Raw genomic sequence first — 57,671 nt, 5'->3', positions numbered from 1 at the left:
GTTTTGGGATATTAGAATTTTAATATTTAAGGTTCAATGGGAGGACGGAGCAGCCTGTTCTCCCATTTTTTATGGCAATATGTATACTTTTATTTGTCAAAACGCTGTAATAGGAGGGTATAACATGCTGTAAACAGGTAGGATTACGCTATTTTTTTAATTTTTATCAGTGAATATTTGTGTAACGATTCTAAGTAAGAATTAAAGTTTATTAGCCATGAATAGAAATATTGCCGTTTTCATTTTACTCATCCTTATTGCTTCTTCATTTAAGTACAGAACCAAAACCCGTGAGCAAGTTTTACCGTTAAATCCAATTAATCTGCAAACCGTTTCCAATTCAGGTTCGCACTCAAAAACATCCTTCAACGAAGCGGTCGCGAAACTGCAGCAAGGCAACCAGGAATTCGCCGAAGGTCAGCCTTCCACTTACAAATCATTGTGGTCGCATTCGGATGAGGTTACCAATTTCTGCGGTCTCAATGGCCAGGAGTCGAAAGGCTGGGAAGCAGTAGAAAAGAGCCTGGATGCATTCAATAAGCGTATTGCAGGCAAAAATGTTTTCAATGTTGAAAAAATTTCGAGCAATGCAGGTGCAGAACAAGGCTACGTCCTTCAAAAAGAACATTATATCTTGCCCGATGGTAAAAGCCTGGATCTGCATGTAACAATCGTTTTTCGCCGCGAAAGTGATGGCTGGAAAATCGTTCATCGTCACTCGGATGAACTAACAACTGCACCTGTGCCTGTTATCGCTGCCAAATAATCTCCGGCTTAGTCCCCGATATTTTACAAAACTCACAGCTTCCAATTAATTTGTTGTTATTTTGCACCTTTTGTCAAAGGGCGACTTAACTATTTATGGAAAGATTTACGGGAATACTGGGTATCTTCTTGATCCTCGGCATTGCATATGCGATGTCAAATAACAGAAAAGCTATCAAATACCGGACAGTAGGCGTGGGGTTGGCACTTCAATTTGGTCTCGCTGTTTTTATTCTCCGCACAGAAACCGGTCAGGCCGTATTTCAATGGCTTGGTACAAAAGTTCAGAAATTACTCTCCTTCTCAGACCGCGGTGCGGATTTCGTCTTTGGAACATTGGTCCGTCCAGATTTGATGCAACGCGCATTTGGACCGGGTAACGACTTCGTTTTCTTTTTCAAAGTAATTCCTACAATCATTTTTGTCGCCGTTTTGGTGAATATGCTCTACCATTTGGGCATTATGCAGCGCGTTGTTTCGGTCATCGCGCGTGGTGTTTACTGGCTGATGGGCGTGAGTGGTGCAGAGGCGCTTTCTAATGTTGCAAGCACATTTGTGGGGCAGGTTGAGGCGCAGATCATGATTAAGCCCTATCTTAAAAACATGACCAATTCTGAGCTAATGGCTTCTATGACAGGAAGTTTTGCTTGTATTGCAGGAGGCGTTATGGCAGTGTATATTTCTCTGGGTGTCCCGGCTCCTTATCTTATTGCAGCAAGCTTAATGGCTGCGCCAGGTGCATTGGTTATTTCGAAAATCGTCTTCCCGGAAACGGAAACATCGAATACAAAAGGCGTAGTGAAGCTGGAAATCCAGAAAACGCACGCCAATCTGCTGGACGCAATTGCGGCCGGAGCGGGCGAAGGCTTGAAGGTTGGTTTCAATGTGATCGCGATGCTTATCGGCTTTATCGCACTCGTTGCTTTGCTTGATTATTTGCTTGGATTGATCGGTGGCATATTTGCTTTTCCGCAATTGAGTTTTAATTTTCTGCTGGGCAAAGTGTTCTCAGTTTTCGCCTGGGCCATGGGCGTTCCGAGCAAGGATATTGAGGCTGCTGGATCTTTAATGGGCACTAAAATGGTGATCAACGAATTTGTCGCCTATCTCGATTTAGTAAAAATGAAGGATACTTTGGATCAAAAGACGATCGTCATAACGAGTTTTGCTTTGTGCGGTTTTGCCAATTTCAGCTCCATCGCCATTCAGGTTGGAGGGATTGGTGAGCTGGCTCCGTCGCGCCGCGCTGACTTGGCGAGACTTGGTTTTAAAGCCCTTATTTGCGGAACATTGGCATCTTACATGTCGGCAACACTCGCAGGGTTGCTGTTATAAATCAATTGAATTAGCCGCATTGGCATGGATATTTGTGTCTGACTGTTGTATTAACACAATGCATCAGTCAGAAAACCAAATATGAAGAACGTCAAGCTGTATTTTTCCATCCTGCAAGAGAGTTTCAGTGAATTCATGAATGACAACGGGCTGAAATTAAGCGCGGCGCTTTCATACTACACTATTTTTTCACTTGCTCCCATGTTGCTGGTCATCATTTCGGTGTTCAGCATTTTTTTTGGTAGGGACGCCATTCAGGGTGAGTTATTTGGACAAATAAGAGGGCTTGTAGGTGCTAATGCAGCTTTGCAATTGCAGGAAATTCTTAAAAATGCAGAGCTTTCTAATAAATCAGGGGTTGCCGCAGCGATAGGAATTGGAACATTGCTGATTGGTGCGACAGGGGTTTTTGCTGAAATGCAGGACTCGATCAACTACATCTGGGCTATTAAGTCTAAACCCAAAAAAGGCTGGCTTCAATATCTAAAAAACCGCCTTATTTCTTTCTCGCTCATTCTTACGCTTGGTTTTCTGCTCGTGGTTTCGCTTGGAGCGAGTGCGTTGGTGGATGTTTTGAGCAATCGTTTGGAAAGATATTTTTCGGAAGGGTCGGTTGTGCTTTTCTATATTGTCAATCTTGGCCTTGTTCTTACCATTATCACAGCATTATTTACCGTAATTTTCAAGGTTTTACCTGATGGCGAATTGCGTTGGAAGGAATGTCTGGTAGGAGCGACGTTTACCGCTATATTATTCCTGATTGGTAAGTTTGTGATCACTTTTTATCTTGGCCAATCTGACCTTGGAGCTGCTTATGGCACATCGGCGTCCATTGTGATCCTGCTTACCTGGATTTACTATTCTTCGATTATTCTGTATTTTGGAGCTGAGTTTACCAAGGTTTATGCAAAACAGGACGGCGTGGGGATCGCTCCTAATAAACACGCCGTCCTGATTGTAAGAAAGGAAATTGACGAAGCAACCGGGAAGCTGATCGTAGATTAATATTAGCGGATCACCAGCTCAAATGGCATTCTGGTTTGTGTTCCGCCCATATTCATCAATTTGTTATACATTTTGACATACGGCGCAAGTTCGCCAAGTGCCTTATTGCTCGCTTTTTCTTCTTTGTCACCCATTATTTTAGTAACCAGTTCATCAAAAGGCTTTTTCTTTTCAGGATAGTAACGAACTCTGTAATCGCCTTCATTCAACTTGGCAGATTTTGCGGCAAGTTTGACCGCCACATCCACACCGCCCAAAACGTCAACAAGTCCGTTTTCCTTAGCCTCCACACCAGACCAAACGCGTCCTTGCGCAAGACTTTTTAGCTTTTCAACCGACATTTTTCTGCCTGCAGCCGCTTTCGTTGTGAATGTTTCATAACCTTCATTCACACTTTTCTGGATCATTGATTTCTCGAATTCCGTCATTTCACGCGTTGCCGTTGGCCAGTCTGCATGTGGACTTGTGCCCACGCCGTCGAATGTCACGCCAAGCTTATTGTTCATGAAATCGGTTACATTGAAAATCAAACCGAAAATTCCGATTGAGCCTGTAATGGTGTTCGGCTGTGCAACGATTTTATCACAACCCATGGCCATATAATAACCGCCCGAAGCCGCAACATCAGACATAGAGGCAATTACGGGCTTCTTTTTAGCCGTAATCTGAATTTCACGCCACATCACATCAGACGCCAGCGCACTTCCACCAGGAGAATTAATGCGGATTACAATGGCTTTGATTTTATCATTTTCACGAATTTCTTTCAATTCTTTTACAAATTTTTCAGAACCAATGTTGCCGTCGCCGCCATCACCACTTGTGATTTCACCTTCTGCAACGAGCACACCAATCCGTTTGTTAAAATCGCCTTCATCCACTTTGCTTCCGCCTTTCAGATATTTATCGACACCCACATAAGTGATTTTTTTCTTTTCCTCCACTTTCAGGTCTCTTTTCAAATAAGCCTCCAATTCGTCCTGGTAACCCAGATCAGTAACAAATTTGTGCGCTAATGCAGATTTGGGATTGTCAACAGCAAGCGAATCAGCGAGGTTTTTCAATTCAGCAACCGGAATGTTACGTGAAGCAGAAATGTTTTTCAAAAAATTACCATTAATAGCAGTTATGAGCTCAATAGACTGCTTTTTGCTCGCTTCGCTCATATCCTGACGGGAGAACATTTCAATGGCGCTTTTAAACTCGCCTACGCGGAAAACCAACGGTTTGATCTCTAACTTGTCGAATGTGCCTTTGAAGAAACTGTATTCGGCGGAAAGGCCGTTCCATTCGATAGCGCCGGCAGGATTAAGGTAAATTTTATCGGCTAATGAAGCAATGTAATAGCCTTTTTCTGAGTAGGATTCGCCGTAAGTGACAACGAATTTCTTTGATTTTTTGAATTCCAAAAGCTGGTTACGGATCTCTTCCAATGTTGCCCAGCCAGCCTCCGGGTTTTCTGTTTTCAGGTAAATGCCTTTGATATTATCATCTTTCTGAGCGCTTTTCAAAGCCTCGACAATGTCTTTCAATCCAACTGCATTTTCGTCGCCACCAAATGGTCCGCCTATTTCGGCGAAAGGATTTTCGACGCCCACTTCCTGGATTGGCTTGTTAAGGTCTAGTTTAAGCACTGATTTCTCTTCGATCACAACCTCTTCATCCGATGATAATACGGATCCAATGCCGGCAAGTATGAAAAGTGAGACGAAAATGAAGATGATTATGCCGACGAATGTTGCCAGGACATATTTGAGAAATTGTAACATGTTATGCTGTATAATGGGTTTTATTTCATAGGTACGTAAGAAACAAAAATAAGGATTAATTGTCGCGCGTTGTAGAATAATTAATGTCGAAAGGTTGTTTCCAGGCAGTAAGTGGCAAAAAAATCCGGCTTATTTTCGAAGCTTTGCCAAGTGTTTAAATGCTAGTAATCTGTATTTTTGAAAAAAAATAGAAAATGAAGAAAACCCTTATTCTTGTCCGCCACGCAACCGCTGAGGATCAAACTTTTGGGACAAAGGATTTTGATCGCAAGCTGAATCAAAAAGGATTGTCAGAGGCTGCCTTAATGGGCGAGTGGCTGGCAGAAACCAATGTACAGCCCGATATCTTCATTTCAAGTCCGGCCGCGCGGGCTTATAAGACAGCGGAAATCATTGCTGAAAAGCTGGGTGTAAGTGTGGCCTCATTGCATTCCGATGCGGACATTTATGATGGCGGTCCGAAGGCTTATTTGGATGCTGTTAACACGGTTTCAGAGGATTTTAAGAAGCTGATCCTTTTTGGGCACAACCCGGATATCACGCATTTTGCAGAATATATTTCCGGCGCAAGCCTGGGTTCAATGAAGAAGGGAAGCGTGGCAATCATTGATTTCGAGGATTTTAAGTGGGAAGAGATTTCTGCCAAAACAGGAAATTTGACTTTATACAAAACGCCCAAGGAAGTGCGGGACGTTGATTAGAATGGAAAAACCAAACAAAAGCCGAAGCGTATTTATCGTTATCACGCTCCTGTTCATCGCATTGTTCGCCTACATTTCCTACGATATGTCGAGCCGCACAACGGCGCCGTGGAACAAGCCAAAACAGCTAAACCGCGCATTGCCGGGCGCTACACCCGATTCCGACTCGCTTTTATTGGATTCGCTTTTGGAAGAAGTGAAATGATCAGCCGCGCGGGTGAAATTCGGTGATAACCTGCCGGAGATAATCACGGTCCAGATGTGTATAAATTTCCGTGGTCGTAATGGACTCATGTCCAAGCATTTCCTGCACAGCACGCAAGCTTGCGCCACCTTCGATCAGGTGTGTCGCAAATGAATGCCGGAATGTATGCGGACTCACATTCTTGTGAATTCCGGCCTTTTCAACAATGTCCTTAATCATTAAAAAAATCATCACACGCGACAGCTGGCCGCCTCTTCGGTTAAGAAAAACAATGTCTTCGGCGTCCTTAGCCGGCGCGATTTCGTTCCGGACGTGTTCAAGATAAATTTGCGTGTATTTGATCGCCTCCTTACCAATGGGAACGAGTCGCACTTTATCACCTTCCCAAAATCCGCAGAAATCCAATGTCGAAATAGCAATGTGTCAGCTGCAAACCAGTCAGCTCCGAAACGCGCAATCCTGAGCTGTATAGGACTTCAATAATGGCCCGGTTTCGCGTTCCTTCGGGCGAGGAATGGTCAATAGCCGACAGCATGGTTTCAATTTCCTCATAGGAAAGCACGTCAGGCAGCTTGCGGGGCAGGCGAGGAGATTCCAGGAGCTCGGTAGGATCTTCGGTGATCTCATTTTCCAGCAAAAGATATTTGAAAAATGCCTTAATCCCCGAGAGTATCCGCGCCTGGGAATGTGCCGCCAGGCCGAGCTCAGACAGATATTTGAGAAAACCGGTTAAATGCTCTTCGCTGATCTTCGCAGGCGGCAGATCGATTTTTGCCAGTTCTAAATATTCTTCCAGTTTTTCAACATCCCGCACATAAGCCTCCACTGAATTGCCCGATAAGGAGCGTTCCAGCCGAAGATAATTTTTGAAATGTTTGATGTAGCTTTGCCACATATAAGAACTGTTAACCTGATTATTGAATGAAAAAGATCCTGATCCTGAACGGCCCTAATTTGAATCTTTTAGGCAAACGCGAGCCCGGCGTTTATGGTAACCAATCATTTGAGGATCATTCCGAAACATTGAAAGGTCTTTTTCCGGACACTGAACTGCATTATTTCCAATCCAATCACGAAGGTGCATTAATAGATAAAATCCACGAAGTCGGCTTCTCATTCGACGGCATCGTAATCAATGCAGGCGGTTACACGCACACATCCATCGCGCTGGCAGACGCACTTTCGGCAGTAACCACCCCAGCCGTTGAAGTCCACATTTCCAACATTCACGCCAGAGAATCATTCCGCCACCACAGCTATTTGACTTCGCGGTGCAAGGGGATGATTTGTGGGTTGGGGCTACGCGGCTACGAACTTGCGGTTCGCTATTTTCAATGACTGAATGATTGAATGACTGAATATTTTTAATGTTGAATGATTGAATATTTTGATTTTAGTTGTCATTACTCATCATTCAGACAGTCAGTCGTTTATTTTTATTCATTCATTCAGTCATTCACTCATTCAATCATTAGCGAAAAACCGCGTTGCTAAACAGGATCTTGCCGTTATAGAGCATGGAGCGGAAAACGGGGTCGTCCATGAGATAGACAACCTGGCCGCGACCCATTTCCTGCACGCCCATTATCAATGTGTTTTTGAGCTTTCCGGTTATTTTATTTCCTACAAAGCCTGCTTTGTAACCCGTTTCTCCCAAGTATCCGACATTCCAGCCGTCTTTCAGGAAATCCATTTCATAGGTGTCGCGCACGAGGGTGAAATATTCCTTTCCGCAGCCAAATGATAGCGGGTGCGTTGTGTCCATCGTCACCTGGAACATGCTTCCCGGCGATGTGTCGCCCGCGTCTTCCCTTTCCTGGTCGCCAAATTTCTTGAATGTGTCAGAGTCTTTCTTTCTGTCTGTGATTTTTTTTGTCAGATTGAAACCAGATTTTCCAACAAATGCATCATTCGCACGCTCCATGGCAATCAGTTTTCCACCATTGCGGATCCAGTTTTGCAACGCTTCCAGGTTTTTATCTCCAATAATGTCTGAATATTTGCCATCAGGGAGAATAAGCACATCGATTTCATTCCAAGGCAAAGAAGAAAGCCGCGAGCCGCTTACCATGGTTGCCGGATAGCCGATTTGTTGTTCAAAAAAGTGCCAAACCGCGCCCACGGAAGTTGCGCTAATGCCATCTCCGGTAACAACAACCACTTTTGGCGTCTTCAATGTTGCAATGTAATCACTGCCAAAATCAGCGCCGTTGGTCACATAACCCGTGTTCACTGGCGTGAGTTTTACAAAATGCTTGGTCGCAATGGAAGTAACGAGCTTATCAAATGCCAGATTTTCATTGCCTTTTTTCGGAATAATCAACGTTCCCGCTTCATAGGAAGCCTTATTCATTTCAAACGGAACATTGGAGCTTTTTACCAAAATACCATTTTTCAAAAGCTCAGCCAGAAATGCAGCATGCTCAACCTCAGACCATTGTGCCAGATATGCATAGGGCGGAGTGGCAGGAATTGAATTTTCAATTTTCTCGGGCTGATAAGCAGCAGGCGTAAGCTTTTCTTTCAATCCATAAGCCTTCAAACCATATAAATAAGCAAGTCCCCAAGCTCGTAACATCGTAAGTAACAGAGTCTTCCAGCACCGGTTTTGGTTCAAAAAGAATTCTTAGCAAATTCGATTTAGGCTGATAAGCGCTGATGAGCAAGTCATTATTCTCAATTTTTACGGATTGTTCGGTCAAGGTCGTCAATTCCGTTCCTTTTGTAGAAGCCGATTTGCCCGCAATGCCATAAACGAAGCCCTGGCGGTTCATCCAGTCGCTGAACGAGCGGATGCGTTCTTCGTTTCCTTTTGCTTTTACAATGTAGGTTTTGAAATTTCCGGCAGGCGCATTAGCAGCGTCAGCATGAAACTTAATGAACTCAGAAACAATGCGTTCCTTTTGCGACAACACCGCTTCCAATGTTGCCAAACTTGTTGCATAATGATGTGAAATGCGGCTCACGAGCGTCAATGTGTCGTGTTCATCTTTGCGCTCGATGCCCAATCCAGCCCTTCCGCCGCCGCCTTGCTCATAAGTCACCCCGACTGCGCCGTTAACCGTTGGCCACGTGTCGCCATAACTTGGGTAAAAAAGATCGTAATTATATCGGGTAAAATAGGCCCAGTTGTTTTTGTCAAAATATTTGCGGCAATATTCTCCGATCAGGTCATTGAACTGACGCTGCCAAGCCGTCACATCCTTATGAAAAGGGCGGGCGGCCGGTGGGAAATAATAACTTCTGCTATGGCCCATTTCGTGGAAATCGGCGTGGAAATGCGGCATCCATTGATTGTAAAGCGCAATGCGTTCCTTCGTCTCCTTCTGTGTTTGCCAAGCCCAATCGCGGTTCAGGTCAAACAAATAATGGTTAAAGCGACCACCAGGCCACGGTTCGTCATGTTCCAATGCAAATGGCGTAACATCCGGCGTCGCGTTCTGCACGCGGTTATACCATTGCGTATAACGGTCATAGCCATCCGGATTGATGCAAGGATCGATCATAACGACCATATTTTTCAGGAAATCCTGGGTTAATGCATTCTGTTTATTGAGCAATTCATAAACCACTTTCATGCTCGTATTTGCAGAAACCGATTCATTTCCGTGCACATTATAACTCATCCAAACGATCGGCGGCGTCGCAGCATCGGGCTTGCCGTCCAGCAACTAAATGCTCTTCAAATGATTCGTACGTATCTTTTCGAGATATTGGAAATGTTTTCTGCCGAGGAAATAAAAGCTCACCATTAATGGCCTTCCTTCGTTGCTGCTGCCATACTGGACCAGTTTAACCCGATCCGGATTTTGCGACTGCAATAACTTAATGTAATCTACGATCTGGCTGAATGAAATGCGAACTTCGAGCCAAGCGGAAAGCCCAAGGAACTCGTCCGGGGTTTTGTTTTGTGCCACGGCAAGTTGAGAAAAAAGCAGCAGCAGCAAATAGCAGAAACGTTTTATCATAAATAAGGGAAGTGAAATAAAATCCGTGGGAGTCCAAAATTAGAAAGTTAGCTCAATTTAACGGCATGGGCTTGTCGATAAAAAAAAGTTTCACTTCGAATGTTCTGGTTATGAGGATGCTGTAAAATAACTTCATTTTATTTCTAGTGTAAGTTTGGAATTTAAAAATCGGTCGTGCATCTTTGCACCACGATTTCGGAAAACGGAAACGAAAAGTGAAAGAAAGTGCTTAAAAAACGCGCGAAGTAGGAGACCAGTCGGCCCATTCGTCTAGCGGTTAGGACACGACCCTTTCACGGTTGAAACAGGGGTTCGATTCCCCTATGGGTCACATAACCGCGCGGAATGCGCTTTCAGAAACTAGCAAAAACCGCTTTATTTTAAAGCGGTTTTTTTGTTATTAACCTACACACGCAAAATGCCATTTCTTACAAGCGCCACCACAACCGACATCAGCAACCCAGCCGAATATCCATTCAACATTCCAGTTTTAGCCAAGGGCCTGGATCTAGAATTCTATTCCAATGTAACTTTTTTTGTAGGTGAGAATGGCTCCGGCTAATCAACAATCCTCGAAGCAATAGCAATCAAATGCGGATTCAATGCGGCAGGTGGCAACCAAAATCACAATTACGACTTTTACGAAACCGAATCAAATCTCTCCAATTTCCTAAGACTTTCCTGGCGGCCAAAAAGGATCACCAACGGCTTTTTTATGCGGGCGGAAAGCTTCTTCAATTTCGCCACTTATGTGGATTCAAATGATCTTTCAGATGCATATGGCGGAAAGTCGTTGCATGCGCAATCGCACGGTGAGGCGTTTCTATCTCTGTTTTTAAATAAATTTAACCGGGGCATTTACTTACTGGATGAGCCCGAAGCAGCACTTTCGCCTCAGCGGCAGTTGGCATTTATGTCTATTATAAACAGTCTGGAAAAAGCCGGAAATGCACAATTCATCACGCCACGCATTCACCTATTCTGCTGACTTATCCAGGGGCCGTTATTTTTGATTTTGATAAATCGCCTGTTGAAACCGTAAAATACATGGAGACCAATCATTATCAGCTTACAAAAAGCCTGTTGGATGATCCCGAGCGGTATTTTAGAAACTTGTTTGACTAATCCCCGCAACTTCCTCCAATGCCAGAGTAACACGTTCAATCCGATCTACATGTCCGCGTTTTGGATCTGACATGGCCTGGGCAACGGAACGCATATAAGCCTCGCCGGTTCTTGTATCAAAAAAACGGTCGTATCTCGCAAGTTTATCCTTCCAATTCGGACCAACAATTTCCTTCGCTCTGCCAAATCGTAAAAGTAATCGCCGCTTGATCGGCACGAGCGGTTGTCGTCCGTTAGTTGTATCCATTTGCATAATATGTGTAATTTGCGTGTAACAGATTGTGTTACACAAATATAGTCATTTTGATATATTTTATTTATCAAATAGAATATATTTTTAATCAAAATAACAATGTCGTTAGTTGCGAGAGTTAAAAGGCTCCGTGAAGTGTTGCAGATCAATGCGGTTCAGTTTGCCAAAAGAGCCAATGTTCCGCAAGCAACCTATAATAGAATTGAAAAAGGAAGCGGAAACTTGACTGCTGATGCGATTGCTGACATTATCAAAACATTCGAAGTAAATCCTTATTGGTTATTATTCGGAGAAGGCGGCGAAGAGCCCATTTTCACAAAGCAATCCGAACTTTCAAATCAAATCACCATCACAAAGGACGAGTTTATTGAATTGCAGCGGAAAGCGTTACGGCAAGAGGATCGGATTCGGGAATTGGAGCGGGAGATTGAGGGGTTAAGGAAGGGATAAAAATATTGACAATCACAAACACACTATATGGTTACAAAGACTACTAAATGTACATCCACGCTGTTGACTACGGGACTTTGTCTTAAAGTTTGGCATCGTTGAGATGATTGAAAGCATTCAACACAAAGGGTTATGTCTTCTTTTCGAGGATAATAACCCGTCAAAGCTGCCGCCGCATCTGGTGGAACGAATTAGGGAGATTTTATCTTTGTTAGAGGTGGCTGAAACGGTCGAACAGTTAAACGTATCGGGATATCGGTTGCACAAACTAACCGGTGAATTCAAAGCGTTTCATTCCATAAGAGTAAGCGGAAACTATCGAATAATTTTCCGGTTTGTTGATGGAAATGTGTTTGATGTAAACTATCTTGACTATCACTAAAAGCAAGCATATGTTGAAAAGAGGAATGCGCCCGTCTCATCCGGGAGCTATTTTAGGAGGAATGATCGAGGGTTTGCGTGAGGAAACGGGCAAGGCATTAACTATTACCGAAATTGCTGCTGGATTAGGAATAAGCCGCGGAACATTATCAGCGGTTTTAAACCAAAAGGCATCTGTAAGTCCTGAAATGGCAGTAAAGCTTTCAGAAGCATTCAGTACGAGTGCAGAGCTATGGATGAATTTGCAAAAAAATTACGATCTATGGCAGGCAGAAAAGAATGTCAGCCGAGACAAGATCAGACATTTCGTGAATGGCGAGAATGCGGCGCTGGCATCAGCGTAACATCTGTATAGTTCAGAGAAGTCCACCGCGATAATGTTTCGCAAACTTCTCCAGTTTCGTCAAGATAGCCGAGTTTTTTCAAGCGGTCTATGGACGCTTGTCGAGGATCAGGTGAGTTATTTATTTCTTCCCGCTTTGCCTCAACATACGCCCTAACTTTATCAACCAATTCCTGAGTCATAGTTGCAAGTGTTTGTTACAGAATCTCAATTTCAAAACTTCCTTTCACAATCGCAACCAAGAATGTCCCTGCGGTAACTCTGGTTAATTTTCCGGCTGCAGGGCCATGTGCATCCACCAATCGGTAAAGACATTTTCCCCTTTCAAATTAACCTTCTGTCCGATCATAGGCGTTATGAGCGGCATGTTTTGTTTTTTGGCTTCGGTGGTGGCTCTTTGGATGGGTTCGTTCCAGTCGTGGAGGGCGAGGGAGAATTTGGACCAGTGAACGGGCATTAGTTTGGTGGCTCTTAGCTCGCGAGCTGCGGTTACGGTCTCTTCGGGGCATCATGTGGATGTATTTCCAGGCCTCGTTATATTGGCCGCATTCGAGGATAGCGAGGTCGAATGGGCCGAATTTATCACCGATCCTTTTGAAATGCTGGTCGTGACCGGAGTCTCCGCCGATAAAGATTTTCATGGTCGGCGTTTGCAGCACGAATGAAACCCAAAGTGCCTTATTACGACTTAGTCCGCGTCCCGAAAAATGCCTTCCCGGCGTCATATCCACCCGAAATCCGCCGCCAAGATCTGCTCCCTGGTTCCAGTCTTTTTCGATCAGCATATTTTTGTTATAGCCCCAATGTTCAAAATGTTCCCCTGTGCCGAGTCCGGTCAGCACTTTTTTGACTTTCGATTTCAGCTTTAAAATGGTCGTATAATCCAGATGGTCCCAGTGATCGTGCGAAATCATCAGATAATCGATGTTAGGAAAGTCTTCAACGTCATACACGTCCGATCCTTTGAAACTGGGCGTTGTAAAATGGACGGGTGATGCGCTGCCGCTGAAAACAGGGTCGACGAGGAAGGTTTTACCATCGATTTGCATGAAATAGGATGAATGTCCAAACCAGACAAGCACATCTTCCGCCGGGTTTAAATGCAGTAAATCAGTCCTTTGCGATGGAATGATTGCGCCGGGAATGTTATGTTTGCTTTTGCCAAAAAAGAATTTTACAAGCACTTTGGCATAACTGCTTCCCTCTGCGAGATCTGGCGTATAACTCTCGTTTTGAAACTTTCCATCTTTATAATTCGGCGAATTTTTGATCAATTCCAATCTCTCTCCGGAAGGTTGCCGGCCAAATTGCGGGCGCTGCAAAAAAATGTAACCAGCCATGGCAACCAGGGCTAGCAAAATAAATAATATCATAAGGGATTTTTTAATAATTCGGATCATTGAACGGGAAAGGGCAAATATGAGGGAAGGTAAAAAGTTTTCTGTTTGACAAACACTTTCTTCTGTATTTTTGGTCACTATATTTTAACCACTAACAGCCAGCCATGAATAAACGTTTGCTATTGCTCTTTTTGCTGCTTTCAACCTGCATTTGTCAAGCTCAAAACACCGCAGCGCCCGACACCAACTGGGTGAGGGAAAATTATATTAAAACAGAGCAATATATCACCATGCGCGACGGCGTGAAGCTTTTCACTGCCATTTATACGCCCAAAGATTCGTCGCAAACTTACCCGATCCTCATGCAGCGGACGCCTTATTCGGTGCGGCCTTATGGGGTGAATAAATATCGCAGGAGCCTGGGCCCGAATGTTTATTTGATGCGTGAAAAGTACATTTTTGTTTATCAGGATGCCCGTGGACGTTACAAAAGTGAGGGCAATTTCAGGGAAATGACGCCGGCGATTGACAAGAAGACGAGCAATAGGGATGTCGACGAGTCGAGCGACACTTATGATACAATTGAGTGGCTTTTGAAAAACACCAAAAACAATGGTAAAGTGGGCCAATCCGGCATTTCGTTTCCCGGATTTTATTCTTCCGCCGCATTGCCTGACGCGCATCCGGCATTAAAAGCCGTTTCGCCGCAAGCGCCTATGTCAGACGAGTTTATCGGCGACGATTGCTATCACAATGGCGCGTTTTTCTTGATGGATAATTTCGGATTTTACAGTGGTTTTGATGGGCCGAAAAGTGCCAATGGAGAGAATTATGAGTCGTTTTTCAAAGCGGAATATAAAGATGCCTACAAATATTTCCTGGATTTTGGACCGTTGAAAAAAACCAACACGGACGCTTATTTTTCTGATCCCAACAGCATTTGGAGGCAAACGGTGGCGCATCCGGTTTATGATGAATTTTGGGAAAGCAGGAACATTAAGAAGCATTTGAAAAATATAAAACCTGCCGTGCTCGTCGTTGGCGGGTGGTTTGATGCGGAGGATTTATATGGCGCTTTGAAAACGTATGCAGCCATTGAAAAGCAAACGCCGGGCAACAATAATCGTCTCGTAATGGGTCCGTGGACGCATGGCGGCTGGGCTGCGCCGCAATGGAAGTCGTTTGCGCAATATCATTTTGGCGGCGATTTGAACAAATATTTTCAGGAAGAGATCGAGACGAAGTTTTTTAATTTTTATCTAAAAGGAAAAGGCAGTTTTGATCAGCCGGAAGTGACAGTTTATGAAACGGGTTCCAATCAGTGGAAAAATTATGAAGTTTGGCCGCCTAAAAACAGTCAGCCTACGCCTTATTATCTGAATGCAAGTGGCTCATTAACAGTAACTAAGCCAAAGGCAAAAAAAGGAGAAACGGCTTATGAGAGCGATCCTGCCAATCCGGTTCCTTACACAAGCGTGACGGGCAGCCACAGAAACAATGCGTACATGGCAGAAGATCAGCGTTTTGCGTCCAAAAGACCAGATGTGCTGAGTTTTCAAACGGATTCTCTAACGGCCGATGTGACATTAACGGGTGAAATCATAGCCAATCTGATGGTCTCCACAACAGGTTCTGACGCAGATTTTATTGTAAAAGTGATTGACGTCTGGCCAGCTAACACGTCCGTTCCAGGAGCGAAAGAAGGTGATAATCCAGTGGATATGAGCGGTTACCAGCAAATGGTGCGGGCGGAAGTGCTTCGTGGAAAATTCCGCAACAGCTTTTCGAAACCTGAGCCATTTACAAAAGATAAAGTGGAAAAAGTGACTGTCAAACTGAATGAAACCGCACACACATTCAAAAAAGGACACCTCATTATGGTGCAGATCCAGAGCAGCTGGTTTCCGTTAGTAGACAGGAATCCGCAGAAATTCCTAAACATTTTTGAAGCCAATGAGTCTGATTTTCAAAAGTCTAAGATCACGATTCACCACAATGCACAATACAGCAGCAGCATTACATTGCCCGTCCTGAAATAGGGACGGTTTTATTCCTAAACACCTGAAAAACATGAAAATCATCACCGGGAAGCTTTCCGCTTTTCTGCTTGCGTGCTTACTTTTTTGCGCTTGTGCATTCACATTTGCACAAAATAACAAGCCGGAATTCAAAGTTCTGGCAATGGCCGAGCCGGGTGGCCACCATATTGAATATTCAAAAAGGGCGCGGGTTTGGTTGGATTCATTGGCCTCAAAGGAGAATTTTACCATTGATTACATTGATAAAACCGATGCAATCAATGATGCATATCTGGCTAATTATCAGCTCATTATTCAGCTTGATTATGTGCCTTATGCCTGGAAACCCGAAGCATCGGCGGCATTTGAAAAGTACATTAATGAGGGCAAAGGCGGCTGGATTGGCTTTCATCATGCGACACTACTAGGCGAATTTGACGGTTACAAGATCTGGCCGTGGTTTGCGGATTTCATGGGTGGCATCCGTTACAAAAACTACATCGCCGATTTTGCCGCCGCAACTGTGAAAGTGGAGGAAAGAGATCACCCGATTATGAAGGGCGTTCCGGCAACGTTTTTGGTAAAAAAGGAGGAATGGTATATTTATGACAAAAGCCCGCGGCCCAATGTGGACGTCCTGGCGAGCGTCGATGAATCCACTTATTTGCCTGATTCGAAGGTGAAAATGGGCGATCATCCTGTGATCTGGTCGAATCCGAAAATGAAGGCGAAGAATGTTTACATTTTCATGGGACATTCTCCGGTTTTGTTTGAAAGTGATGTCTATAAAACCATTTTCAAAAACGCCATTTTCTGGGCTGTTAAAAAATAATCTCTGACCTTTATTTCAGCCCCTTTCGCTTTTTATATTCCAGGAAACGCTCATTATAATGCTTTAAATCAGCTTCCTTGAATGTTTTCAGATAGCGTTCCGGCAGTTCAAGTCGTTCCATCATTTGCAATGTTCCTTCCAGTTCAACCAAAGTATTTTTGCCCTTAGCATCTTTATTTAACTCAAAAGAATCGTACAGGTCGCCATTGACGGTGAATGCTTTAAAGGCCAGTTTGCTCGAATCAATTGTGATCACCTGATATAACTGTGTGTTAGATGCAGCGCGGTCCATCCAATCCTGCAAACCAATGTCATACATTTTCGGCCCACTCACCGACACGACGTAAATCGGTCCATCCGGCGTTTGCCGACTTTCACCCGTTGGCATATTCAAGCCCCGACCGTAACTATGATCGTGGCCTTGCAGCACAATATCCACATTGTATTTTTTGTAAAGCGGCTCCATTTTTCTTCGCCAGCGATCATTGCTGCGGCCTTGTTTGGTTGAGTAAACCGGGTGGTGATGAACCACAACTGTCCAGCGATTTGGGTTTGTTTTTACGACTTCTTCAAACCATTCGGCTTGGCGGTTCATGGCCCGAATGCTGTTATCAGCTTCTTCTGAATTCAGGAAAATGAATCTATTATTTTGGTAATCAATGTAATAAGCGGTTTCGATCATTCCTTCTGGTCCGTTTTCCGGCAAGGCAAATTGCGGGCGCCAATGGAGGGAAACTTTCAGGTCATTGTCTGTGTCCTTAAAATATTCGTGATTTCCCGGAGTGGAAAGGTTGGGGATCATACCATTAATCCAGCCGCCTGCTTCAAACCATTCGCCCCATTCGTGGTCAGCGTTCGAACGGTTGATCAAATCACCCGCGTGGATCATGAAATCGGCTTTCGGTAATGTTGAGTAAGCCCCACGGATTGCCCGCGACCACAGCGATCGAATTTCCGTTTGCGCATCACCGAAATAAAGAAACGAAACAGGCTCATTTTTGTCCGAAGCCGTCGAAAAATGAAACCACTCACTCCAATTCTGCCCATCCCCAACGCGATAAACATACTGCGTCGAAGGTTTCAAATCCGTAAAATTCACTTCATGATAATGCACCTGCTTTCCATCCAGCTTAACCGCCTGCGTCAATGCATTAACAATCTTTGCATTAGGCACAAAATCCGGTGAAGGATCAGCCTCGTGAATGGCTGCGATTCCCTTTGTTACCGTGGAATCCGTCCGCCAGTTCACCGCCTGCGAAGTCGCCGGAGCGCCTTTGTAACCGAGAATAATGCGATCGGGAAATGGCGAAGGAGGGTAGGTTTTACTTGTTTGCGCGAAAAGAGGAGTGTTATTAACGGTGATTAGAAGAACTAGAAAAGCTTTAAAAAATGATCCTTGGCGCAAGAGACTCATGGGATAAATGAATGGTTGAGACGTTTAAGATACTTCAATCTCCGGCATTCAGGCTATAATTTGTTAATGATCTTTTTCGGATAGCGTCGTACCTTTGCACCGTTTAATAACTCAAAGTCACCTTGTACCAGAAAACGCTTTTCGTCACGCCGCCATTTACTCAGCTTAATACTCCTTATCCGGCTACGGCTTATCTGAAAGGGTTTTTGAACACTTTGGGAAGGGAGTCGTATCAGGCTGATCTGGGGATTGATGTTATTTTGGAGTTGTTTTCTGCTAAGGGTTTGCGGACGCTTTTTGCGCAGCTGGATGAATCTGATATTGAGCTTTCAGAGAATAGTTTTCGCATTTATTCGCTTAAAGACGAATATATTTCAACCATTGACCCGGTTATCCGTTTTCTTAAAAACCAGAATCCAACATTAGCACACAGCATTTGTGACCGGAGTTATTTGCCGGAAGCGAGCCGTTTTCAGCAATTGGAGGATATGGACTGGGCTTTTGGGACAATGGGAATTCATGATAAGGCGCGGCATTTTGCAACATTATATCTCGAAGACCTTGGCGATCTGATTCAGGAAGCGGTTGATCCGCATTTTGGTTTTAGCCGCTATGCCGAGCGTTTGGGAAGATCGGCGACGAGTTTTGATCAAATGGAAGTGGCGTTGGAATCGCCTGATACGCTGTTATCTAAGACGTTAACCGATGTTTTAGAGCAAAAAATACAAAAATATCGGCCTGATATCGTCTGCATTTCTGTCCCTTTTCCGGGAAACTTGTATGGCGGGTTCAAATGCGGGCAATATCTGAAAAAGCATTATCCTAACATTAAAATCGTCATGGGCGGCGGCTTTCCGAATACGGAATTGCGCACATTAAAGGAGCCCCGCGTTTTTAATTACATTGATTTTATTTGTCTGGATGACGGCGAAGCGCCTTTGCTTTCGCTTTTGGAGTATCTGGACGGAGAAAGAGAAATTGCCCAGCTCAAAAGGGTTTATTCTCGCGTTAATGGTGCCGTAATTTATCACAATGGCGCTAAGGAAAAGGATGTGCCGCAGCGTGATACGGGCACGCCGGATTACAGCGATTTGCCTTTGCATGATTATTTGTCGGTGATTGAAATTGTGAATCCGATGCACCGGCTTTGGAGCGATGGGCGCTGGAATAAGCTCACATTAGCGCATGGCTGTTACTGGGGCAAATGCTCGTTTTGCGACATTTCGCTGGATTATATCAGGCGCTATGAGCCCATGACGGCGGCTTTGCTTTGTGATCGCATTGAAGAAATCATTGCACAAACGCAGCAAAATGGCTTTCATTTCGTCGACGAGGCTGCACCACCAGCATTGCTCAGAGATTTAGCATTAGAAATTATCAGAAGGAAGTTGACCGTCGTTTGGTGGACCAACATTCGTTTTGAAAAAAACTTCACACATGACCTTTGTTTGCTGCTAAAAGCGTCCGGTTGCATTGCGATTTCTGGTGGCTTGGAAGTGGCATCTGACCGGCTTTTGGAGCGGATGAAAAAGGGCGTAACCGTTGCGCAGGTTGCTCGTGTGGCGGATGCATTTACGCAGGCAGGCATTATGGTGCATGCGTATTTAATGTATGGCTTCCCCACGCAAACTGCCCAGGAAACGATTGATTCGCTGGAAATGGTGCGACAATTGTTTCAGGCTGGGATTGTGCAATCCGGATTTTGGCATCGGTTTGCGATGACGGCGCATAGTCCCGTTGGTTTGCATCCGGAGGAGTTTGATGTCATGCGGATTGGCCCTGTTGATGGCACATTTGCCAACAATGATCTGGAACATCAGGATCCCACGGGCGCGAATCACGATTTGTTTGCTGAGGGACTGAGGAAGTCGCTGTTCAATTATATGCACGGCGTTTGCCTGGATTTTCCACATTCCCGGTGGTTCGATTTCAAAGTGCCGACAACTTCGATTCCGCCTAATTACATTGAAAAGAGCATTAGTGAACTGCCAGATTTGGCAAACAGGCCGAATGCGGTTGCGACCTGGCTAGGGAGCTTGCCGGAAATGTCTGTTTTTGAGGAGAAGAAAGGTAAAAAGACATACGAAATTGCCGAGCTGGTTTTCTATAATAAGAAAAAAGAGTGGGCAGTTGAAACCGATGTCGCTATCGGTGATTGGCTCGTGGAAATGATGCCTAACCTGCTGTCTTCCAATGCAGAGGCTTATCCGTTGGAGAAATTAAGAAACGATTTCGAAGCCGCCGGATTGGGCAGCTTCGAGACCTTTATGACTTCCATGACCTGGACGCAACTGAAAGCATGCGGACTGCTCGTTTTGTAAGCATTACATCTTCAAAACTGCGAAATTTTCAAGGTTATCGTCAAATGTGGTGAATGTTGCGGGGTAACCAATGGCAATGCTGCCGATCTGTTTTTCTAATCCCAATGCTCTTGCTGGCCTGATTGTGGCCATTTCGATAGCTTCCTGCAAAGGAATGCCAATTACATTAACTGCATTACGTACAGCGTCGGGCAACGAAATAGTTGCTCCAGCAAGGTTGCCGTCGGAGTTGGTGTAGCGGCCGTCTTTCAAATAGGCATCAAATTCACCCCATTTAAATTCCGTTACTTTTTCACCTAAAAACAATGCATCCGAAATCAGGAACAGCTTGTCTTTCTTGATCTTGTAAGCAACACTGGCCGCCCCGAAATCGCAGTGCACGCCGTCGATAATCAATGGAGCGTACACATTTTCGTTGTCAAATGTTGCACCAACCAGGCCCGGTGCGCGGTGACCGAATGCTGACATCGCATTGTATAAGTGCGTTACGAGCTGAATTCCCTGATTAAATGCTGCGGTTGCTTCATCATAAGTGGCGTTGGAATGGCCCGCGGATACGGTTATGCCGGATTCCAGCAGCATTTGGATCTGCTCTGTGGTGAACATTTCCGGCGCAATCGTAATGAGCTTGATGATGTCCTTTCCGTGGGTGATAATCTCTTCTAAATCAGCGTCTGTTGGCTTGCGGACATAACCTGCTAAATGTGCGCCGCGTTTGATTGGATTCAGGAATGGTCCTTCCAAATGCATTCCCAAAACACCTGATTGCGGATTTTTTGCAATGTAATTACGTGTGGCTTCAATGCCTTTCAGAATATTTTCTTGCGGAGAAGTGATGAGCGTAGGCAGTACATAAGCCGTTCCAGTTTTTACACTGGCCTGGTAAATGTCGTCAATGGTCTCTTCGTCAGCACGTTCGGTAAAATAGAATTTCTCGCCGCCGTTAATGTGACTATCAAAAAGGCCGGGAGCGAGGTTGGCAACGCGCGTTACGGACGGATCCGGTTCTGCGTATTCCATGCCGGCAATTTGACCCTCTATGACTTGTATAAGCTGGTTTCTAAGGATTTCCTGGCCGGTGTAAACGGTTTCGGCAAACAATTGAAGTGACATAATTGAAAAGGTAGATTTAGACGCGCCAAGAAACGAAAAATGCGCAGGCGGTCAAAATGCTACTTAATAATAATGTCAAATTTGGTCAGCAACCCGGCGAGATCGGAGGAAAGAAACTTCGCTTTGCGAATGTTGTTGCTTGTCGGGTCAATGGTGAAATTCTTGCTGCTTGAAAAGTCGACGCCTGCCAGGTTCGTGTTGACAAAAACGGCATCCCAGAAGTCGCAATTATAGAACTTGGATTTGGATAAATCGGCTTGCGTGAAGTCTGCGCCGTGAATTTTGCAGTTACTGAATGCCGATTTGTTCAATTTCTTTTGTTCAAAAATGGCATAGTCCAAAATGCAGCTTTCAAACTTAGCGGCGAATGCAAAGTCCTTCGATTCGGAAAAATTAACACCCAGTAATTTGCAGTTATTGAACTCAATGTCAGACATCTTGCAATTTTTGACACCCGCATTGCTCATGTTGCAATCCTGAAAAACGCAATCAATGAAGTCTATGCCTGAAAGATCGGAGAACGTGCAGTTAAGAAATTTGACCTGTTCATAACTGGTTTCAGTCAGATCTTCAATGCTAAAATCTTTGTTTTCAATGACTTCTAAATTGCTGCTTCTCAAAACTGTCTGGTTTAATGTGCTTAAATGTATTTCTGAATAATGGATTTTAGCTGATCCGCCTGAACCACACCCGATTGTCTCCACATGGGTTTGCCGTGTTTGAAGACGATTAATGTGGGCACACCCTGAATTTTATAAGCGTTAGCCGCTGATTTATTCTTGTCAACGTCCACTTTAATGATCGTTGCGGAGTCGCCGAGTTCGGATTTAACTTTTTCCAAAATAGGCTTCATCATTTTACAAGGTCCGCACCATTCTGCTGAAAAATCGACTAAAACGGGCTTATTGCTATTGATTAATTCTGAAAATGAGGCCATGATTTCTGCTTTGGTTTATTCTATTAACCAATCCAAATTGGTAAAGGTTTAACTCGATGCCCCAATTTTCATTCCAACCATTTGCGAAGCGCCTTACCCGCCTTCACCTCAATATATTCGTAGGTGAAATTGGAATAAAGGATCGTAAGCGTGATGGAAAGCACCAGTGAAACAGCAATCATTGGCTCAGTAACAGGCGATTTTAAAGCCCGAAAAAGGATCACATTGACCAGTATCAGCACAATGGCGTGGTTCAGATAAATGGAGTAGGAGATTTTTCCTAAATATTGAAAAGACGGACTCTTCAGTAAATGCGTCACAACGCCTTTGGAACTCGCAAAGATTATAATGCCCACCGCAAAAATGAACGGAAAGACGAGTTTCCACAAATTGAGCTGCCAGTGATGCACCGCAAACATCGCCACGATGAGCAATATGAGAAAGGGAATTTCAAATGCTGACAGGCTGAATGTGCGCTTGCTCAGCACCAGATTTGTAAAAATGCCTAATGTAAAGCACAACAGTCCGCGCACAAATCCATAATCATAAGCAAGTAAATATTCGCCTTTTGAAATGATAAAAAGACCTGATAGCAATGTGATTACGGCAAAAGCCACGTATTTTATTCTGGGCATTGACAAAACAACAAGCCCGAAAACGGCATAGGAAACCATTTCAGCCGAAATGGACCATGCAGGATAATTGTTGCTGATCCACGAGCCAAAAACGGGCGTCGAACCCATAAATGTTAGCGTATCGAGCGCTGTGTAAGCATAATAACTTAAACCCAGCGCGCCTACATTCTTCATAGGACTGCTTTCTCCGATCAGACTTGCAATGACGAAGACGATTTCGGTGTAAAAAAGCAACGGGAAAAGTCGTATGAATCGCTTTTTTAAGAATGTACCGAAGTCTGCGCCAGTGCTGATTTTATTCGCATAATTCATGGCGATAACGAAACCGCTCAATACGAAGAAAAAATCAACAAAAAGGCTGGAATTGATAACGAAAAAGTTTTTGTAGAAAACCGATTCCTTGAACGCATTGTGATGGTGGGCGATTACGAGAATGGAAAAAATGCCTCTTAATCCATCTAATTGTTCAACGCGGTCTCTCATGAGCAGGGTTTCTCGCAGGCTTGTAATTGTAATGCCAGGCGACTGATTGTAATTGGGTTAGCTGGTAACCGTGGTTAGTTGAGTTTGAACCGGCCTTCTGGAAATGTTGTCCAGATATTTGATTCCTAAAAAGCGGATCATTACCAGATACGGAAACCAGAACGCAATGTCATAAGGCCTTCCACCCGTAAACAGCAGCACCATTAATGACAGGAAGAAATAGGCCAGGAAAGTCGTTAACGGATTGTTATATCGGCGAATTTCACGCATCGCGAAGATGAACAGGAAGAAGTTGAACCCTGCGAAAAATACAAATCCGAAAATGCCGTGACTTACCCACGATTCGAGCAGCGGAATGTCAAGGTAATCGGATTTATAGCCTCTGCCGAGAAAAACATCCCATGAAAAAATTGTTTCGGTAAATTCACCGAAGCCGCCCACACGGCCCATTGCAGAGGCATCTGTGTCTGCCGTATCCGTAATCCGGACGCCCGTTGAGGTGAAAATTACGTCCATAATCCTGTTTTGGAACATATCCCAATAGCCCAAAAGCAGATTGAGAACATTACCATATCGGGTTAGAAAATATCGGATCCCGATCAAGATCAGAACAATGAAGACCATATTCCTCATCTTAAAGGCATTGCCGATCGCTGAGAAAACATTGGAAATTTTGAAATGCAATATGAAATAAGCTGCCACCATAAGGCCCACAGCGAGATAACTGGATTTCGCAAGCGAGATAACGATTACGCCCAGACTGAAAAGAACCGAGAAAAACAGGAACAGCTTGGTAAGGATTCCGGGTGTCCTGTTGAGCATGACCATTGCACTTAACATGCAAATAATCCCGTTTCGGGCCGTGATGTGCGGATTTCCACCGGGTTGAGCGCCTTCGTTCGCAAAGTTGACAGCGGCGCGCATCCCGGGCGTCCAGTTCGGGTCATTCAGGATCGAGTAAACCAGCGTAACGTTGGTGAACAGCGACATCAGAAAAAGCATCATCACCAGCGTGTCTTTCACATCATTCGGCACATGCAAAAGCAGCACGAGGAAGCCAAAAATGAAGACATAGTTACCAATATCAGCAACGGCTTTTCCCTGATGATTGATAAAGAAAAAATAATAAAGCGTGAGGAGCAGGAAGCCGAGACCCAGGTTCAAAAGGATCACATTCGGCTTATAAAGTCTTTTAAACAAGTGCATCGGCACCATCATGGCAAGTGCCAGACCGAAGAAAATCGCGGTAAAAACGCTGCTGGCCGGCCCAATTCCCAATGTATCCCTAATGAAAAATATCAAAGGGAAACCGTTGAACATCATTGAGATGCCCACTGCATACCTAAGATTGTTAAAATTAGTGGCTATGTTAAGTAGACTCCAATTCATCTGGAAAATCTGTAACGGATATATTTGAAATCAAAGCGCAGCACGAAATAAGCTACTTTGCGCACCCTGCACCAAAGATACCTTATTTTGTTGAGAGGATTTGAACCATTCGTTGAAATGTACAATTTTTGAATCTTCGCATGCTCTTCTTTTCCGACAGATGCAATCGTGGAGGACTTCGCATCGGGATGCACGCGAAGTGCGCCTCCAAGGCCTTCTACTTTGCGAACCTTTGTCGTGTTTTGAACCGTGTAACGCGTGATGAATTCGTAATCAAATGCAAATCGGTAAGATTCATCGAACTTACCATACTTTTCGACAAGCTCACGTTTGAAAAACAGCGACTGGTTATGAATCTGCATTCCTTCCAATAACTGGCAATCCAAGCTGTATGACGTTGTTTTCAGTATTTCCGTAACTTCATCATCCGGCGTGATCATATACAGATCACCATAAATTACATCATCCGCCTGGTTTTGCACTGCTTTTCCAAAACGTGCAAATGTTCCGGGAAAATATACGTCATCCGAATTTTGAAAACTGATGTACTCGCCGGTTGCCCGTTCAAGCGCCTTATTTATAGCATGAACCTGGCCACGATCTTTTTCAGAAACCCACCAGGATAGATATTTTTCATATTTTTTGATCACCTCAACGCTGTAATCCGTCGAGCCGCCATCGACAATGATGTATTCCAGATTGGGATAATTCTGGTTCAAAACGCTCAAAATGGTTCTTTCCAGATAATCGGCCTGATTATAGGAAGGCGTAATGATCGTTAACTTTGGAAGTTTCTCGCGGCCAGCGGTTTGAGAGCTGTCAATTTTTAGCTCAGATATAAAACTCCGCAAGTCCTGCGTATTTTTTTCTAGGAAGTGCATATAGTCTTGTTTCCGCTGAAAATGTTAAAATTGGTCAATAAATGCAGTGATCGACTTTAATCGCGCTGCCAGATTATTTCTTAAAATCCTGTTTGCCTTGATCTCAGGCGTCTTTCCATAACCTGCTCCGGCATGTGCGGGAAGCTTATTTTTGTTCTTGGTCAAACTGCTTTTGTAACTCGAATAAAGCGACTGAAAAGCATTGTTAAGCGACATTAGGCGCGCATGATCCGACCAAACCGGATCAAAATAATCCAAGCCAGCAAAATCGAGTGATATAAGCGGCTTGCCTTCAATGTGATAGACGCCGTTTTTAATCTGCAAATCGTTATTTAGTATCGAATGGAGTCCATAATGCCAGCCTGGATGTGCAATTTGCGTCGTCGCCGGAATCCAGACCAATGTATAGTTCAGCCAAAGCTGATCCATATTTTTTCCATTACAAAGATCAAACTGAGCGCGGTCAATTGTTCGTTCAGACCACCATTTAAGCATTTTGAGGGTGTTTTCCGCAGGTTTCAAAATCCAGCTTCCCGAATGAAACATCCCGACATTTAAAATACGCTTATCATCCAGAATGTTCGACGGCGCCAATGGCTTTCGAATGTTGGGTGTCAAATGCACGTCAGATTCGGGATTAATGACATCTTGAAAAGGCTTGACAAGCCAAACCGTTGGTGCTAGGAAAACAAGACTTTTGCAATCTTTATGCAATTCTAAAAGCTTCAATGCGAACCACGGACGACATGCTGCCAGGAGCTCAAAGTCATAATAATCGGCTTCCATTTGCTCCCAATGCGGGATCTGTGCTTGTTCCACATTGATTACATGGATATGTGCAGGCAGTTGCAAAGGCGTTGAGTCGACCCAGCAAAGATAAAATGTATGGTCTGGCTGGTGTAACGAGACTGAATCCGCCAACGCTAATGCATGGGCAAGGTTATTCCTGTTACAAACCGTGTAAATGATATTCATGTGCAGTTAACTCGCTTCCGGCAATGATTTGAAATAAGGCAGATCATGGATATTTTCTTTCGAAATGCCGGTTAATGCAAAGGGTAACGTCTTGTTCAGGTTAATATTTGCTGCGTTGGCTGCGAAATGGTTGCGGACAACGTCGGTTGGCTTTCGTAAATGTGGCCAAAATCGATTGGCTTCCAGCTCCCAGAATACGGAATCTGCATGATCAAGATTTTCATTATGCCGATATTCGTAAACCTCTTTTCGCTTCGCCCTAATTGTATTGATCATGCGTTCGATGCGGCAAAGATAAATTCCATTATCCGTAAATGCACGCCCGAACAATCGTTTTTCATCATTGTTCAATCCTTTGAGTCTTGGAAAAACACCTGAGAGCCGTTTAATGTCGTCGTTTTGCGCAGGTTGTGCCTTCAAATAGTCATAACCCTGTTTGCACCAATAATAGAGTTCATCTTTCACAATCCAGCTATTCAGCTCGTGAATCAGCAGGAAGTCACACCAGCTGAAACGTTCATAAAAATCTTCCATGAGGAATAAAGCTGCCAAATGTGCCCGCGACTGAAAATATTTTTGCGGGAAATAAATGACGTCAATATCCTCGTTATGCTCCTTAACAATAGATAAATCGGCTCCCTCGAAAGTGATAAAAATGATCGGATATTTGTCCAGCGTGTTCAGACAATGATGAAGAATCCGCTCTTCGGTCGGATTAATTTGTGGGTCCAGAATGGGCACGATGACGGATACAAGCTCTTTCATCAGGTCGTTTCCAGCTGATCAATGATATAATTGAATGGCAGTTTAAGCAATTTTCGCACGCGCTGGTAACGACGGACGGGTGTAGGTTTGATATATGCGCAATGAAATTTCCGATAATAGGAGTTGCCGTTTCTGATGAGACTTTCGCGGTAAAGATCAAATAATGCAGTCAGATCAGGACGGGCAGCCAGCTCAAAACGATCCTGATATTTGGATAAAACAGCCGGTTTTTGTGGGTCATAACCGCTATAATGGAAAAATATTAAAGGATTTGTTTCATTAACGAAAACGGTTCCGTTTGATTCTGAGAATGTTCGCTCATGCAAATTCCAATAAGCAGCATTATAGCCTGGATTACGCTCGATGTGCGTGTTTGCGACGAATATAGGCAGGAAATTCATCCAGTTTTGATCAACAAAAAGGCCGTTGCACAAGTCGATCAAGCATTCATATCTGAGTTTTTCTTCCCACCAGGCAATGTATTCCAATATTTCCGGCGTTCTGTGAAATGCAACGAAACCCAGGTTATAGACGCCCGTATTTAAATGGTGCAGCTCATTCGGCGTCAACTGATCTTCAATTGGCGTATTAATGTGCGGCGTTAAAACGGCGCTATGCGTTGAAAGTGAAGCAAGTAATCCGGACAGCGGTTGGAAAATGATAATGTCAGGGTCAAAATAAATGACATTCTCGGCTTCCGGATAATGCTTGAAGAAATACGTGAAGTAAAATGGCTTTACGGCGGTGTTCAGTTCCGTAATGTTGTAGCGGTCAGCCATTTCCTGGAAATTCCTGATCTCGATTTTATCAATCTCGATCATGGGAAATTCAGGTGCGTATCCGTCTTCAAAAACAACACCATTTAGCGCATCCACCAGCCCGATAAAGAAGAGAACGTCCGGATTGGTGGCTTTGAGTGAATCTCCTAACGTCCTGGCCTGAGCTAAGTAATTGATGGAACAAATTGTAAAGGCAATTGTCATTGATTCTGCTTTTCCGAAACCTGTAAAGGTAAATACTTTTGAATAATGGCTTCGAAGCTCGCAACACTGTTATCTGTATTGTGCCTTTCCAGCACTTTTTGTCTGCCTTTCCGACCTAATGTTTCCCGTAATGTCGGATCCAGAACCAACTGAATAACAGCCTCCGAAGCCGCCGAAATGTCCATATACGGAACGACGAAACCAGCATCTGACTCAATGAGTTCTGGTGCGCCGCCTGCGTCTTCGAAACAAACCACCGGAATTTCCTGCAATGCTGCTTCTAATACAACAAGCGGATAAGGATCTTCGCGCGAGCTCAGCATTAATACGTCAAAACGATTGATATAATCTAATGCAAAAGGCGTGGGTGGGATCAGAATAATCCTGTCACTCAGACCCATATGACGAATATCACTTTCTATCAACTCGTAAATCTCGTGCTGGGGGCCAGCTCCAACCCAAACGAAGTAAACCGGCAGCGGGTTGGTTTTATGGATAACGCGTTTGGCAATCCAGTTGAAAATGTCGTTTCCTTTACGCCATTCTGCATTGCCGCAACCACCGATTATGATGGCGTCATGCGGGATTTTATGCGTTTTTTCCAGAATGTCCCGCTGCACTGATTTCAACTTTTGATCAATGTGATCGTGGTCGATTAAGGTGAATGTGCTGACGTGCTTTTCAGGGAAATCGTATTTTTTGATATAATAATTGGCAACTGCTTTTGAAACTGCGATCAGATGATCTGTCTTTTTAAGCATGAAATTCAGGTGCTTTTCATGCGTATAAATTTTGACAGACATGCCTAGTTCATGCACAAACAGAACCAAAGGAAGATGATGTAGAAATCTCAGAAAATCGTAGTAAACACCCGCATTAGCAATGGAATTTACAAAGACTAAACCGATATTCTGCTCGCCTAACTCACTGGCAATCCGCTCATTAACTTTCTGAGTGGAAAGGTGTTGATAGTATTTATAAAGGTGGACTTTTTTGAGAAGCTTTCCTGTAAATGGCCTTGGCGTGATGGTGATATTTTGATAGAGACGCGTAACCGTAACCACTTCCTCGAAGTCTTTTTCAAGCTCTCCGCCGCTGCAAAGCAACAAATGCATAGGCACGCCACGTTCTTTCAAAAGTCTGAGCAATTGTAGCAGCAGCAACTGGCTTCCTGCCCGGTTTGCGTCATGACATACAAATAATATTTTTTTCTGCTCCATTACCCAGTAAATTGCTGTCCCAAATTTCGGATTGTCCGATTACATTCTTCACCCGGATATGACTGCTTAATAAGCCTCAAAGCTCTTTTTGCCAGGCACTTTCTTTGCGGGGTTACCAATGTAAATGCCCCATTCCTCAGTCTCTTTTGTAATTGCAGACGCCATTCCCACCAAAGTGCCCTGGGCGATTATTGTGTAATCGCGGATTGTACTGTTAACGCCAAAGAAAGAATAAGATTCTACAACACAATGGCCCGAAAGCACCACATGAGAAGTAAAGAATACGTGATCTTTAATTTGTCCATGATGACCAATGTGATTTCCGCTCCACATCACCACATTATTACCAACCGTTGTAAATGGCTGAATGGTGTTGTCTTCAAGAATAAAGCAGTTTTCACCAATGACTTCCCGGTCAAAAATAGTAGCACGGGAGCTGATATAGGAAATAAATTGGTAGCCTTTGGCTTTCGCTTCGTTGTAGATATTTTCCCGGTTGCGGTTCATGTTCCGGCCGGTCATAGGCGCAAAAAATGAAAATTCGGATGGCGGGAAAAACGTTTCGACGTCTTCAAATGCTACAACGGGCAGCCCTTTAAAAGATTCGTCTTCAATATATTGGCGATTGATTGTGAAAGCGACTATTTCGTGTTCTGAGTCGTGAGTCAGATAATAGTGTGCCAATTCTGCTGTGTCGAGTACTCCAAAAACGATAACCTTAGCCATTCCTAAATAAGTTCGTATGCCTTTAATTGTTCCCTTATTGCTTCGGGGTCATTGAACATTAGAATATCGATAATCGACAGCCAAGGTACGAAAGCATTTTTAAATTGATTATAAGGGCGGGATACACTTTTTATGAAGTTAAGCTTGATCCCTTCCTTTTCAAATTTGACTTTGTCGTACAGTTCCATTCCTCCAATCGGATTAATGTAATGGTCGGCGCCTTCTTGCTTACAGATCTCTAAGATTCTTTCCTGACCTTTTAGGTGTGTGTTTTGATAAATCGATGATGAGGCAACAATTTCGGTCTTGATTTCCATGTAATTACACGTCCTAACCAAGGCTTCGAAGGTCAAATCATATATTGTTTCAACATCTAAATTTACAATTTCTTCGATCAGAACAAAAACCTTTTGGTAATATGGGGCTTTCTGATACGATTGCTGGAGGGTTTTTAAGAACTTCTTTTGCCACGGTTCGCTCTTTGAAACCTGGACTTCGTTGATGAGCTTGTTCTGGCTGGCATCTTTCAGCGGGATGGTAAACAAATGCGCCTGACCGGAAACCAAAACGTTATTTCTATTAATCCAGCCCTTATTGATGAAGTTGACGTCATCGTAAATAATAAATTTGTCAACGGCATTGATCAGTTGAAAATAACCTACATATGGAAATATGTAAGGCTGCATAATGGCGATGGTCATGGATTGCTATTTAAGCTTTCTGAGATAATAGTCCTCCCCTCTCACTGCCACGTTCGTCAGCGTCGTATCACTCCCTAAACGGATGTCACTGGGTAAAGATTTTATGCGGCTCGTATCATTAATGACGCTTTTGGCATAAAAAAGATAATCAGCCTCTTTTGGGATGGGTTTCAATCCTTGTTCAAAAGGGTTGATTGTGATCAGTTTGCGCGAAAGATCCTCGCCATATAAAGGATATTCAAAGTCATCATTGATCGTTGCAAGCGCAACCGTCGCGTCTTTTGGAACAATGGAATCGAATGTTTCGTAAGCTTTTGTAATGTCGGGTCGGGCAAATGTCTGCAACTTGATCCGTTCTGTTTGCAATGCAGATTTATATCCGTAAGCAGCAATGGGTAAGCAGCGTATGTTAAGATAAACGGACATGACGGCAGAAATGCAGGCCAGCGAAACGATAATCAGAATGTAACCTTTCCAAATATTCCTTCTTGGCTTAATGATAGAAAGCCGGTGATTAGAGAACAGCAGCAATAAGAACAGCACCCCAAAAACACCCGTTTCTATAAAATAACGGCCTTTGAACGGATCGTAAACGGCTGAATAAGAAATGGCTGCAAAGTGAAGGCAAAAAGCGAGCGCCAAAAACCAGTGCACCCGCGAACGGAAAACACGGATCAGCACCAGAAATATCAATGGCAGAATCAGCGAAAAGCCAAAAACGCCCCAGTATGGATTTGCATTGAAGTTGTCGAAACGGCGTTGAAAGGAAAAAGGAACAATCGCAAACTCCGTTTCTTCATCCAGTCGCATGTGCAGCTTATCTTCCAGCGTAACAAGCGGTTTGCGCATAACCGTATTCAGGTTATATCCCCATTGCGCATTGCGTATGCCGTCCAGATTGCAAAATTCGTAAGTGTAGCGGACAACATTGCGGCTTCCCTGCTCAAAAAGGTTTGGTAATGAGCCAAAGCGCTCCACAGATTGATGTTTCAATGCAGTAGGTGGTCCGATGGGGTGGCCAAAAACCATGATATTCTTGACATAGCCCGTTGGAAGCATGTAAATCAGCACTGCGATAAATATGGCAATCGCTAATTTGACAAACCGGTCAAAGAACACTTTTAGGTCGGGCGACAGGAATACGGTATAAATCATAACGACAAACACCGAAGGCAGCAAGAGCGCAAATGTTACTTTATGTCCAAAAACGATCCCAAATGCCAATCCGGACAAATAGAGATATTTCTTGTTGCGTGTGCTGTAATAAGTAAAGAGGAAATAAAGCAGGCAGCTGAGATAGGCCGTCAGCACAATGTCAGTTTCGGTTGTAACCGCCTGCATGAGGAAGTTGAGGAACATTCCGTAAGCCAGTGCACAAAAGAAACTCGCCGACAAATTCCTTCCAATCCGCTGTGCTATTCCAAAAATGGCAACGAGCGTAATGTAATAGGAAGCGTGGTGGATGAGCTTGAATGCATTCTCAATCTTTCCGGAGATCAAATAACTGTAAATCTGGATTGTCGTCAGACTTTTGGGATATGTATCCATATTCCAGTTGGTGCCGCCAAAATGCGCCATTGTCCCGCGCTGAATGTAACGGATGGCGCGGTTAAGGTGTCCCGTCATGCTGTCCCACTCATTCGGGACGGTGAAAAGGACGAGTATCAGATTGGTCAATGCAACGACTGCAATGGTGCCAAACATGATCACGAAAATCGTTTTCAGATAAGGCGATAACTCCTTCGTCCAGGCTTTGAAAGTAACGATCCGTTGTGCGGCAATGCTGCGGATAGAGTAGGAGGCCTGGCCTTTATTTAAGAATGTCCAAACCAGATAATGCAGGCCAAGCGCAATGTAAGTGCCTGCAATCCAGGCGAAAGTGTTAGCAGTGAGATTGAGCGCAGAAAGTAAAAAACCCGTTGGAATAATGCTTCCGACAAAGAGCATGAAACAAACAATGATCCACTCTGCAAATGACGGTTGAGCTATTTTTTTGGCAACAAAACTGATGCTGTATAAAAACAGTAGAAAGGAAAGCCAGTAAACAAAAGCCATGCTATTCTGGTGATAAATGACCGTTAATGATGTGGGAAATCCGCTCAATATCCGAGTACGGAAGGCCGACATATAAAGGCAAACTTAACACTCTTACCGAGATATCTTCCGAAACCGGACACGCAATTTGCCGCGGCATGAACGAAAGTGTGTTTAATGAAGGATAAAAATATCGTCTTGGAATAATTTCTTCTTCGCGCAAAGCATCCATTACTTTGAACATAACCTGCTCAGAAGGGAATACAACCGGATAATAAGCGTAATTGTATTCAATGTCTTTACTAATGGCCGGCTTGTAAAGCAAATCCCAGTTCAGCAGGCTGTCGTAGGCATCAAAAACGTCTTTACGAGCCTGAATAATGTCTTTAACGTGAGGCAAATTCACAAGCCCCATTGCAGCATGGAACTCGGAGTTTTTTCCATTAATGCCCGCGTATAGATAATGCTCATCACCCTGGTGACCGAATGCGCGCAGTAAGTGCAATTTTCTATCAAGCTCAGGGTGGTTGGAGATCAAAGCCCCGCCTTCAATGGTGTGAAAAACCTTCGTAGCGTGGAAGCTGCATGTGCTCAAATCACCGAAAGCAAGCAGGGATTTCCCTTTATAAGTAACGCCAAATGCATGAGCAGCGTCGTATACAACTTTAAGGTTATGCTTTTTTGCGATGATTTCGATCGCTTCCACATCGCATGGATTACCATAAACGTGTGTTGCCAGAATCGCAGTCGTCGCTGGTGTGATCGATGCTTCGATCAATGCCGGGTTGATATTGAATGTTTCGGCATCAATGTCGACAAAAACGGGCGTGCAATGTTCCCAAAGGATAGCATTTGCCGTTGCAACGTAAGAGAACGGCGTTGTAATGACTTCACCTGTGATTTCAAGCGCCTTGATGGCAATTTGAAGCACAATGGTGCCGTTTCCACAAAAATATAAGTGATCGACCTGAAGATAATCTTTTAATGCTGCTTCAAGCTCTTGTAATACAGGTCCGTTGTTGGTCAGATATCCGCGTTCCCAAATTTCCCGAACATATTGCAGATATCTTTCCTGGTCTGGTAAAAAGGTTTTAGTGACGTTAATCATTCACTACATGTTCAGTTTGGCGAATGGAAAAATTAAGTTGAGGGCGAATATATCCTGGCCATTTGCCATACCAGGTTACATTTTCACGATAATCCTCTATATCAAAAATCAGCGCTTCCTCCATGTTGTAAAGCACCGTGCTGGTGTCTTTCACAATCATCATGGAAACCACATATGAACCGTCATTAAGGAAATGACCCGGTATTTCACATACGCCGCTTACGAGACCCTTTGAAAAAGTTTCTGCCTGCGTGCCTACATTAAATATACACTCACCTGTAAACGTGTACAAGTGCATGCTCAAGTTCAGGCTTGCACCTTCCACCAGGTTCCAGAATTCAAATTGAAAATTAATTGGCGTCCGAACATCAATGTGGTTCAGATCGTCCTGATATTCCGGGAAAAGCTTGAAGCGTTTCACGCGGACCTGATCATTACCCGGAGCACTTTCAATGTTATCCCAGTGCTTTTCCAGCGATTTGTGAGAAACTTTGCTGAGATAATTGGTAACAATATGCGTTGTTTCGCCCTGATCGATCAACATTCCTTTTTCAAAATAAAAGGACTTGTTGCAAAGCGCCTGAATGGCGGTAAGGTTATGACTAACGAACAAAAGTGTCCTTCCACTTTCAGAAACGTCCCGCATTTTGCCAAGACATTTCTTTTGAAACTCGGTGTCACCAACGGCTAAAACTTCGTCAACGATCAGAATCTCAGGGTTGAGGTGTGCTGCAATAGCAAAACCGAGCCTTACATACATACCCGAAGAATATCTTTTTACCGGCGTATCCAGGAATTTTTCAACACCCGCAAAGTCAACAATTGCATCAAATGATTGTCTGATCTCGCTTTTTGCCATGCCGAGAATGGCACCATTCAAAAATATGTTCTCGCGACCGGTAAGTTCTGGATGGAATCCTGTTCCTACTTCTAGCAAGCTGGCAATGCGTCCATCAATCTTGATCTGCCCGGTTGTGGGCTCCGTAATGCGGCTGAGAATTTTTAGTAATGTAGATTTCCCGGCTCCGTTATGACCAACAATGCCAATACGATCACCCTGGTCAATGGAAAAGTTTACGTCCCTTAATGCCCAGAATTCTTCTTTTTCAGCAAAGTCGGAATTTTCCTGCTTGCGAGAGAAGATTTTGTCAACCTTTTCGGTGACAATATCACGCAGGCTTGGAGAACCACTTTTACGTTGATGGTCTATTATATATTTCTTGCTGATGTTTTCAGCTACGATTACAGGCATGCCCAAATGTAATTATTTCAGATATGATCCACGAATGTATTTTCTTTCTTCCGGAAATAAATCAAAGACAATATCAATATCACAAAGGAAATTATTGTCGTCGAGTAAAGACTTTGGGGATTGAAATACGCTTTATCGCCAAGCAGACACCACCGAAAACCATCGATAATGCCAACGAGCGGATTTAAGTTATAATATTTTTCAAACCAGGTGCCCTGCGCCAGGGTGCTGCTGTAAGCAACAGGCACGGCATACATTCCAACTTGCACTAAAAATGGAATTAACTGGCCGATATCCCGAAAACGTACATTTAATACCGCAAAGAACAATCCAAAGCCCAAAGATGTAATAAATGTAAGTAAAATGAAGCAAGGAAGAAACACGATATGCCAGCTAATCGGGTGCTTGAAGAAAATGGTCATGATCAGGAAAATCCCGAATGTGATCAAAAAGTCAACAAATCCAACGGCTATTGAGCTCAACGGCATCAGCAGGCGGGGGAAGTAAACTTTTGAAACAAGATTGGAGTTAATCAGGATGCTGTTACTGATCTGTGTAAATGTATTGGAGAAAAATGTCCAGATCGTAAGGCCGCTCAGAACCATTAATGGATAGGGAACGCCCGGATCACTTTTGACTTTGGCAAGATAGCTGAACACAAAAACCATGACCGTCATTGTCATAATAGGCCTCAACACGCTCCATGCAACGCCTAGAAGGGTTTGTTTGTAACGGACGGAAATGTCTCGTTTTGACAAGATCCAGAGTAATTGCCTGTTCAGCCAGAGATCTTTCCAGTAATCTTTTTCAGATCCGCCAGCCTTTATCGTAATTGAGTGTTGTGATGCCATTGTTATGCCCTAACTTCTACTTTGGGAGTTGAAAAGATGGTTCGGAAATAGGTGAAAATGAGTGCGAGCATCAAGCCAACCAGCGCTCCGATTTTTGCATTTCTTTTGTCTTCCGCCTTAATGTCCAGAGGCACTTTAATGCCCTCGATTTCTGTAAATAATGGTGCTTCACGAACCATGGTAACACGCATTTTTTCAGCGCTTCCCATTGCTTCATAGTAAAGTGTTTGAAGGAAAGCTGATTTCCGCTCCATACTGTTGGCTGAAACCTTCGCTTCGGGCAAAAGGATTTGCTGGCTGTAATCAAGCTGACGTGCTAACTTATGTTCTGCAATGCCCAAAACCGCAGCAAGTGAATCGGCGCGATGTTGAAGCAAGTTAAGCGTCTTACGCGATTTCTGCGTCTGGTTTTCGGTGTACATTTCTTCAACCGTTTCCAGAAGCTTCGTTACCCAAAGTCCAGCAAGCGTGCCGTTTTCCATACTTGTAGAAAGCGCAATGAACGATGACTTACGGTCGAGAGAAGCGATTTCAGTTGATTCGGCAGCTTTTTTTACTAACTCATTCAGTATCATTCTTGACTTCATATCGAACTTCTTAATGTCGTTATGAGTAAAGTGAAACTGCTGATTCTGAGGGATCTCTTCCCATTCCTTGGTTTTGATTCCGCTTGAATCGATAAAGAAGTTTCCAAGGATCATTTTCTGACCATTCACTTCCACTTCCTTCATCAAGTTCCTTTCAAGAACCGGACGGGATTTCACAAAGTAGAAGAAGTTTTCTCCTGTGAAGATATTCGCATCCGGAGCATTTCCAAGTCCAAGCAGACCGGCCATATCTCCAAAGCCTGACGACTGGCTGCCGCCGCCAAGGTTAAAAACCACCTCAGCTTCGTACATGTTTGGCTTCTTAATGTAAGCATCCAAAGCATATCCAATTCCAAAACCAATGATTGGCAACAGCAATAACATCTTCCAGTTACGGAGGACTGCCGTTTTAACGACCAGAACTTTTTCGATAACCTCTTTCGGGGTCAACTCATCTTCTGGCACTTGTTGTTGCGGATGTAGGGTCGTCGTTGACATTTTAGTTGATTGATCGGAAAGCTAAAACTGCTAATATTAAACTCATTATCGAACCCAGGATACCCGTTGCAGTTTGAAGTGCTTGTTGCGGGTTAAGCGAAGGTGCAGCTCTTACAGGAACAAAGATTTCAGAACCTGGTTCAACTTTCGGGTAAACATTGAAGAACAGGAATCTTCTTGTTCTGTCTACATTTCCGTTTGGATATTTGATATAAGAACTCTTTCTAAGCGACTCAACGGTGAACCCACCTGATTGTGAGATGTAGTCAGAAAACGCCATTCCTTTGCCGTATTTCACTGTTGTAGGATAAAGTACAGCTCCATTAACCTGAACCGTTTCAAGTCTCTTAGGAATCCGGATAATGTCTCCTTCCTGAACGATCAGGTCTTCGAAAGAACCTGGGTTTTTAAGGATATTTTTCAATTTAATTCCGATTGACTCTTCCTTAACATTTGGCACATCGCCCAGGATCGTGCCTTTCTTAATGCTTTTCTCAGTCTGTTCTGCCTGATCAAAATCTGTCGGCTCGTCTCCAGTTCTCTAACCAAAGTTCTTCTCAGCAATGTTGCGCCTTCCGGATATGCCAATTCAGTCGATCCGCCGGCTTCTTTTGATTACGTCACTGATTTTATCGTTCTTATTTACAATCGTGTATCGACCAGCGATAAGCACTTTACTCCTCTACAAAAACACTTTGCTGTTCAACATAGTTAGGCGATTTACGAACGGTCACCTGGTCAAAAGGCATCAATGCGAAATTGCTTCCTTTGCTGTTAAGCGATAAGTCCCGGTCAACATTGAATTTGAAAACCTCTGAAATTTGCGCATTCGCAGCACCTGCAACGCTATTTCTTTTTCTTCTGATTACTTCGATCTCGGATGTGTAAGCAGATTCTTTAAGTCCGCCTGCTTGCACTAAAAGATCTTCGAGCGTCATATTGACTGTGTAAGGAAACTTTCCTTCGTTCTCGCTGATTTTTGTATTATTCACTTCGCCGTCCACGCTTACATAAGCACTTTCAGCCATGTCGAATTTTGAAGGAATGATCACCCGGTCCAGACGTGTCAAAATCAAATCGGGAGTAACATTGTTCAGAATGTCCGTATAATTAAGGGAAATGCTTTCCAGGACAAGATCCTGGCGCGTTCTCAGCACGCTCACACGGCCTACGAATGCATCTTCACGCAAGCCCTGCGCATTTTCAATTAGTTGCTTTAAAGAAGGACTGTTATCCAGCGAATAATCACCGGGACGCATTACCGCGCCTTCAATGGTTACGATATTTTCAAAACGGTCTAAAACAGTTTCAACGTTCACGGAATCCCCTGTTGCGATTTCGAATGTGTCATAGTTCTCTTCTGCAACATCCAGAATCTTACGTTCTTTCGCAGTGATCCTCTGAACTTTAAGTCTTGCGCGATATGCTCTGTCATTAAAACCACCTGAATAACGTAACATATCTGCTAGTTTTTCCTCAGGTTTAAGCTCGTAAATGCCAGGACGTTTAACCATCCCGGTTATTTCTGCACGTTTTAGATAATAGCCAACAACAACATTATCATTGTCTTGCACGCGAATGTCACCATCAATTTTACCATTAACCAGGTAATCATAAATGTCAAAACGCGAAACAACCTTGCCATTTCTAACTACACGCACATCACGGAAAGATCCAATTTCGTTAGGTCCGCCAGCTTGATAAAGTGCGTTGAATGCAGACGATAATGATGACAATTGATATGTTCCAGGGTTGATAACTTCACCCGTTACAAACACTTTCACAGAGCGAACATCGCCTAATGTCACCATCAGTTTGGTTCTGGCAGATTCGCCACCGGTTCCGATAAGTCCTGGCGTAAACTTGGAGAATTTATCAATTAATATCTTGCGAACTTCTTCAATCGTGCGTCCGGCAACATATACGTTTCCAACCCGTGGAAGCGAAATAAAGCCATCTTTCGTTACTTCGACTTCGTAAGTGCTTTCCGCATAATTGTAAATGTAGATTTTCAGCTCGTCGCCTGGGCCAACATTATAATTCGTCGGCGTTGCAATTTGCGCATCAGGAATTTGATCCAGATTTTTGTCGGCAAAAAGCGAATAACCGTATATTTTCTGACGTAAAGCTTCTTTTTCCTGGTCTTCCGGAGTTAATTTTGAAGTTGTCGTGTTGTTAATTTTGCTCTGATCACCGCCATCGGAATTTTTAGCGCCTTGATCTGTGCCGGTTTTACCGTCGGAATTCTGCTGATTGCTTCCGTTCTGCTGGTTTCCTGAATTTTGCTGGTTTCCAGATTGTTGCTGATTGCTTCCTGCGGGCTGATTTCCCTGCGCATTCCCAGTGTTTCCAGTAGGAGCCGCCGTGCCTCTTGGCGCACCGCTTGTATTGCCGCTTTGAGGGGCACTTGGCGCATTAGGCAAAGATTGAGGAAGAACGACCTGCGATAGGGATGGTAATGAGATTAATAAGCAGAGGAGATAGAGAAGTAGACTTTTATAATTTTTTGCCAATTTGATCCTGTTCATATGAAGTATTATTGTACTATTGAAATGCTTACAATTCATTAAAACTATGTATCTGACTAGTGTTTTTGAATTTTGAGTATGAGCATACTTAATTTTTGGATGTGTATATCATGGCAAAGTAAATTAGATTTTTCCTATTTTTAAAGAATTTCTAGTAATCGGCCCTAACCTATTTTGCTGTAAAGTTATAACAGGGTAACGACAAATGTCTTAAATTATTAAAATACAATATTTAAAATCAGAAATAGCCTCCTGTGAGGTCATCATTTATGGAAAGTACCAACGTGCAATATGACGAGAGTAGTATAAGGTCGCTGGATTGGAAAGAGCACATTAGATTGAGGCCGGGGATGTATATTGGCAAGTTGGGCGATGGTTCGTCGGTCGACGACGGGATATATGTTTTGGTGAAAGAAATCGTCGATAACTCCATTGACGAGCACATGATGGGCAATGGAAAAACCATAGAAATCAAGATCACCGAGCACCGGGTGGAAGTGAGGGATTACGGGCGGGGAATTCCGCTTGGAAAGGTTGTAGACTGCGTTTCTAAGATTAATACGGGTGGAAAATATGATTCCGGTGCATTTCAAAAATCGGTTGGTTTGAATGGGGTAGGAACGAAAGCGGTTAATGCACTTTCTCAATATTTCAAGGTGCAGTCGTTCCGCGAAGGCAAGACAAAAAATGCTGAATTTGCGCAAGGCGCATTGGTTAACGAGTCGAAGGAACAGACTACAAATCAGCGGAATGGGACGCACATTGCATTCGAGCCGGATGGCGTAATCTTCAAAAATTTCAGATACATTCCGCAATATCTGGATAACATGATCTGGAATTACTGCTATTTGAATGCTGGACTGACCATTAATTTTAACGGTCAAAAATACATTTCTCAAAACGGTTTGCTTGACCTTTTGCAAAGCAAGTCTGATGCGGAATCATTGCGTTATCCTATTATTCACCTCAGAGGCGAGGACATTGAATTTGCGATGACGCACAATAATCAATACGGCGAAGAATATTATTCGTTTGTAAACGGTCAATATACAACGCAGGGTGGAACGCACCTCGCCGCCTTCCGGGAAGCGGTTGTAAAAGCCGTCAGGGAGCATTTTAACAAAGACTACGCACCAGAAGATGTACGGTCTTCCATCATTGCTGCCGTTGCAATTCGCGTTCAGGAGCCCGTTTTCGAGTCGCAAACGAAAACGAAACTGGGTTCGAACACCATTACACCCGACCCGAACAGCACAACCGTCCGCACATTTGTTAATGATTTCGTAAAAGAGCGCCTTGATAATTACTTACACATGCACCCGGAATCGCGGGACGCATTGAAAAAACGGATCGAGCAGTCTGAAAGAGAGCGTAAGGAGCTGGCAGGGATTAAAAAGCTTGCCAATGACCGTGCGAAGAAGGCGAATTTGCATAATAAGAAGCTGCGAGACTGCCGCTTGCACTTAACTGACCTTAAAAATGAATTGCGTTACGAAAGCACGCTTTTCATAACAGAAGGAGATTCAGCGAGCGGATCGATCACCAAATCGAGGAACATTCAGACGCAGGCCGTTTTCAGTTTGCGTGGTAAACCCTTGAATTGCTTTGGCTTAACCAAAAAGATTGTTTACGAAAATGAAGAATTCAACTTGTTGCAGCACGCATTAGATATTGAAAACGGAGTCGAAAATCTTCGTTTCAACCGCATTGTGATTGCAACAGACGCCGACGTTGACGGCATGCACATTCGCTTGCTGCTAATGACATTCTTCCTCCAATTTTTCCCTGATCTCGTGCGTAACGGGCATCTTTTTGTTTTGGAAACTCCGCTTTTCAGGGTTAGGAACAAGAAGGAGACGATTTATTGCGTACAGTGAAGAAGAAAAGCAAATTGCGGTCAACAAACTCGGAAGCAAACCTGAGATCACGCGTTTCAAAGGTTTGGGTGAAATATCACCGGATGAATTCGGAAAGTTCATTGGAGAGGACATGCATGTGGAGCCGGTCATTTTGCAAAAGGAAACTTCTATTCAGAAATTGCTGAGCTATTTTATGGGTAAGAATACGCCTGAACGTCAGCGTTTTATTATTGATAATTTGAAAATCGAAAAGAACATTGAAGAGCTTGCGCTGGCTGTCTAGCGCGCCGTTTGCTTATATTTGGCGGCTTAAAGTAATATCCGGGGAAGACAGTCTTTAATGCTAGACTTGCTTCCCTACACATTTTAATGATTTTTTGGTGGATCTACTGGACCTTAGAAACAGAATAGACGAGCTTGATGATCAGTTACTTACCGTTTTGAATGAGCGCATGGAGCTCGTCAAAAAAGTGGGTGAACTGAAACGGTCATCACAGTCTATTATTTACAGGCCGGAAAGGGAAAAACAAATCCTCGACCGGCTCGAAAAACGCAATAACGGCTTGCTGACACGACAAGCGATCGATGCCATATTTTTTGAAATTTTCGCCGTTTCGCGTAATCTCGAATTGCCGGAACGCGTGTCTTACCTGGGGCCTGAGGGCAGTTTTACACACCAGGCAGCAGAAAGCCGGTTCGGTGGCATGAGCGAATATCTGGTCTTGCCTACTATTCATTCTGTTTTCGAAAGTGTTGAAACCGGCCGTGCAAAATTTGGCGTCGTGCCAATTGAGAATAATCAGGAGGGGATTGTTATTGAAACGGTTGATTTCCTTCGTGATAAAAACTTGTCTATCGTCGCGGAAGTGCTTTTGCAAGTGCATTTTACTTTTGCATCCCAATCGGATTCGCTGCGAAATATCAGGCGTATTTATTCCAAAGACATTGCGTTTCGTCAATGCGGGAAGTTTATCAGCGAATATCTGGAAGGAATGGACATCGAGCTGATCCCGGTGGAATCTACGTCCAAAGCGGCTAAGCTAGCCTCACAAGAAGTGGATTCAGCAGCCATTTGCTCATCTATTTCGGCCAGACTTTTCGGTGTTCCGATTTTGTATGACAACATTGAAGACAGCGACCAGAACAGAACGCGGTTTTTGATTTTGGCAAAAGACTTTGTGAACATTAAAAGCGACGATGACAAAACAACAATCATCGCAAACTTGCCTAATACGAACCGCCCAGGGGTGCTTTACGAATTTTTGAAGGACTTTAATGACAGGGGGATTAACCTTACTAAGATTGAAAGTAGGCCGGTAAGAGGCACTTCCACATTCAGGGCGTGGTTCCTGGTTGAGTTCCTGGGGCACGTCGATGATGCGCCTGTGCAGGAAGTGATGCATAAATATGGATCACATCTCAAATGGCTCGGCAGTTATATCCGAGTTTCTTAAAAATCTTCTTTGCTTTGTTTGCCGGGGGCTAAGACCCCCGGCAATTTTTATTTTAAAGTGCCTCGGTAAAGGGAAGGCCAGTTCCCGTAAAGCTCAATAGAAGTTTCCGAGCCATCAGGCAATTTGACTTTTACAATTCTGTTGGCAGTAGGATTTTGAAATGAATCAACTCCAAGCACAACAATCTCTTTTCCTTTCACAATTGACGTAATAAAAGGCTCCTTCTTATCAATAGCCAATAAAACCTGCTCTTTTTTAGGCTGAATCCAATTGCCGTTTAGCTGAAAAGGCAGATCTTGATTTGTTCCGCCAACGATTACATCTTCAACTTGCTTCGCCATCCAGTTTCCAAGCGAATAAAACTCCGTCGGGAAATCCCAATAAGGAGGCGCGGTGCGTTCCACAGGCTTTTTGCCAATTTCACTTTCAGGCGTTTTACCGTCTGCCGGATACCATTCATAACCCCAGCCGGGTGCATCTTTTGTTACTTTATATGCATTCGGGTCGTTGCTGCTAGGGCCGCCGTCGTGCCATAAATAATAACCGTCAAACAAGATCAGTGAAAAAAGCGACATGCTTAACGCCTGACTTGCGGGCATCATTTCCAGCTGATTCATCACCAATTCGCCCTTCGGATCGGTAAGCCGATAATTCCAGGGTACGATCGGATCATTATAAAGCGGCATATAACGGTTCCAGCCGAAGAATATAAACTTATTATTTTTTTGATACGGGATCAGCTTGTTGATGCGCAATGAATGGATTGCCGAAAGCAACACGAAATTGTTCGGTGTGTTTCCCGCATCATCCTTTGCAAACATGGGTTTTGGATAAACATCAATGGGCGTTGCATTGAAGAGATCATGGAAATTTTCGCCATTGGGAAGCGGCTCAAAATTGGAATTGTTTGACTTCGGATCATTGTAATCGTTCATTAATTCCTCCGGATTTTTGCCTCCCACCGTGTTGATATGCGGGTTCGTATATGCGCCTCCGCCCCAGTAATCCATCAAATACATGTCCGGATTGTTTTTCCGGATCGTTTTGGCAAACCAAATCAAACGCTGCTTTACTTCCGGAATGTAATGCTGGTTCCAAAACTCAAAATCAAGTGCGTAAACGCCGAAATTCGGGACACCAGCCCAGGTCTCCACCTCAGATTTAGACAAAGTAGAAAACCACTTTTCATCCTTATCCGCAAAATAATTGGGCGTAACCGTGTAATGCATCCGCGGCGCGGGTGTGTCCTTGCCGCCAGAAAGATAATTGATGCCACGCTTGTAATAATTCTCCGTAGGAACGTAGTCATTCAGACGATACTGCATCACCAGCTTGCCCTTAATAGGCTCAAATTCGGGGAATTTTGTGTCAAAATCAATATTTATGGTCCGGGAAGGCGAGAACCATTCGGGGAATGGCGATCCGGGTCAGTTTCGTATCTTCTTTCTTGCCTAATGTGCCTGATAACCAAATGTTTTGCTGCCTCAGCGACCGGTTTCGCATTTTGTTCCACCAGTCATTATAAGGAGCATCGATCCAGCGGGCAGTAACCGAATACAAATAGCCCGGCTTTACTTCAATTCCGTTTTCAAGGCCTTTAACCTCAATTCCGTCGATCATGATGACCTTGGTGCGGCCATCTTCATAATTTCCGAAATCTTTCAAATGCAGCTTACCGTTGACCAAAATCGGCCGCACGTCAAGCCAGTTATCCTGACTTCCTTGTCTGATCCAGGTTTGGGCATCGGGAACTTGACTTTTTTTAGCGGCGTCAAATTCAAAAGCAGCAGTCGTTTCACATCCCGCCTGTCCGAGACTTACGACTTTGATCTGCGCGTTTCCAGTTTCAAGGTCCAGTTTTGGAATGGACAGCCAAATGCCAAATCGATGGGGAACCTGATCGAATTGCAGCGTTTTGCCTTTTTGAGAAATTTCAACATGATAGGGAGAAAGACCGCCAGCATTCGCTGCGAGTTCGAACTGCATTTCGTCGCCCACTTGCCGGTAACGCCTTACGACCAGATCGCAAACAGAAGATGCAGAATCGAGGGTGCGGGCAACCGGGTAAGCATCAAGCTTCTGAGGATAGGTCCGGCCGGTGGAAGGGCCAAAGCGGCTCCACAGCCAAAGGCCGGACCCAGTCAGAAATATTACTAATGCGGTAATCCAAAGGAATGTTGATTTTGACAAAATACTGTTGTTATTGGGCACAATTACGCGGGTTGATGATAGGATCAGACAAACTTACCACCAGCGATAGAATAAACCAATTGACCCGTTGACAGACGAAATTCCTTTATCAATGTATTCGTGTTTGTAAGAAACGCCGTCATACTTCACACGCACATCGACGCCGAAGGAACCGTCTGGCTTGAACAGAAACTTAGATCCAACTCCAACACCATATTTTGGCCTTACTTTCTGATTCTGCGACGCGAGATTGCCATAGTATAATGTGTAATCCAAAATGCTGACCCCGCCGCTGACCTGCACATAAGGTTGCACAGTCGCATTTTTTCCTAAAAAAGAATAGTTTCCGAAAACTTCGATCGGGATTTGCGAAATGGTCCGGGTCTGCACGGCAGAGATCGTTTCATTCGCGCCTTCATACAATGCACGCGGGATCCTTTTCTCGAAATAAGAAGAACCCAGCTCTCCACCGACAGAAATCGGCGAATTTCTCAAAACCCATTCAAGTGAAATCGAATAGTTTTGAAATGAAGACTTATCAATGTAATTATCCGCAAACGATCCAAGCGGCATGGCGCCCATCAGTCTGGCAGTGGCCAGATAATGTGTGTAGCGCTCGAAAGGAGAGGGAAGCGTATAAAGCTTTGGTGCTTCTTCCTGCGCATATGATTGCAGGGCTCCCAATATGAAAAGGGCAACGATTATGACTTTTTTCATCTTAGTTAATTTTTAAATATTCGGACTGGCCAAAAATTGAGTCAACCATTCTGTCCACATAGTCTCTGCTGCCAATGCCGGCCCCGCGAATCTGCGCATCCCACACCACTTTGAAAGTCTTATCCGCCGTGTTCGGGTTTTTGAAGTCGAGCATCGAAATCAGCCAGTAACTTTCACTTGTTTGATAATACTGATAATAGCTCGGATAGCCGTAACCATAACCACCGCCGCCCCAGTAACCACCGTAGTAAGATGACAATGGCTGCGAAACCACATTAAGATAGGTGTTGGTGATCCAGCTGGCATTAATTCCCACGTCCGGCTTGCTTTTCGGACTGACATATTTGTATCCCAACTTTTCCATGTTGGAAATAATGCGGATGAGCACGTCCCTGTCAATGTCTGTCAATGCAGTGCCCGCCTGTCCGTTTTCGACAACCAGCACGGAATCCACAATGCTGAAAGTTTTATATTGGGTAAAATTGGCCGCTTTGTCGTGATTGGTGATATAAACCAGGCTCTCTTCGGTTGACAAGTCACTGATGGGATCTTTCGAGCAGGACATCATTCCTAATCCTGCTGCGAGTATGAACAATGAAGCTTTTTTAAACATGATTCTTTCTTGTATTTAAATATGATTGTTTAACGAAATTTGAAATTGAACATTTTATTTTTGGTTATTTCTCCATCCAATTTTTTAGTTTTAAATGGCACTGATATATTTCAGGACTATTCTGAAAGAAAATTGGTTGTAGTAACCGGAAATCATTTGCACGCGGATCGTCGCCTAGCAACTTGCGTGCCTGCGCTTCACGCCAAGGTATGACTTTGGTGCAACCGCATCTTTGGGATAAGGAGAAGATATTGCTGCCGCACTTTATTCTGGAATAAATTCAAACAGGCACTAACTCATTTTTTAGTATACATGGAAACGAAAGAGGAAATTTTAAGGATCATAGATGTTCTCAACGACACTTATGAAAGCGAAGAAGCTTGGTATGGTCCGTCGGTTGTGGAAGCATTGCGCGACGTTACACCCAAAATGGCTGAGGTAAGGCTGAGCAGCAACACCCATTCTATTGCAGAGATCGTCTATCATATGACAACGTGGCGGATTTTTGCAGTTAGAAAAATTCAGGGCGATGCGGAATTTGATATCAAAACGCTGGATAAGGACTGGAAAAAATTCCCGCTGGTGGACGAGTTTGAATGGGAAGCAATTCAAATGGAACTGAGCCTTTCCCAGGAAGAACTGGTTTCGGAACTGGAAAAGATCGAAAGCGACAGCTTCCTCGAAGAGTTCGTGCCGGGACGCGATTACAGTTATTACACATTGATTCACGGGGTCATTCAGCATGACGTTTACCATGCAGGACAAATTGGCCTGATCAAAAAAGCAGTGAAAGGAATGCGTCTGGAAGAGGATGATTTCGGGGCTTTCGATGACCGGGCTGATCTTGACAACGGAACTGACTATTACTGAAAAGCTTATATTTTATTTTGCGTAAATGGCCTATCGCTTACGTTTTATAATAAATATTTTATATTTTGCACTATAATAGAGCGGAGCTGTACACAACTACAATCGTTCTAATGGTGTGGATATAGACAAAAAGGCTGTTCGATTTTTCGGGCAGCCTTTTTTTAAGAGAAATTGTATGCAACATTTGGCTTCTAAAAATGCGTCAGCACATATGAAAATTTTAATTGTCGAAGATGAACCCAAACTGGCCGGATTTCTGAAACGCGGCCTCGAAGAGCAATCCTGGGAAGTAGAATTGGCATATGATGGGCAGGTGGGAAAGAAGATGGCTTCCAATTATCGTTTTGATGTGATAATCCTGGACGTAAACCTGCCGCTGCTGAATGGTTACGATCTTGCCAAACAGTTAAGAAATGACGGACTTACGACACCGATTCTCTTTTTGACCGCATTAGGCACTATTGACGATAAGCTGGACGGGTTTGAAGCTGGCGGTGACGATTATCTCGTTAAGCCATTCGAATTCAGGGAATTGATTGCACGCATTAAAGTGCTTTCACAGCGAAACAGCAACAGGGAGCAATCCAATCAGGTGCTGAGCCTTGCCGATCTGGAACTTAACCTCGATGAAAAAGTGGCCCGACGCGCAGGCAACCGCATTGATCTTACTGCCAAAGAATTCGCCTTACTTGAATATTTAATGCGCAACAAAGGCCGTGTTGTTTCGAGGGTGGACATTGCAGAGCAGGTTTGGGATATCCGCTTCGATACCGGCACCAATGTGATTGATGTTTACATTAATTTTTTAAGGAAAAAAGTCGATAAAGATTATCCTAACAAGCTGATTCATACGGTTGTAGGAATGGGTTACATCTTCAAGGAAGAATGAATATCAAGTCCCGCCTGACATTGCTTTTTACCATGCTGGTGGGTTCCATCATGGCATTGTTTTGCCTCTCCATTTACTTTTTTTACGATCAATACAGGGAAAAGCAGTTTTATTCTTTTTTGAACGAAAGAGGGCAGACCATTGCGCAGTTGGTAGAAGCAAGCCAGGGGATCAGTAAGGCGGACATTGCCAAGATCGAAAAGGAAAATAACACCGTTCTCCTTAATGAAGAAATCACCATTTACGATGGCGCCGATTCTGTAATTTTCACGAGCGGTGAGGAAAAGTTTGCATTGTCCAAAGCCATGTTGAATGAGGCCAGGGGTGGGCGTGAAATCCGGACCAAGCACGATAAAAAAGAAGCCATCATTATCCGGCACATTTTGCAGGACCACCGCAAGCCGTGGGTTGTGATGGCGGTTGCCAATGATTATCCCGGAATGGATCAGTTAAAACGGCTGCGCGAAATCCTCGTAATCGGCTGGCTTTTGTCTCTTGTGCTCGTGGGCGTTGCGGGCTGGCAATTTGCCAATGATGCCATTAAGCCCGTTTCCGATATCATTGATCAGGTTAACAACATTTCCGCAGGGAATTTGCACGAAAAAGTAACCGTAGGACGTGAAAAAGACGAGCTGGCACTGCTGGCGCAGACATTTAACCAAATGCTCAGTCGCCTGGAAATCGCCTTTATCGCGCAAAAAAACTTTGTTTCTCACGCTTCACACGAATTGCGCACGCCACTCGCACTCATTATGAGCGAGGCTGAGCTAAGTTTGATGAAAGAGCGGTCCAGTGAAGAATATCAGGTTGCATTAAAAGGCATTTGGGCGGAAGCAAAGGAAATGAATGAGTTGGTGAGCCGCCTGCTTGAACTCGCCCGGACCGAAGAACACGCATTCAAGGTGACATTCTCCAAAATTCGCGTCGATGAGGTTTTGTGGCAGGCAAAAGCATCTGTTCAGCAAAAAAATCCGGGATATGAAGTGCACATTCATTACGACAATATTCCGGACAACGAAGAGCAGCTGAAACGTTATGGCGACGAAAGTTTGCTCAAAACTGCATTCATGAACCTCATGGACAATGCGTGCAAATATTCCAACGACAAAACCGTCAATGTCTATCTCGAAATCCAGAATGATCTGATCAAGATCTATTTTAAGGACGTCGGCGTGGGCATTGCGGCGGACGAGCTCCCTTATATTTTCGACACTTTTTACAGAAGCGCCACCACCATCAGCAAAGCCGGTTACGGCATAGGCCTCGCCCTTACCAAGCGCATTATCAACATGCAGGGTGCCAGCATTGAAGTCGAGTCGAAATCCGGCGTCGGGACCACATTTATTTTAAAGTTTCCGCCTTTTTAACAGCCTTTTAATTCGGTGTTAATGTGCCTTTAACACCTCAAAATGTTCTTTGTAGCATTAAATCACAATTCCCGATTTATAATGCTATGAAGCAAGTTGCTGCACGCCTTTCCCGTTCAAATCACCATGTTCCATTCAGCTGGAAACACGATTTGCTCTCGGGTCTGCTCGTATCACTTGTTGCATTGCCATTGAGCCTCGGCATCGCCGGAGCAAGCAATTTTCCTCCGATTATGGGCGTCGTGACGGCCATTGTGGGCGGGCTTATCGTTTCATTTTTTACCAATTCAGCACTAACCATCAAAGGGCCGGCCGTAGGCTTGATCGTGGTCGTTGCGGGAGCCGTTGCTGAGCTGGGAAAAGGAAATAACATAACCGGCTGGCATCTTACATTAGTTGCCATCGTTGTTGCCGGCATTTTGCAGATTATCATGGGTTTGCTTAAAGTGCCGAAGTTTGCAGATTTCTTTCCATTATCCGCTGTCCACGGCATGCTCGCGGCAATTGGGATAATCATTATATCGAAACAAATTCATCTCGCCGTAGGCATTGCACCCGAAGCATTGCAAGGCAAAAAGCCGCTCGAACTGCTCGCTATGCTGCCCCACAGTCTGATGAACATGGAATATCACATTGCGATCATTGGGCTGGTTGGGCTTATGATCATGTTTGGCTGGAAATATCTGTCGTTTTCCATTTTCAAAAAGCTGCCGCCTGCATTGGCTGCATTGGTGGTTTCTATCGGGTTAGGGCAATTTTTCCATCTTTTTGAACCCACTTACCGCGATATCAAACCGCTCATTAACCCGGGCGAATTTTCAATAAACTACAACCTGGACTTCGATGGATTCGATGGAGGCGATATCATTCCGACCTTTTCTAAATATGTGGCATTGCTTGCATTAGTAGGAAGCCTCGAATCTTCGCTGACCGTAAAAGCCATTGACTTACTAGACCCTTACAAAAGAAAAACGGATATAAACCGCGATTTGGCTGCCGTAGGCGCTGGTAACATAGTCGCCGGAATGCTCGGAGGTTTGCCAATGGTCTCCGAAGTTGCGCGAAGTTCTGCCAATATCTACAACGGCGGACGAACACGCTGGTCGAATCTGTTCCACGGCATATTTTTACTGATTTTCGTAGCGCTTCTACTGCCGGTTGTCAAAATGATCCCGGTTGCAGTTTTGGCAGCAATGCTCATTTTTGTAGGATTCAGGCTGGCTTCACCGTCAGAATTCCGGCACATTTACGACATTGGAAAAGAGCAGTTCATCGTCTTCCTTATCACAATCGTCGCCACATTATGCACCGATTTACTGATAGGAATTGGCTGCGGCATAGTAGCAGAAGCCATCATTCAATTGCGGTTTGGCGTCAGGCCGTCGGACATTTTGGAGCCCAATTTTGAGATAAATTCGGACCAGGACAGCGTCTTTGTAAATGTGCTGACAGCAGCCGTTTTTGCCAATTATCTGAGTCTAAAAGCAAAATTAGAAGCGATACCACAAGGGAAAATGGTTAACATCAATTTTTCCAATGCTCCTTACGTCGATCACACGGTGATGGAGAATATTACGAGATTCAAATATGAGTACGAAAAGCATGGCGGGCAAATGTCGCTGATGGGTTTTGAGCATCATATGGCCTTGTCGGATCATCCGCTGGCCGCACGAAAACATCAAGGATTAACTGTAATGAGTTAAATTGAGTTAGGTGAGTAGTAAGAGAAGATTGGCCTCCGGATATTTCGGGGGCCAATTTTATATGCGGCCCGGCAGGTCCGGCAGCATGTTTTCCTGCTTTTTCGCTTCTTCAATACGGTGACTGGGAAGGGCTTCCGGATATTCCTGAGAAATAAATTCGATCATTTTCTCGCGCACATAGCATCTCAGGTCAAATGTTTCCGAAGAATTCCGCGCCGACATTAATGCTCTCACGACCATTAACTGGCCTTGTGTGTCAGTAACCTGCAATGCCCACGATTTTCCGTCCCAAAGCGGTGTCTGATCCAGAATTTCTCTCAGTTTTTCACGCAGCTTTGCAACCGGCGTCAGATAATTCAGCTGAAAAAAGGCAGTGCCAATCAATGCGCTGTCGTTGCGTGTCCAGTTTTGAAAAGGCGTTTCAATAAAATAAGTGATCGGGAGCACGATGCGGCGGAGGTCCCAAATGTTGACGACCACGTAGGTCAAATTGATTTCCTCAATGCGGCCCCATTCGCCTTCTACAATTACAACGTCATCTATCTTAATGGGTTGTGTAAAAGCGATCTGGATTCCAGCCATCAGGTTAGCCAGCGATTTTTGCGCCGCAAAACCAATGATCACACTGAAAATGCCCGCCGAAGTAAGAATGCCGACTCCATACTGACGTACACTTTCAAAGCTGAGGAGCAGGATCGAGATGCCAAATGTGATGATCAGAATGATGACGATCCTTTTGACAAACTTGATCTTCGTAAACATTCTCCGCGCCTGGTTGTTGTCCGGAGAAGTAAAATCGAGTTGGTCGATCAGCACTTTTTCGATAATGATGACAATGCGCGTCATCAGCCAGGTCGTAACGGCAATTAGCAGCACTTTACTGATCGTGAAGACCAGATAATAGTCCTTATTACCCAGCGAAAAGGTCTTTAAGGCAGTGGTAATGAGTAGCAGCGGAATAAAAAAATAGAGCACACTCGTCAGGTTCTCCCGGATTGCCCGCACCGCACGCCACTCTTTTTTTGAAGCAGTAATTTTGATAATGTTAATAACGATCGCACTGATTATCACGCCGATAACAGCAGCCGCCAGGACGACTATCCAGGGAACATTGCGATAATCAAGCATGTTGGCAAATTCATTCATGAGGTCAGATATCGTTCAGCCGCGCCACGATCATTCCGGTATGTTTCGGAACAGACGCCACATATTCCGCCAAAGGGACATTGGTCATAATCACCTTTTTGCCTGTTAATGAGGCGTGTATAAGATAAGCGCGGCTTCCTACTTTTGAAATAATGCCCATATGGTTCACATCCAGGCCGTCCACCGAAGAAGTGAATGCAACAATGTCGCCATCATGAAGCATTGGCTCAGCCTTTTGAATCCCTGCTTTCGGGATATAACTGTGTTCGCGCGCATTGATCAGATTCTCCTGCTCTTTCACTTTTTCCCACGCCGCCGTTTCAGCCAGCGAAGGATATAAGTTTGCATGGTTCGACATAAAATTGATCTCCTTTTTGAAAGGGACACCGCCAACTTTGGCCGTAATGTTCTCTAACCGGCCGCGCTTTTCATTTTCATACATCCAGTCCAGCACATAATGCAGTCTTGAAGGATAGCCGTCGATAACGCCCTCGCGGTAACGCAGCTTGGTAAGCTCACTTTTATAACCTTCGTAAGTTGGATTTTCTGTTTTGGCAACTGCCAGCGCAACAGCGCTTTCTACCAATGTTGTGCAGTCGAGTCCGTCAAATTTGCAAACCAGCCTTTCAGTAGGGTTGCCTTCCAATGTGCCGGCAACGTAAGGCGTGCCGAGAAACGACTCGCCCATCCGCAAAACCTGCGTTCCAATGTCCCTGCTATCCGGCAAATCCATTTTTTGTGCAAACACTTTTTGGACACTCGATTGCGCAAACAACCCGGTTGAGGCCAAAACACAAATGGATAGAACTATAACTCTGATCATGCTTAGAATTCCTTTTTTTGCGTAAAGTTCACGTTTATAAATACCAAAGGAGGCGTTTGCTACTTTCAAATTTAAATAATCTTTCCTACGATAGCAGGACTTAGGGCTATTGTTATAAAAGGAATTTGAATTTTATCATTCTCACTTCGCCTCGATTTCGTAAACCGCCACGGAGTTCGGAAGAAGCTCAACCTGCACGCCGGTCGACGTGATTTCTGTCGCCTTCATGCTGAGCTGTTGTAGAAATGCAGGAAAAACAGGCCTTAATTTATATTGCGTCGTGTTGCCCAGTTTTAAGAAATTTGCCCAGGCATCCTGCGGGATTCTAACGGTGGTTTCAACGGTCTTTTCTTTGTCAAAATTGTAAATGAAAAGCAGTTTTTGTCCCTCGGTGTAGCGTAAGTAACTATATGTTAGTCTCCTGTCGTAATTTCTTGATTGCCCGTCAACATTGGCATATTGCAGATCGTAGAATCCGCCCGCATAGATGGCTTCGTTGTCCTGCACAAAACGATTCAGCGACATATAAAACTCGCGCAGCTGCTTTTGATCATTGGTCAGTTTTTCAAGATCAAATTTCCCGCCATTAACCCATTGCTGAAATTCGGTTACGCCCCAATAATCAAATATCGTCGTGCGGCCGTCATCCCCCTGAAAACCTTCTTGTTGTGAGGGGTTTACGCCTAACTCCTGACCGAAATAAACCATTAATGGTCCGGTGTGAAGCGTTGCGCTCAATGTCATCGCGGGAACCGCCGCCCAGGCATCGCCCGCAAAATAGCGTGATGCAATGCGCTGCTCATCGTGGTTTTCAAGAAACCGGAGCATATTCTGGCTTATATCACCCGATTCCTGCTGCCATATCCGGGTAATGTCCTCCACTGTGCCGTTCCCCTCGATCAGGCTTCGCAGTGAATTGTAAAGCCCCACTTTGTCATATAAGTAATCGAACTTTCCGGTATGGATATAATGATGATATTCAGCCGGATTGTAAATCTCTGCGATGAAAATAACCTCCGCTTTGATCTTTTTGATTTCCGGAATAACCCATGCCCAAAACTCCGCCGGCACCATTTCAGCCATGTCGCACCGAAAACCATCCACGCCCTTTTCAGTCCAGAAACGCAGAATGTCGTACATTTTCTGCCATGTAGATGGGATCGGGTCAAAATAGCGTAATCCTCCGTTCTGGTAATCTATCCCGTAATTAAGCTTGATTGTTTCGTACCAGTCATATTGGCTGGGCTGGGCTTGGAAAACGTCATTTCCCGTTGCCTTCGCGGGCCGCTCGTGATATGGACCAGTGATTTCAACAGGCGGCTTATGTCCTTCCGGAACAACGAAATCGTGGTTTGGAATGTAGTAAAAGTTGTTTTTTGGGCTAAAAGCGATTGTATTGTCATCATCTTCACCAAAATCCTTCACGCCCGCTGCGCGCGCATCCGAATGATACTGACGTGCCACATGGTTGGGAATAAAGTCAATAATCGCCTTCAAGCCTAATCCGTGTGTGCGGGCAATGAGCCGTTCAAATTCCTGCATGCGGTTGGGCACGTCCACGGCCAGGTCGGGATCTACGTCATAATAATCTTTGACCGCATAAGGCGAGCCCGCAATGCCTTTCACAATTAGCGGATGATCGGGCTGGATGCCAAACTGGCTGTAATCAGTCAGCGTTGCATGTTCGAGCACGCCTGTAAACCAGACATGCGTTATGCCAAAATCTTTCAGCGCATGCAGCGCTGTTTCAGTGATATCATTAAATTTCCCGCAGCCATTTTCTGAAATGGAGCCGTAAACTTTATTCGTCGTGGATTCATTTCCGAACAATCGGGTGAAGATCTGATATACAATGAATTTATCTTTATTAGCCTCTGGCATATCAAGTTTTGGTTGTTAAAATGCTGGTCCCTGCGCGTCCGGCAATGTGCTCAATGCTGTTCAGAGGGCGTGCTTGGAAATTTTTACTACTTTGCAAGATATCAAATTTGAAATAATATGCCCTCAATAGCCGCATGCCTTTTTGACCTAGACGGAGTGATTGTAGACACAGCCAAATATCATTATCTCGCGTGGCGAGAACTTGCCAATGACCTGGGATTTGATCTGACGCATGCGCAAAACCAGCTTTTAAAAGGGATCAGCAGAATGGAATCGCTCGACATTATCCTCGCCATTGGCGGCGTCGAATTGTCTGACGAAGAGAAGGTTATCCGCGCAACTCAAAAGAATGCCCGTTACCTGGAACTCTGCATGCAAATGACACCGGCGGACACACTTCCCGGCGTGCGGGATTTCATAGAAAGCTTGCGATCCAATGCAGTGAAAACAGGTTTGGGCTCAGCCAGTAAAAATGCGAAAGTAATTCTCGAACGCATTGATATGCTCACCTATTTCGAGACCATTGTAGATGGAAACCGGATAACCAAAGGCAAACCAGACCCCGAAGTTTTTCTGATGGGAGCAGCAGATCTGGCCGCATTGCCGGTTAATTGTGTCGTTTTTGAAGATGCAGTTGCAGGAATACAATCTGCAAAAGCAGCCGGAATGATGGCCGTGGGCATTGGTGAAAAGTTTGTGCTTACAGAGGCAGATATAGTCATTCCCGGCTTTGCGGACTTTACATTTGCTGATCTGGAAGCTGCATTTGCGTAACATTGCAAGGCTTCGCTAACCCTTCCACGGTTAGCTTATCAAACCAGATTTTCACATATTTGAGCTGTTATTAGCACATCTCTCCTTTTTATCGTCAATGAAGAATTACATAACCCATGATGAATGGTGCATTGTAGAAAACGGCTTTCATGCTGAGCACAACGAGATTACCGAAAGTTTGATGAGCCTGGGAAATGGCAGAATGGGGCAGCGCGGTAACTTCGAAGAACGATATAGCGGCAAAACATTACCGGGCAATTACGTCGCAGGTGTTTATTTTCCAGACAAAACGCGTGTGGGCTGGTGGAAAAATGGTTATCCCAATTACTTTGCAAAAGTCCTGAATGCATGCAACTGGATTGGCATTGATATAAAAATAGGCGAAGAAGTGCTCGATCTGCACCAATGTGAAATTGAGGCTTTCAGTCGCGTCCTGAATATGCGGGAAGGCGTGCTGGAACGTCACGCAACGGTTAAACTTTCAGGAGGAAGAACGCGTTAAAATCCATTCACAGCGGTTTTGCAGCATGGCAGACGACGAATCCGGCGCGATCCGTTATAATGTTACATTGCTCAATTTCAATGATATTGTTACGATAACACCGTTTCTGGACGGTAACATAAAGAACCGCGATTCCAATTACGACGAGTCGTTCTGGAACGAGATCAGTAAGGAAACGGCCTTCTCGCAGGGATATCTTGTGTTGGAGACTAAGCCAAATCCTTATGGCGTGGAGCAGTTTCAAGTGGCAACCGGGATGGCCTTTGATATAAAGATAAATGGCCTGAAAACCGATTATCAGTCACTGCCTGTGAAGCGAGATAAGTATGTTGCCGGAACTGTCAAGCTTGAACTAAAAGAAGGTCAGGAGCTTAGCGTATATAAGTATGGGGTCAATCTTTCTTCCACGAATTATGCCAAGGAAAAACTGGTGACTGAGGCGCAGGCATACATTTCCCGGATCTCTGAAAAAGGCTTTGAGCAGCTGTGTGCGGCGCACGTAGCCGCCTGGGCTGAAAAGTGGGGACTGAACGATATTACCATTGAAGGCAACATTGCCGCGCAACAGGCGATCCGGTTCAATATTTTCCATCTCGGACAAACTTACACGGGCGAAGATGAGCGCCTTAACATTGGTCCAAAAGGATTTACGGGTGAAAAATACGGCGGCAGCACTTATTGGGACACAGAAGCGTATTGTATTCCATTTTATCTGGCAACGGCCGAGCAAAAAGTTGCGCGTAATCTGCTCGTTTACAGATATAAGCAACTTGATAAAGCCATAGAAAATGCTGAGAAACTAGGCTTTTCGGACGGTGCCGCGCTTTATCCGATGGTAACCATGAACGGCGAAGAATGCCATAACGAGTGGGAAATCACCTTTGAAGAAATCCACCGCAACGGCGCCATTGCTTACGCAATTTACGATTACACGCGCTATACGGGCGACGAGAGTTATGTGAACGGAATGGGCCTCGAAGTGCTGATTGCCA

The 57,671-nt window shown here is 44.3% G+C and carries 53 protein-coding genes, 1 tRNA gene and 4 pseudogenes (2 of these 58 cut by a window edge); 24 read left to right on the top strand and 34 right to left on the bottom strand.

What is annotated here, in order from left to right; genetic code table 11:
• The 4 genes and pseudogenes from metH to AC0IYG_RS13155 form a co-directional block, all read left to right on the top strand.
• Positions 1 to 15, top strand: a pseudogene (gene metH, locus AC0IYG_RS13170) (methionine synthase); it begins 3,811 nt to the left of the window's first position.
• Between the two features lie 202 nt (positions 16 to 217).
• Complete coding sequence (locus AC0IYG_RS13165) at positions 218 to 766, top strand: YybH family protein (RefSeq protein WP_471711510.1); 549 nt, start codon at positions 218 to 220, stop codon at positions 764 to 766.
• Between the two features lie 95 nt (positions 767 to 861).
• Complete coding sequence (locus AC0IYG_RS13160; RefSeq protein ID WP_471711509.1) at positions 862 to 2,100, top strand: NupC/NupG family nucleoside CNT transporter; 1,239 nt, start codon at positions 862 to 864, stop codon at positions 2,098 to 2,100.
• Between the two features lie 81 nt (positions 2,101 to 2,181).
• Entirely contained in the window at positions 2,182 to 3,105 is a 924-nt protein-coding gene (locus AC0IYG_RS13155; RefSeq protein WP_471711508.1) for a YihY/virulence factor BrkB family protein, read from the top strand.
• A gap of 2 nt (positions 3,106 to 3,107) precedes the next feature.
• On the opposite strand, the gene sppA is transcribed toward AC0IYG_RS13155, so the two are convergent.
• On the bottom strand, positions 3,108 to 4,874 hold the full coding sequence (sppA, locus tag AC0IYG_RS13150) for a signal peptide peptidase SppA (protein WP_471711507.1): 1,767 nt from the start codon (positions 4,872 to 4,874) through the stop codon (positions 3,108 to 3,110).
• Between the two features lie 194 nt (positions 4,875 to 5,068).
• On the opposite strand from sppA, the gene AC0IYG_RS13145 reads away from it, so the two are divergent.
• Positions 5,069 to 5,575, top strand: a complete 507-nt coding sequence (locus AC0IYG_RS13145; protein WP_471711506.1) for a SixA phosphatase family protein — start codon at positions 5,069 to 5,071, stop codon at positions 5,573 to 5,575.
• A 1-nt stretch (position 5,576) separates the two neighbouring features.
• Complete coding sequence (locus AC0IYG_RS13140) at positions 5,577 to 5,780, top strand: hypothetical protein (RefSeq protein WP_471711505.1); 204 nt, start codon at positions 5,577 to 5,579, stop codon at positions 5,778 to 5,780.
• Here the strand turns inward: AC0IYG_RS13140 and xerD are convergent.
• A pseudogene (gene xerD / locus AC0IYG_RS13135) lies at positions 5,781 to 6,675 on the bottom strand (site-specific tyrosine recombinase XerD).
• Positions 6,676 to 6,701: 26 nt separating this feature from the next.
• Here xerD and aroQ point away from each other — a divergent pair.
• Entirely contained in the window at positions 6,702 to 7,118 is a 417-nt protein-coding gene (gene aroQ / locus AC0IYG_RS13130; RefSeq protein WP_471711504.1) for a type II 3-dehydroquinate dehydratase, read from the top strand.
• Between the two features lie 133 nt (positions 7,119 to 7,251).
• On the opposite strand, the gene AC0IYG_RS13125 is transcribed toward aroQ, so the two are convergent.
• Genes AC0IYG_RS13125 through AC0IYG_RS13115 form a run of 3 tightly spaced genes read right to left on the bottom strand, consistent with a single transcriptional unit; the run spans position 7,252 to position 9,748 of the window.
• Positions 7,252 to 8,307: a hypothetical protein gene (locus tag AC0IYG_RS13125; RefSeq protein WP_471711503.1), complete on the bottom strand. Its 1,056-nt coding sequence runs from the start codon at positions 8,305 to 8,307 to the stop codon at positions 7,252 to 7,254.
• Entirely contained in the window at positions 8,261 to 9,451 is a 1,191-nt protein-coding gene (locus AC0IYG_RS13120) for a M14 family zinc carboxypeptidase (protein WP_471711502.1), read from the bottom strand. The genes AC0IYG_RS13125 and AC0IYG_RS13120 overlap by 47 nt, the downstream gene beginning before the upstream one ends.
• Complete coding sequence (locus tag AC0IYG_RS13115; RefSeq protein WP_471711501.1) at positions 9,452 to 9,748, bottom strand: hypothetical protein; 297 nt, start codon at positions 9,746 to 9,748, stop codon at positions 9,452 to 9,454. It lies immediately after the preceding gene.
• Positions 9,749 to 10,007: 259 nt separating this feature from the next.
• Here AC0IYG_RS13115 and AC0IYG_RS13110 point away from each other — a divergent pair.
• From AC0IYG_RS13110 to AC0IYG_RS13100, 3 genes are all read left to right on the top strand, one after another.
• Positions 10,008 to 10,079 (top strand) — tRNA-Glu (locus tag AC0IYG_RS13110).
• An 87-nt stretch (positions 10,080 to 10,166) separates the two neighbouring features.
• Positions 10,167 to 10,310 (top strand): hypothetical protein, encoded by a 144-nt coding sequence (locus AC0IYG_RS13105; RefSeq protein ID WP_471711500.1) that lies wholly within the window; start codon positions 10,167 to 10,169, stop codon positions 10,308 to 10,310.
• A gap of 153 nt (positions 10,311 to 10,463) precedes the next feature.
• On the top strand, positions 10,464 to 10,736 hold the full coding sequence (locus AC0IYG_RS13100) for a hypothetical protein (protein WP_471711499.1): 273 nt from the start codon (positions 10,464 to 10,466) through the stop codon (positions 10,734 to 10,736).
• A gap of 117 nt (positions 10,737 to 10,853) precedes the next feature.
• Here AC0IYG_RS13100 and AC0IYG_RS13095 read toward each other — a convergent pair whose 3' ends face one another.
• On the bottom strand, positions 10,854 to 11,120 hold the full coding sequence (locus AC0IYG_RS13095) for a hypothetical protein (protein WP_471711498.1): 267 nt from the start codon (positions 11,118 to 11,120) through the stop codon (positions 10,854 to 10,856).
• Positions 11,121 to 11,225: 105 nt separating this feature from the next.
• Between AC0IYG_RS13095 and AC0IYG_RS13090 the strand changes: the two genes are divergently transcribed.
• The 3 genes from AC0IYG_RS13090 (at position 11,226) to AC0IYG_RS13080 (ending at position 12,301) form a co-directional block, all read left to right on the top strand.
• Entirely contained in the window at positions 11,226 to 11,576 is a 351-nt protein-coding gene (locus tag AC0IYG_RS13090; RefSeq protein ID WP_471711497.1) for a helix-turn-helix domain-containing protein, read from the top strand.
• Between the two features lie 103 nt (positions 11,577 to 11,679).
• Complete coding sequence (locus tag AC0IYG_RS13085; protein ID WP_471711496.1) at positions 11,680 to 11,958, top strand: type II toxin-antitoxin system RelE/ParE family toxin; 279 nt, start codon at positions 11,680 to 11,682, stop codon at positions 11,956 to 11,958.
• 10 nt (positions 11,959 to 11,968) lie between these two features.
• Complete coding sequence (locus AC0IYG_RS13080) at positions 11,969 to 12,301, top strand: HigA family addiction module antitoxin (protein WP_471711495.1); 333 nt, start codon at positions 11,969 to 11,971, stop codon at positions 12,299 to 12,301.
• 328 nt (positions 12,302 to 12,629) lie between these two features.
• Here the strand turns inward: AC0IYG_RS13080 and AC0IYG_RS13075 are convergent, their stop codons facing one another.
• Complete coding sequence (locus AC0IYG_RS13075; RefSeq protein WP_471711494.1) at positions 12,630 to 13,673, bottom strand: MBL fold metallo-hydrolase; 1,044 nt, start codon at positions 13,671 to 13,673, stop codon at positions 12,630 to 12,632.
• 131 nt (positions 13,674 to 13,804) lie between these two features.
• Here AC0IYG_RS13075 and AC0IYG_RS13070 point away from each other — a divergent pair, with 131 nt between their 5' ends.
• Both AC0IYG_RS13070 and AC0IYG_RS13065 read left to right on the top strand, forming a co-directional pair.
• Entirely contained in the window at positions 13,805 to 15,679 is a 1,875-nt protein-coding gene (locus AC0IYG_RS13070) for a CocE/NonD family hydrolase (RefSeq protein ID WP_471711493.1), read from the top strand.
• Positions 15,680 to 15,710: 31 nt separating this feature from the next.
• A complete protein-coding gene (locus AC0IYG_RS13065) occupies positions 15,711 to 16,490 on the top strand; it encodes a ThuA domain-containing protein (protein WP_471711492.1) in 780 nt (259 codons plus the stop codon).
• Positions 16,491 to 16,500: 10 nt separating this feature from the next.
• On the opposite strand, the gene AC0IYG_RS13060 is transcribed toward AC0IYG_RS13065, so the two are convergent.
• On the bottom strand, positions 16,501 to 17,904 hold the full coding sequence (locus AC0IYG_RS13060; protein ID WP_471711491.1) for a purple acid phosphatase family protein: 1,404 nt from the start codon (positions 17,902 to 17,904) through the stop codon (positions 16,501 to 16,503).
• 122 nt (positions 17,905 to 18,026) lie between these two features.
• Between AC0IYG_RS13060 and AC0IYG_RS13055 the strand changes: the two genes are divergently transcribed.
• Complete coding sequence (locus AC0IYG_RS13055) at positions 18,027 to 20,225, top strand: B12-binding domain-containing radical SAM protein (RefSeq protein WP_471711490.1); 2,199 nt, start codon at positions 18,027 to 18,029, stop codon at positions 20,223 to 20,225.
• Positions 20,226 to 20,228: 3 nt separating this feature from the next.
• Here AC0IYG_RS13055 and nagA read toward each other — a convergent pair whose 3' ends face one another.
• The 19 genes from nagA to AC0IYG_RS12960 all read right to left on the bottom strand — a co-directional run bounded on the left by nagA (position 20,229) and on the right by AC0IYG_RS12960 (position 39,891).
• Complete coding sequence (nagA, locus tag AC0IYG_RS13050) at positions 20,229 to 21,338, bottom strand: N-acetylglucosamine-6-phosphate deacetylase (RefSeq protein ID WP_471711489.1); 1,110 nt, start codon at positions 21,336 to 21,338, stop codon at positions 20,229 to 20,231.
• Positions 21,339 to 21,397: 59 nt separating this feature from the next.
• Positions 21,398 to 21,958: a pentapeptide repeat-containing protein gene (locus AC0IYG_RS13045; protein WP_471711488.1), complete on the bottom strand. Its 561-nt coding sequence runs from the start codon at positions 21,956 to 21,958 to the stop codon at positions 21,398 to 21,400.
• Positions 21,959 to 21,978: 20 nt separating this feature from the next.
• Positions 21,979 to 22,275: a thioredoxin gene (gene trxA, locus AC0IYG_RS13040; protein ID WP_471711487.1), complete on the bottom strand. Its 297-nt coding sequence runs from the start codon at positions 22,273 to 22,275 to the stop codon at positions 21,979 to 21,981.
• A 68-nt stretch (positions 22,276 to 22,343) separates the two neighbouring features.
• Positions 22,344 to 23,393, bottom strand: coding sequence for an acyltransferase family protein (locus AC0IYG_RS13035; protein ID WP_471711486.1), 1,050 nt, complete (start codon positions 23,391 to 23,393; stop codon positions 22,344 to 22,346).
• A 57-nt stretch (positions 23,394 to 23,450) separates the two neighbouring features.
• The gene (locus AC0IYG_RS13030) at positions 23,451 to 24,716 is read right to left on the bottom strand and encodes a hypothetical protein (protein ID WP_471711485.1); all 1,266 of its coding nucleotides are present in this window, start codon (positions 24,714 to 24,716) and stop codon (positions 23,451 to 23,453) included.
• A gap of 62 nt (positions 24,717 to 24,778) precedes the next feature.
• Positions 24,779 to 25,663, bottom strand: coding sequence for a glycosyltransferase family 2 protein (locus AC0IYG_RS13025; RefSeq protein WP_471711484.1), 885 nt, complete (start codon positions 25,661 to 25,663; stop codon positions 24,779 to 24,781).
• Between the two features lie 24 nt (positions 25,664 to 25,687).
• A complete protein-coding gene (locus AC0IYG_RS13020) occupies positions 25,688 to 26,638 on the bottom strand; it encodes a hypothetical protein (protein WP_471711483.1) in 951 nt (316 codons plus the stop codon).
• Between the two features lie 6 nt (positions 26,639 to 26,644).
• Complete coding sequence (locus AC0IYG_RS13015) at positions 26,645 to 27,403, bottom strand: DUF5672 family protein (protein WP_471711482.1); 759 nt, start codon at positions 27,401 to 27,403, stop codon at positions 26,645 to 26,647.
• Entirely contained in the window at positions 27,403 to 28,386 is a 984-nt protein-coding gene (locus tag AC0IYG_RS13010) for a glycosyl transferase (RefSeq protein WP_471711481.1), read from the bottom strand. Before AC0IYG_RS13010 ends, AC0IYG_RS13015 begins: the two co-directional genes overlap by 1 nt.
• Complete coding sequence (locus tag AC0IYG_RS13005) at positions 28,383 to 29,606, bottom strand: glycosyltransferase family 4 protein (RefSeq protein WP_471711480.1); 1,224 nt, start codon at positions 29,604 to 29,606, stop codon at positions 28,383 to 28,385. The genes AC0IYG_RS13010 and AC0IYG_RS13005 overlap by 4 nt, the downstream gene beginning before the upstream one ends.
• Positions 29,607 to 29,672: 66 nt before the next feature.
• Complete coding sequence (locus tag AC0IYG_RS13000) at positions 29,673 to 30,332, bottom strand: acetyltransferase (RefSeq protein ID WP_471711479.1); 660 nt, start codon at positions 30,330 to 30,332, stop codon at positions 29,673 to 29,675.
• 2 nt (positions 30,333 to 30,334) lie between these two features.
• On the bottom strand, positions 30,335 to 31,033 hold the full coding sequence (locus AC0IYG_RS12995) for a WbqC family protein (protein WP_471711478.1): 699 nt from the start codon (positions 31,031 to 31,033) through the stop codon (positions 30,335 to 30,337).
• 6 nt (positions 31,034 to 31,039) lie between these two features.
• Positions 31,040 to 33,088, bottom strand: coding sequence for an ArnT family glycosyltransferase (locus AC0IYG_RS12990; RefSeq protein WP_471711477.1), 2,049 nt, complete (start codon positions 33,086 to 33,088; stop codon positions 31,040 to 31,042).
• Position 33,089: 1 nt separating this feature from the next.
• Complete coding sequence (locus tag AC0IYG_RS12985; RefSeq protein ID WP_471711476.1) at positions 33,090 to 34,175, bottom strand: DegT/DnrJ/EryC1/StrS family aminotransferase; 1,086 nt, start codon at positions 34,173 to 34,175, stop codon at positions 33,090 to 33,092.
• Positions 34,168 to 35,427: an ABC transporter ATP-binding protein gene (locus tag AC0IYG_RS12980; RefSeq protein ID WP_471711475.1), complete on the bottom strand. Its 1,260-nt coding sequence runs from the start codon at positions 35,425 to 35,427 to the stop codon at positions 34,168 to 34,170. Before AC0IYG_RS12980 ends, AC0IYG_RS12985 begins: the two co-directional genes overlap by 8 nt.
• Before the next feature lie 17 nt (positions 35,428 to 35,444).
• The gene (locus tag AC0IYG_RS12975; protein WP_471711474.1) at positions 35,445 to 36,278 is read right to left on the bottom strand and encodes an ABC transporter permease; all 834 of its coding nucleotides are present in this window, start codon (positions 36,276 to 36,278) and stop codon (positions 35,445 to 35,447) included.
• Between the two features lie 2 nt (positions 36,279 to 36,280).
• Entirely contained in the window at positions 36,281 to 37,363 is a 1,083-nt protein-coding gene (locus AC0IYG_RS12970; RefSeq protein ID WP_471711473.1) for a hypothetical protein, read from the bottom strand.
• A 1-nt stretch (position 37,364) separates the two neighbouring features.
• The gene (locus tag AC0IYG_RS12965; protein ID WP_471711472.1) at positions 37,365 to 37,787 is read right to left on the bottom strand and encodes an SLBB domain-containing protein; all 423 of its coding nucleotides are present in this window, start codon (positions 37,785 to 37,787) and stop codon (positions 37,365 to 37,367) included.
• A gap of 250 nt (positions 37,788 to 38,037) precedes the next feature.
• Entirely contained in the window at positions 38,038 to 39,891 is a 1,854-nt protein-coding gene (locus AC0IYG_RS12960; protein WP_471711471.1) for an SLBB domain-containing protein, read from the bottom strand.
• A 269-nt stretch (positions 39,892 to 40,160) separates the two neighbouring features.
• Between AC0IYG_RS12960 and AC0IYG_RS12955 the strand changes: the two are divergent.
• Positions 40,161 to 42,033, top strand: a pseudogene (locus tag AC0IYG_RS12955) (DNA topoisomerase IV subunit B).
• Between the two features lie 97 nt (positions 42,034 to 42,130).
• Complete coding sequence (pheA, locus tag AC0IYG_RS12950) at positions 42,131 to 43,204, top strand: prephenate dehydratase (RefSeq protein WP_471711577.1); 1,074 nt, start codon at positions 42,131 to 42,133, stop codon at positions 43,202 to 43,204.
• 47 nt (positions 43,205 to 43,251) lie between these two features.
• On the opposite strand, the gene AC0IYG_RS12945 is transcribed toward pheA, so the two are convergent.
• From AC0IYG_RS12945 to AC0IYG_RS12930, 4 genes are read right to left on the bottom strand one after another with little or no spacing between them, the layout of a single operon-like run.
• Entirely contained in the window at positions 43,252 to 44,529 is a 1,278-nt protein-coding gene (locus AC0IYG_RS12945; protein WP_471711470.1) for a hypothetical protein, read from the bottom strand.
• Positions 44,530 to 44,578: 49 nt separating this feature from the next.
• Positions 44,579 to 45,394 carry a hypothetical protein gene (locus AC0IYG_RS12940; protein WP_471711469.1) on the bottom strand — a complete coding sequence of 272 codons (816 nt, stop codon included), beginning with the start codon at positions 45,392 to 45,394 and terminating at the stop codon, positions 44,579 to 44,581.
• Between the two features lie 54 nt (positions 45,395 to 45,448).
• Positions 45,449 to 46,111: a hypothetical protein gene (locus AC0IYG_RS12935; protein WP_471711468.1), complete on the bottom strand. Its 663-nt coding sequence runs from the start codon at positions 46,109 to 46,111 to the stop codon at positions 45,449 to 45,451.
• Between the two features lies 1 nt (position 46,112).
• A complete protein-coding gene (locus AC0IYG_RS12930) occupies positions 46,113 to 46,724 on the bottom strand; it encodes a DUF4136 domain-containing protein (protein WP_471711467.1) in 612 nt (203 codons plus the stop codon).
• Between the two features lie 312 nt (positions 46,725 to 47,036).
• Here AC0IYG_RS12930 and AC0IYG_RS12925 point away from each other — a divergent pair, with 312 nt between their 5' ends.
• The 4 genes from AC0IYG_RS12925 (at position 47,037) to AC0IYG_RS12910 (ending at position 51,553) form a co-directional block, all read left to right on the top strand.
• Positions 47,037 to 47,594, top strand: a complete 558-nt coding sequence (locus AC0IYG_RS12925) for a DinB family protein (RefSeq protein ID WP_471711466.1) — start codon at positions 47,037 to 47,039, stop codon at positions 47,592 to 47,594.
• Positions 47,595 to 47,805: 211 nt separating this feature from the next.
• Entirely contained in the window at positions 47,806 to 48,483 is a 678-nt protein-coding gene (locus tag AC0IYG_RS12920; protein ID WP_471711465.1) for a response regulator, read from the top strand.
• Positions 48,480 to 49,850 carry a HAMP domain-containing sensor histidine kinase gene (locus AC0IYG_RS12915; RefSeq protein WP_471711464.1) on the top strand — a complete coding sequence of 457 codons (1,371 nt, stop codon included), beginning with the start codon at positions 48,480 to 48,482 and terminating at the stop codon, positions 49,848 to 49,850. Before AC0IYG_RS12920 ends, AC0IYG_RS12915 begins: the two co-directional genes overlap by 4 nt.
• Before the next feature lie 86 nt (positions 49,851 to 49,936).
• Positions 49,937 to 51,553 carry a SulP family inorganic anion transporter gene (locus AC0IYG_RS12910; protein ID WP_471711463.1) on the top strand — a complete coding sequence of 539 codons (1,617 nt, stop codon included), beginning with the start codon at positions 49,937 to 49,939 and terminating at the stop codon, positions 51,551 to 51,553.
• Positions 51,554 to 51,610: 57 nt separating this feature from the next.
• Here the strand turns inward: AC0IYG_RS12910 and AC0IYG_RS12905 are convergent, their stop codons facing one another.
• From AC0IYG_RS12905 to AC0IYG_RS12895, 3 genes are all read right to left on the bottom strand, one after another.
• Positions 51,611 to 52,699, bottom strand: a complete 1,089-nt coding sequence (locus AC0IYG_RS12905) for a mechanosensitive ion channel family protein (RefSeq protein ID WP_471711462.1) — start codon at positions 52,697 to 52,699, stop codon at positions 51,611 to 51,613.
• Between the two features lie 4 nt (positions 52,700 to 52,703).
• Positions 52,704 to 53,522 (bottom strand): N-acetylmuramoyl-L-alanine amidase-like domain-containing protein, encoded by an 819-nt coding sequence (locus tag AC0IYG_RS12900; protein ID WP_471711461.1) that lies wholly within the window; start codon positions 53,520 to 53,522, stop codon positions 52,704 to 52,706.
• 141 nt (positions 53,523 to 53,663) lie between these two features.
• Positions 53,664 to 55,403, bottom strand: a complete 1,740-nt coding sequence (locus AC0IYG_RS12895; protein ID WP_471711460.1) for an alpha-amylase family protein — start codon at positions 55,401 to 55,403, stop codon at positions 53,664 to 53,666.
• A gap of 117 nt (positions 55,404 to 55,520) precedes the next feature.
• On the opposite strand from AC0IYG_RS12895, the gene pgmB reads away from it, so the two are divergent.
• Together pgmB and AC0IYG_RS12885 are read left to right on the top strand one after the other, a co-directional pair.
• Complete coding sequence (pgmB, locus tag AC0IYG_RS12890; protein ID WP_471711459.1) at positions 55,521 to 56,177, top strand: beta-phosphoglucomutase; 657 nt, start codon at positions 55,521 to 55,523, stop codon at positions 56,175 to 56,177.
• Between the two features lie 97 nt (positions 56,178 to 56,274).
• A pseudogene (locus AC0IYG_RS12885) lies at positions 56,275 to 57,671 on the top strand (glycoside hydrolase family 65 protein); it runs 920 nt beyond the window's last position.

This window comes from Dyadobacter sp. AC419, from assembly GCF_979253085.1.
This window is presented reverse-complemented; position numbering and strand designations above follow the sequence as displayed.

Excerpts from the sequence above, each read along its gene's own strand:
- AC0IYG_RS13165 (WP_471711510.1), top strand. The coding sequence starts at position 218 with ATGAATAGAAATATTGCCGTTTTCATTTTACTCATCCTTATTGCTTCT.
- AC0IYG_RS13160 (WP_471711509.1), top strand. The coding sequence starts at position 862 with ATGGAAAGATTTACGGGAATACTGGGTATCTTCTTGATCCTCGGCATT.
- AC0IYG_RS13155 (WP_471711508.1), top strand. The coding sequence starts at position 2,182 with ATGAAGAACGTCAAGCTGTATTTTTCCATCCTGCAAGAGAGTTTCAGT.
- sppA (WP_471711507.1), bottom strand. The coding sequence starts at position 4,874 with ATGTTACAATTTCTCAAATATGTCCTGGCAACATTCGTCGGCATAATC.
- AC0IYG_RS13145 (WP_471711506.1), top strand. The coding sequence starts at position 5,069 with ATGAAGAAAACCCTTATTCTTGTCCGCCACGCAACCGCTGAGGATCAA.
- AC0IYG_RS13140 (WP_471711505.1), top strand. The coding sequence starts at position 5,577 with ATGGAAAAACCAAACAAAAGCCGAAGCGTATTTATCGTTATCACGCTC.
- aroQ (WP_471711504.1), top strand. The coding sequence starts at position 6,702 with ATGAAAAAGATCCTGATCCTGAACGGCCCTAATTTGAATCTTTTAGGC.
- AC0IYG_RS13115 (WP_471711501.1), bottom strand. The coding sequence starts at position 9,748 with ATGATAAAACGTTTCTGCTATTTGCTGCTGCTGCTTTTTTCTCAACTT.
- AC0IYG_RS13105 (WP_471711500.1), top strand. The coding sequence starts at position 10,167 with ATGCCATTTCTTACAAGCGCCACCACAACCGACATCAGCAACCCAGCC.
- AC0IYG_RS13100 (WP_471711499.1), top strand. The coding sequence starts at position 10,464 with ATGCGGGCGGAAAGCTTCTTCAATTTCGCCACTTATGTGGATTCAAAT.
- AC0IYG_RS13095 (WP_471711498.1), bottom strand. The coding sequence starts at position 11,120 with ATGGATACAACTAACGGACGACAACCGCTCGTGCCGATCAAGCGGCGA.
- AC0IYG_RS13090 (WP_471711497.1), top strand. The coding sequence starts at position 11,226 with ATGTCGTTAGTTGCGAGAGTTAAAAGGCTCCGTGAAGTGTTGCAGATC.
- AC0IYG_RS13085 (WP_471711496.1), top strand. The coding sequence starts at position 11,680 with ATGATTGAAAGCATTCAACACAAAGGGTTATGTCTTCTTTTCGAGGAT.
- AC0IYG_RS13080 (WP_471711495.1), top strand. The coding sequence starts at position 11,969 with ATGTTGAAAAGAGGAATGCGCCCGTCTCATCCGGGAGCTATTTTAGGA.
- AC0IYG_RS13075 (WP_471711494.1), bottom strand. The coding sequence starts at position 13,673 with ATGATATTATTTATTTTGCTAGCCCTGGTTGCCATGGCTGGTTACATT.
- AC0IYG_RS13070 (WP_471711493.1), top strand. The coding sequence starts at position 13,805 with ATGAATAAACGTTTGCTATTGCTCTTTTTGCTGCTTTCAACCTGCATT.
- AC0IYG_RS13065 (WP_471711492.1), top strand. The coding sequence starts at position 15,711 with ATGAAAATCATCACCGGGAAGCTTTCCGCTTTTCTGCTTGCGTGCTTA.
- AC0IYG_RS13060 (WP_471711491.1), bottom strand. The coding sequence starts at position 17,904 with ATGAGTCTCTTGCGCCAAGGATCATTTTTTAAAGCTTTTCTAGTTCTT.
- nagA (WP_471711489.1), bottom strand. The coding sequence starts at position 21,338 with ATGTCACTTCAATTGTTTGCCGAAACCGTTTACACCGGCCAGGAAATC.
- trxA (WP_471711487.1), bottom strand. The coding sequence starts at position 22,275 with ATGGCCTCATTTTCAGAATTAATCAATAGCAATAAGCCCGTTTTAGTC.
- AC0IYG_RS13035 (WP_471711486.1), bottom strand. The coding sequence starts at position 23,393 with ATGAGAGACCGCGTTGAACAATTAGATGGATTAAGAGGCATTTTTTCC.
- AC0IYG_RS13030 (WP_471711485.1), bottom strand. The coding sequence starts at position 24,716 with ATGATGTTCAACGGTTTCCCTTTGATATTTTTCATTAGGGATACATTG.
- AC0IYG_RS13025 (WP_471711484.1), bottom strand. The coding sequence starts at position 25,663 with ATGCACTTCCTAGAAAAAAATACGCAGGACTTGCGGAGTTTTATATCT.
- AC0IYG_RS13020 (WP_471711483.1), bottom strand. The coding sequence starts at position 26,638 with ATGAATATCATTTACACGGTTTGTAACAGGAATAACCTTGCCCATGCA.
- AC0IYG_RS13015 (WP_471711482.1), bottom strand. The coding sequence starts at position 27,403 with ATGAAAGAGCTTGTATCCGTCATCGTGCCCATTCTGGACCCACAAATT.
- AC0IYG_RS13010 (WP_471711481.1), bottom strand. The coding sequence starts at position 28,386 with ATGACAATTGCCTTTACAATTTGTTCCATCAATTACTTAGCTCAGGCC.
- AC0IYG_RS13005 (WP_471711480.1), bottom strand. The coding sequence starts at position 29,606 with ATGGAGCAGAAAAAAATATTATTTGTATGTCATGACGCAAACCGGGCA.
- AC0IYG_RS13000 (WP_471711479.1), bottom strand. The coding sequence starts at position 30,332 with ATGGCTAAGGTTATCGTTTTTGGAGTACTCGACACAGCAGAATTGGCA.
- AC0IYG_RS12995 (WP_471711478.1), bottom strand. The coding sequence starts at position 31,033 with ATGACCATCGCCATTATGCAGCCTTACATATTTCCATATGTAGGTTAT.
- AC0IYG_RS12990 (WP_471711477.1), bottom strand. The coding sequence starts at position 33,088 with ATGGCTTTTGTTTACTGGCTTTCCTTTCTACTGTTTTTATACAGCATC.
- AC0IYG_RS12985 (WP_471711476.1), bottom strand. The coding sequence starts at position 34,175 with ATGATTAACGTCACTAAAACCTTTTTACCAGACCAGGAAAGATATCTG.
- AC0IYG_RS12980 (WP_471711475.1), bottom strand. The coding sequence starts at position 35,427 with ATGCCTGTAATCGTAGCTGAAAACATCAGCAAGAAATATATAATAGAC.
- AC0IYG_RS12975 (WP_471711474.1), bottom strand. The coding sequence starts at position 36,278 with ATGGCATCACAACACTCAATTACGATAAAGGCTGGCGGATCTGAAAAA.
- AC0IYG_RS12970 (WP_471711473.1), bottom strand. The coding sequence starts at position 37,363 with ATGTCAACGACGACCCTACATCCGCAACAACAAGTGCCAGAAGATGAG.
- AC0IYG_RS12960 (WP_471711471.1), bottom strand. The coding sequence starts at position 39,891 with ATGAACAGGATCAAATTGGCAAAAAATTATAAAAGTCTACTTCTCTAT.
- AC0IYG_RS12945 (WP_471711470.1), bottom strand. The coding sequence starts at position 44,529 with ATGCAGTATCGTCTGAATGACTACGTTCCTACGGAGAATTATTACAAG.
- AC0IYG_RS12935 (WP_471711468.1), bottom strand. The coding sequence starts at position 46,111 with ATGAAAAAAGTCATAATCGTTGCCCTTTTCATATTGGGAGCCCTGCAA.
- AC0IYG_RS12930 (WP_471711467.1), bottom strand. The coding sequence starts at position 46,724 with ATGTTTAAAAAAGCTTCATTGTTCATACTCGCAGCAGGATTAGGAATG.
- AC0IYG_RS12925 (WP_471711466.1), top strand. The coding sequence starts at position 47,037 with ATGGAAACGAAAGAGGAAATTTTAAGGATCATAGATGTTCTCAACGAC.
- AC0IYG_RS12920 (WP_471711465.1), top strand. The coding sequence starts at position 47,806 with ATGAAAATTTTAATTGTCGAAGATGAACCCAAACTGGCCGGATTTCTG.
- AC0IYG_RS12915 (WP_471711464.1), top strand. The coding sequence starts at position 48,480 with ATGAATATCAAGTCCCGCCTGACATTGCTTTTTACCATGCTGGTGGGT.
- AC0IYG_RS12910 (WP_471711463.1), top strand. The coding sequence starts at position 49,937 with ATGAAGCAAGTTGCTGCACGCCTTTCCCGTTCAAATCACCATGTTCCA.
- AC0IYG_RS12905 (WP_471711462.1), bottom strand. The coding sequence starts at position 52,699 with ATGAATGAATTTGCCAACATGCTTGATTATCGCAATGTTCCCTGGATA.
- AC0IYG_RS12900 (WP_471711461.1), bottom strand. The coding sequence starts at position 53,522 with ATGATCAGAGTTATAGTTCTATCCATTTGTGTTTTGGCCTCAACCGGG.
- AC0IYG_RS12895 (WP_471711460.1), bottom strand. The coding sequence starts at position 55,403 with ATGCCAGAGGCTAATAAAGATAAATTCATTGTATATCAGATCTTCACC.
- pgmB (WP_471711459.1), top strand. The coding sequence starts at position 55,521 with ATGCCCTCAATAGCCGCATGCCTTTTTGACCTAGACGGAGTGATTGTA.